51 protein-coding genes (1 of these 51 running past the window's edge) are annotated in these 57,671 nt (G+C 58.5%); 20 read left to right on the top strand and 31 right to left on the bottom strand.

Annotated features, from left to right (window positions below):
* Positions 1–294, top strand: partial view of a chemotaxis response regulator protein-glutamate methylesterase gene (locus tag EPN93_20805; GenBank protein TAL29781.1) — the final stretch only. 780 nt of this gene lie to the left of the window's left edge; only the last 294 of its 1,074 coding nucleotides appear in the window; the start codon falls outside the window, past its left edge; it ends in the stop codon at positions 292–294.
* Between the two features lie 282 nt (positions 295–576).
* On the opposite strand, the gene EPN93_20800 is transcribed toward EPN93_20805, so the two are convergent.
* The 3 genes from EPN93_20800 to lon all read right to left on the bottom strand — a co-directional run bounded on the left by EPN93_20800 (position 577) and on the right by lon (position 4,476).
* A complete protein-coding gene (locus EPN93_20800; protein TAL29780.1) occupies positions 577–1,119 on the bottom strand; it encodes a hypothetical protein in 543 nt (180 codons plus the stop codon).
* A gap of 303 nt (positions 1,120–1,422) precedes the next feature.
* Positions 1,423–1,605, bottom strand: coding sequence for a hypothetical protein (locus EPN93_20795; protein ID TAL29779.1), 183 nt, complete (start codon positions 1,603–1,605; stop codon positions 1,423–1,425).
* 492 nt (positions 1,606–2,097) lie between these two features.
* The gene (gene lon / locus EPN93_20790) at positions 2,098–4,476 is read right to left on the bottom strand and encodes an endopeptidase La (GenBank protein ID TAL29778.1); all 2,379 of its coding nucleotides are present in this window, start codon (positions 4,474–4,476) and stop codon (positions 2,098–2,100) included.
* Positions 4,477–4,806: 330 nt separating this feature from the next.
* On the opposite strand from lon, the gene EPN93_20785 reads away from it, so the two are divergent.
* Positions 4,807–5,385, top strand: coding sequence for a hypothetical protein (locus tag EPN93_20785; protein TAL29777.1), 579 nt, complete (start codon positions 4,807–4,809; stop codon positions 5,383–5,385).
* Between the two features lie 9 nt (positions 5,386–5,394).
* On the opposite strand, the gene EPN93_20780 is transcribed toward EPN93_20785, so the two are convergent.
* The 9 genes from EPN93_20780 to EPN93_20740 form a co-directional block, all read right to left on the bottom strand.
* The gene (locus tag EPN93_20780) at positions 5,395–6,456 is read right to left on the bottom strand and encodes a hypothetical protein (GenBank protein ID TAL29776.1); all 1,062 of its coding nucleotides are present in this window, start codon (positions 6,454–6,456) and stop codon (positions 5,395–5,397) included.
* A gap of 4 nt (positions 6,457–6,460) precedes the next feature.
* On the bottom strand, positions 6,461–7,042 hold the full coding sequence (locus EPN93_20775) for a hypothetical protein (GenBank protein ID TAL29775.1): 582 nt from the start codon (positions 7,040–7,042) through the stop codon (positions 6,461–6,463).
* A gap of 144 nt (positions 7,043–7,186) precedes the next feature.
* A complete protein-coding gene (locus EPN93_20770) occupies positions 7,187–7,825 on the bottom strand; it encodes a hypothetical protein (protein TAL29774.1) in 639 nt (212 codons plus the stop codon).
* A gap of 82 nt (positions 7,826–7,907) precedes the next feature.
* Complete coding sequence (mfd, locus tag EPN93_20765; GenBank protein TAL29773.1) at positions 7,908–11,327, bottom strand: transcription-repair coupling factor; 3,420 nt, start codon at positions 11,325–11,327, stop codon at positions 7,908–7,910.
* A gap of 1 nt (position 11,328) precedes the next feature.
* Complete coding sequence (locus EPN93_20760; GenBank protein ID TAL29772.1) at positions 11,329–12,105, bottom strand: hypothetical protein; 777 nt, start codon at positions 12,103–12,105, stop codon at positions 11,329–11,331.
* Between the two features lie 453 nt (positions 12,106–12,558).
* Complete coding sequence (gene aceA / locus EPN93_20755) at positions 12,559–13,899, bottom strand: isocitrate lyase (protein TAL29771.1); 1,341 nt, start codon at positions 13,897–13,899, stop codon at positions 12,559–12,561.
* Positions 13,900–14,138: 239 nt separating this feature from the next.
* Positions 14,139–15,737, bottom strand: coding sequence for a malate synthase A (aceB, locus tag EPN93_20750; GenBank protein ID TAL29770.1), 1,599 nt, complete (start codon positions 15,735–15,737; stop codon positions 14,139–14,141).
* 31 nt (positions 15,738–15,768) lie between these two features.
* A complete protein-coding gene (locus EPN93_20745; GenBank protein TAL29769.1) occupies positions 15,769–17,070 on the bottom strand; it encodes an NAD-dependent malic enzyme in 1,302 nt (433 codons plus the stop codon).
* Positions 17,071–17,586: 516 nt separating this feature from the next.
* A complete protein-coding gene (locus tag EPN93_20740) occupies positions 17,587–19,308 on the bottom strand; it encodes a bifunctional isocitrate dehydrogenase kinase/phosphatase (protein TAL29798.1) in 1,722 nt (573 codons plus the stop codon).
* A gap of 357 nt (positions 19,309–19,665) precedes the next feature.
* On the opposite strand from EPN93_20740, the gene EPN93_20735 reads away from it, so the two are divergent.
* From EPN93_20735 to EPN93_20695, 9 genes are all read left to right on the top strand, one after another.
* Complete coding sequence (locus tag EPN93_20735) at positions 19,666–19,887, top strand: type II toxin-antitoxin system Phd/YefM family antitoxin (protein TAL29768.1); 222 nt, start codon at positions 19,666–19,668, stop codon at positions 19,885–19,887.
* Positions 19,888–20,301, top strand: coding sequence for a PIN domain-containing protein (locus EPN93_20730; GenBank protein ID TAL29767.1), 414 nt, complete (start codon positions 19,888–19,890; stop codon positions 20,299–20,301).
* 33 nt (positions 20,302–20,334) lie between these two features.
* Entirely contained in the window at positions 20,335–21,069 is a 735-nt protein-coding gene (locus EPN93_20725) for a hypothetical protein (GenBank protein ID TAL29766.1), read from the top strand.
* A complete protein-coding gene (locus tag EPN93_20720) occupies positions 21,035–21,892 on the top strand; it encodes a serine/threonine protein kinase (protein ID TAL29765.1) in 858 nt (285 codons plus the stop codon). The genes EPN93_20725 and EPN93_20720 overlap by 35 nt, the downstream gene beginning before the upstream one ends.
* 106 nt (positions 21,893–21,998) lie before the next feature.
* Complete coding sequence (locus EPN93_20715; protein ID TAL29764.1) at positions 21,999–23,105, top strand: hypothetical protein; 1,107 nt, start codon at positions 21,999–22,001, stop codon at positions 23,103–23,105.
* Between the two features lie 189 nt (positions 23,106–23,294).
* Entirely contained in the window at positions 23,295–24,110 is an 816-nt protein-coding gene (locus tag EPN93_20710) for a hypothetical protein (protein TAL29763.1), read from the top strand.
* The gene (locus EPN93_20705; protein TAL29762.1) at positions 24,103–25,548 is read left to right on the top strand and encodes a hypothetical protein; all 1,446 of its coding nucleotides are present in this window, start codon (positions 24,103–24,105) and stop codon (positions 25,546–25,548) included. Before EPN93_20710 ends, EPN93_20705 begins: the two co-directional genes overlap by 8 nt.
* A gap of 151 nt (positions 25,549–25,699) precedes the next feature.
* Positions 25,700–26,137: a hypothetical protein gene (locus tag EPN93_20700; GenBank protein TAL29761.1), complete on the top strand. Its 438-nt coding sequence runs from the start codon at positions 25,700–25,702 to the stop codon at positions 26,135–26,137.
* A gap of 150 nt (positions 26,138–26,287) precedes the next feature.
* On the top strand, positions 26,288–27,085 hold the full coding sequence (locus EPN93_20695; GenBank protein TAL29760.1) for a hypothetical protein: 798 nt from the start codon (positions 26,288–26,290) through the stop codon (positions 27,083–27,085).
* A gap of 206 nt (positions 27,086–27,291) precedes the next feature.
* On the opposite strand, the gene EPN93_20690 is transcribed toward EPN93_20695, so the two are convergent.
* From EPN93_20690 to EPN93_20680, 3 genes are read right to left on the bottom strand one after another with little or no spacing between them, the layout of a single operon-like run.
* Positions 27,292–28,905, bottom strand: a complete 1,614-nt coding sequence (locus tag EPN93_20690; GenBank protein TAL29759.1) for a glycerol-3-phosphate dehydrogenase/oxidase — start codon at positions 28,903–28,905, stop codon at positions 27,292–27,294.
* An 11-nt stretch (positions 28,906–28,916) separates the two neighbouring features.
* The gene (locus EPN93_20685; protein ID TAL29758.1) at positions 28,917–29,756 is read right to left on the bottom strand and encodes a phosphotransferase; all 840 of its coding nucleotides are present in this window, start codon (positions 29,754–29,756) and stop codon (positions 28,917–28,919) included.
* Between the two features lie 26 nt (positions 29,757–29,782).
* A complete protein-coding gene (locus tag EPN93_20680; GenBank protein TAL29757.1) occupies positions 29,783–30,205 on the bottom strand; it encodes a CoA-binding protein in 423 nt (140 codons plus the stop codon).
* Positions 30,206–30,566: 361 nt separating this feature from the next.
* Here EPN93_20680 and EPN93_20675 point away from each other — a divergent pair, with 361 nt between their 5' ends.
* On the top strand, positions 30,567–31,046 hold the full coding sequence (locus tag EPN93_20675; GenBank protein ID TAL29756.1) for a hypothetical protein: 480 nt from the start codon (positions 30,567–30,569) through the stop codon (positions 31,044–31,046).
* A gap of 118 nt (positions 31,047–31,164) precedes the next feature.
* Here the strand turns inward: EPN93_20675 and EPN93_20670 are convergent, their stop codons facing one another.
* The 6 genes from EPN93_20670 to EPN93_20645 all read right to left on the bottom strand — a co-directional run bounded on the left by EPN93_20670 (position 31,165) and on the right by EPN93_20645 (position 39,486).
* Positions 31,165–32,346, bottom strand: coding sequence for a DUF819 family protein (locus tag EPN93_20670; protein ID TAL29755.1), 1,182 nt, complete (start codon positions 32,344–32,346; stop codon positions 31,165–31,167).
* A gap of 14 nt (positions 32,347–32,360) precedes the next feature.
* A complete protein-coding gene (locus EPN93_20665; GenBank protein ID TAL29754.1) occupies positions 32,361–34,055 on the bottom strand; it encodes a thiamine pyrophosphate-binding protein in 1,695 nt (564 codons plus the stop codon).
* 15 nt (positions 34,056–34,070) lie between these two features.
* Positions 34,071–35,303: an aminotransferase class III-fold pyridoxal phosphate-dependent enzyme gene (locus EPN93_20660; GenBank protein TAL29753.1), complete on the bottom strand. Its 1,233-nt coding sequence runs from the start codon at positions 35,301–35,303 to the stop codon at positions 34,071–34,073.
* Between the two features lie 71 nt (positions 35,304–35,374).
* On the bottom strand, positions 35,375–36,988 hold the full coding sequence (locus tag EPN93_20655; GenBank protein ID TAL29752.1) for an FAD-binding protein: 1,614 nt from the start codon (positions 36,986–36,988) through the stop codon (positions 35,375–35,377).
* Complete coding sequence (locus EPN93_20650) at positions 36,985–38,655, bottom strand: FAD-binding protein (GenBank protein TAL29751.1); 1,671 nt, start codon at positions 38,653–38,655, stop codon at positions 36,985–36,987. The genes EPN93_20655 and EPN93_20650 overlap by 4 nt, the downstream gene beginning before the upstream one ends.
* Before the next feature lie 75 nt (positions 38,656–38,730).
* On the bottom strand, positions 38,731–39,486 hold the full coding sequence (locus EPN93_20645; protein ID TAL29750.1) for a GntR family transcriptional regulator: 756 nt from the start codon (positions 39,484–39,486) through the stop codon (positions 38,731–38,733).
* A 249-nt stretch (positions 39,487–39,735) separates the two neighbouring features.
* Between EPN93_20645 and EPN93_20640 the strand changes: the two genes are divergently transcribed.
* On the top strand, positions 39,736–40,296 hold the full coding sequence (locus EPN93_20640; GenBank protein TAL29749.1) for a sigma-70 family RNA polymerase sigma factor: 561 nt from the start codon (positions 39,736–39,738) through the stop codon (positions 40,294–40,296).
* A 1-nt stretch (position 40,297) separates the two neighbouring features.
* Entirely contained in the window at positions 40,298–40,696 is a 399-nt protein-coding gene (locus EPN93_20635) for a hypothetical protein (GenBank protein ID TAL29748.1), read from the top strand.
* Between the two features lie 297 nt (positions 40,697–40,993).
* Here EPN93_20635 and EPN93_20630 read toward each other — a convergent pair whose 3' ends face one another.
* The 5 genes from EPN93_20630 to EPN93_20610 all read right to left on the bottom strand — a co-directional run bounded on the left by EPN93_20630 (position 40,994) and on the right by EPN93_20610 (position 46,731).
* Positions 40,994–42,493 (bottom strand): MFS transporter, encoded by a 1,500-nt coding sequence (locus EPN93_20630; protein TAL29747.1) that lies wholly within the window; start codon positions 42,491–42,493, stop codon positions 40,994–40,996.
* A 3-nt stretch (positions 42,494–42,496) separates the two neighbouring features.
* Positions 42,497–44,362, bottom strand: coding sequence for a thiamine pyrophosphate-binding protein (locus tag EPN93_20625; GenBank protein ID TAL29746.1), 1,866 nt, complete (start codon positions 44,360–44,362; stop codon positions 42,497–42,499).
* 144 nt (positions 44,363–44,506) lie between these two features.
* Entirely contained in the window at positions 44,507–45,139 is a 633-nt protein-coding gene (locus EPN93_20620; GenBank protein TAL29745.1) for a ribose-5-phosphate isomerase, read from the bottom strand.
* A gap of 192 nt (positions 45,140–45,331) precedes the next feature.
* The gene (locus EPN93_20615) at positions 45,332–46,168 is read right to left on the bottom strand and encodes a 3-keto-5-aminohexanoate cleavage protein (protein TAL29744.1); all 837 of its coding nucleotides are present in this window, start codon (positions 46,166–46,168) and stop codon (positions 45,332–45,334) included.
* Between the two features lie 38 nt (positions 46,169–46,206).
* A complete protein-coding gene (locus EPN93_20610) occupies positions 46,207–46,731 on the bottom strand; it encodes a cupin domain-containing protein (protein TAL29743.1) in 525 nt (174 codons plus the stop codon).
* Between the two features lie 19 nt (positions 46,732–46,750).
* Here EPN93_20610 and EPN93_20605 point away from each other — a divergent pair, with 19 nt between their 5' ends.
* On the top strand, positions 46,751–47,518 hold the full coding sequence (locus EPN93_20605) for an IclR family transcriptional regulator (protein ID TAL29742.1): 768 nt from the start codon (positions 46,751–46,753) through the stop codon (positions 47,516–47,518).
* A gap of 25 nt (positions 47,519–47,543) precedes the next feature.
* Here the strand turns inward: EPN93_20605 and EPN93_20600 are convergent, their stop codons facing one another.
* Positions 47,544–49,049 carry a hypothetical protein gene (locus EPN93_20600; protein TAL29741.1) on the bottom strand — a complete coding sequence of 502 codons (1,506 nt, stop codon included), beginning with the start codon at positions 49,047–49,049 and terminating at the stop codon, positions 47,544–47,546.
* A gap of 266 nt (positions 49,050–49,315) precedes the next feature.
* Between EPN93_20600 and EPN93_20595 the strand changes: the two genes are divergently transcribed.
* The 4 genes from EPN93_20595 (at position 49,316) to EPN93_20580 (ending at position 52,818) form a co-directional block, all read left to right on the top strand.
* A complete protein-coding gene (locus EPN93_20595; GenBank protein TAL29740.1) occupies positions 49,316–49,810 on the top strand; it encodes a hypothetical protein in 495 nt (164 codons plus the stop codon).
* A 169-nt stretch (positions 49,811–49,979) separates the two neighbouring features.
* Positions 49,980–50,648: an HAD family phosphatase gene (locus EPN93_20590; protein TAL29739.1), complete on the top strand. Its 669-nt coding sequence runs from the start codon at positions 49,980–49,982 to the stop codon at positions 50,646–50,648.
* Positions 50,649–50,926: 278 nt separating this feature from the next.
* A complete protein-coding gene (locus EPN93_20585) occupies positions 50,927–51,178 on the top strand; it encodes a hypothetical protein (GenBank protein TAL29738.1) in 252 nt (83 codons plus the stop codon).
* Between the two features lie 236 nt (positions 51,179–51,414).
* On the top strand, positions 51,415–52,818 hold the full coding sequence (locus tag EPN93_20580; GenBank protein ID TAL29737.1) for a PAS domain S-box protein: 1,404 nt from the start codon (positions 51,415–51,417) through the stop codon (positions 52,816–52,818).
* Positions 52,819–52,838: 20 nt separating this feature from the next.
* Here EPN93_20580 and EPN93_20575 read toward each other — a convergent pair whose 3' ends face one another.
* Both EPN93_20575 and EPN93_20570 read right to left on the bottom strand, forming a co-directional pair.
* The gene (locus EPN93_20575; GenBank protein ID TAL29736.1) at positions 52,839–53,405 is read right to left on the bottom strand and encodes a DUF1285 domain-containing protein; all 567 of its coding nucleotides are present in this window, start codon (positions 53,403–53,405) and stop codon (positions 52,839–52,841) included.
* Between the two features lie 14 nt (positions 53,406–53,419).
* Positions 53,420–54,547 carry a deoxyguanosinetriphosphate triphosphohydrolase gene (locus tag EPN93_20570; GenBank protein ID TAL29797.1) on the bottom strand — a complete coding sequence of 376 codons (1,128 nt, stop codon included), beginning with the start codon at positions 54,545–54,547 and terminating at the stop codon, positions 53,420–53,422.
* 244 nt (positions 54,548–54,791) lie between these two features.
* Here EPN93_20570 and EPN93_20565 point away from each other — a divergent pair, with 244 nt between their 5' ends.
* Positions 54,792–56,588 (top strand): PAS domain S-box protein, encoded by a 1,797-nt coding sequence (locus tag EPN93_20565; protein TAL29735.1) that lies wholly within the window; start codon positions 54,792–54,794, stop codon positions 56,586–56,588.
* 31 nt (positions 56,589–56,619) lie between these two features.
* On the opposite strand, the gene EPN93_20560 is transcribed toward EPN93_20565, so the two are convergent.
* Together EPN93_20560 and EPN93_20555 are read right to left on the bottom strand one after the other, a co-directional pair.
* Positions 56,620–57,135: a hypothetical protein gene (locus EPN93_20560; GenBank protein TAL29734.1), complete on the bottom strand. Its 516-nt coding sequence runs from the start codon at positions 57,133–57,135 to the stop codon at positions 56,620–56,622.
* 66 nt (positions 57,136–57,201) lie between these two features.
* Positions 57,202–57,671: MFS transporter (locus EPN93_20555; GenBank protein ID TAL29733.1), on the bottom strand; the 470-nt coding region annotated here is incomplete at its 5' end.

Here is a 57,671-nt window from a genome sequence, read left to right as displayed (position 1 = left end):
GTGGAGATCAACGACGGTCCCCCGGTGAACCGCCATAGGCCCTCCGTGGACGTGCTCTTCCGTTCGGTCTCGCAGACGGCGGGTGAGCACGCGGTGGGCGTGATCCTGACCGGCATGGGGAATGACGGCGCCGCGGGTCTCTTCGAGATGAAGGAGGCGGGCGCGGTGACGCTCGCCCAGGACGAAGCGTCCTCGATTGTCTTCGGCATGCCCAAGGAGGCCATCAAGCTGGGCGCTGCGGACGAGGTGAGAAATATCCAGGGGATTATTGAGTATTTAAAAGGGGTGGAGTGAGGGGCGCCCGGATGAAGGCGCGCCCGATTGAAGGCGCGCAAGCGCTTGCGCGCCTTCAATCGGGCTTGCGATTATGCAAAGGCGAAAAATTATTCGGGAAATGCATGATGGCGTGTGGGAATATGTAAACGCGTGTATTTTTCCCCGAAGGCGCGAATATATATTCGCGCCTTCACGAGGGACGGTGTGCGGTGAGAATCCGGAATAACTTATTGGTAATTCAAAGCGTGTTTACGTGAAACCCGAAGGCGCGAAAACGTTTTCGCGCCTTCGGGGGCATGTTTATATCCCTAGTGCATCAATACTTGTAATGGTAAGCGAAGACCCGCCTACGCTCGGAGTGCCAGTCGCGGTAATCGGATATACATTGTTTGTTGCAGCTGCGGTAAAATTGATGGTAAACGCAGCAATATGATCATAGGTGTAAGTTGTGGTCACGCCGGTAGAAATATTTTTTCGTTCGACTTTTACAACTGAATTTGAATCTGCCTGAATGTCCTTCGAATCAGGGAAAGTTGTTGGTATCGATCCCGGATAGTAAATCTTAAGATTGAAGATTTCGGTCAGTGTTTCGCGCTGAACTGCAAGGCCAACGTACTGCGTTCCATTAATCGTACCCTGGAAAAGTATTGCATAGCAACCCGGATCAGAAACGCAATTGTATGGTGTACCGCCGAATGTTATTGAATGTGATTTATTTTGAAGGGTAAACTGCGTCAAATCCCCCGGTTGTATGGTGAATCCCTTGTCGCTGCTGCTGTTGTATCCGCCTCCACAAGACAGGATGAGCCCGGCAAGCGTGCAGGCGATCAGTGCTTTCTTCATTGGTAAAACGCTCCCATGCGAATATCGGGGTGAATTCAATGTCAGCGGTGAAACGCTGTCAAATCTATTTTTCGGACCCACCGGGTAAGGAGGCGTATCCGGATGCGGGTTACAAAAAAACGGAACGACTAGGGCGTTCCGTTTTTTTGAGCATCTTTGCCGGGCTCCCGGTCCAGGGAGCACTGGGGCGACATTCACGTGGGCACTCCCAACCTGGGAAGCACCCACTTGTTCATCACGAACCATATCGCGAGGACCGCGAAAAAAAACAGGTAAGACTTCATCGATTCCCCCCGTAGCGCATCAGCAATTGCTTCCGCTGTTTATAAAAAACCCCGAACCGTATGGGCTGGTCTTAAAATCCACTGTCACTGGAGAACCGGTCTCCACGTACCGCTTGATGTCCCTGTCGAGAAGTATGTCTATCCCGTTGTCGTGTACCTTGAAATCGCTGCTGTTTTCGGACTCATCCAGAGCCAGCCCCAAACGGGGCCCTCCTCACCCGGCCCCCGCGAACACGATGCGCAGTGCGGGCTTTTTCAATCCGGATTCACCCATGACCTTTGAAAGCTCGTTCTTTGCCGTTTCAGTAACCTTGATCGCCATAAACCCATCCTTATCACTGCGGCACAATATCAACGCCACAGATTATAAATCTTATATTTATAATATACTAAAATACTTAACATCGTCAATATTTAATTCGATTTCAGGCGGACGATATTCATTTTTTTCAAGGGTAGGGGGGGCCGATACTCTTCCCGGCGCACACTCATGCCGCCGGTGTATCGGCGCCTCGCGAAATCCCCTCATTTCACACAAACTGCCTCAAGAGGCCCCCTAAATCCCCCGGAGGGGGACTTCAGCAATCGGCGGAATATGCATTTTCTGCAATTGGCAGATGTCGTTGCCCCCCGCCGGGGGGTATGGGGGGCGTTTTTAGTCGGCGCGGAGCCGGAGGGGATTAGCCGGAGGGGATTAAAACGCGATCTCGAGCACGTCCTCGAAGTAATTCGCGAATTTCGCGTCCAGTCCCTTCCGTATGTGCTCCGGAAGCTCGTCGAAGTCCTTCTTGTTCTCGACGGGGAAGATGATGGTCTTCACGTTCGCCCTTCGCGCCGCAAGCGTTTTCTCCTTCACCCCGCCTATCGGCAGGACCTTTCCCGTGATGGTGAGCTCGCCGGTCATCGCGATCCGCTTTTTCACGGGCTTGTTTTTCGCGAGCGAATACAGCGCCGTCGCCATCGTCATGCCCGCCGAGGGCCCGTCCTTGGGTGTCGCGCCCGCGGGTACGTGGAGGTGGATGAAGTGGTCTTCAAAGAAGCCCTCGTGTATCCCGAATTCCCTGACCCGGGAGCTGATAAACGAATACGCGATCTCCGTGGACTCCTTCATGACGCTGCCGAGCTGGCCCGTCTGCTTGAATCCCATCGTCTTCGACTTGATCGCCGTGGCCTCGATGTAGAGCGTCGCTCCTCCCATGCTGGTCCAGGCCAGTCCCATCACGACGCCGGGGATGTTCTTTAAATACTGCGTCTCGTCCGTGAATACCGGTTTCCCCAGGTATTCCTCCATCGTGGCCGCGGTCACGACGATCTGCTTCGGGGGTTTCGCCTCGGCGAAGGCGCGCGTCGCCTTCCGCATTATCTTCTTGATCGTGTTCTCCAGGCTCCGGACGCCCGCCTCGCGCGCGTAGCCGTCAATGATCTTCCTGAGCGCCGCCTGGTCGATCTTAACCATGTCCTTTTTAAGCCCGTGCTCCCCCAACTGCTTGGGGATGAGAAAGCGCTTCGCGATCTGGAGCTTTTCCTCGAGGATATAGCCTGAGAGCTTCATCATTTCCATCCTGTCGAGCAGGGGTGGCGGAATGGTGTCAAGCTGGTTGGCCGTGGCGATGAAAAGAATGTTGGAAAGGTCGAACCGCACGTCAAGGTAATGGTCCAGGAACTGGGAGTTCTGCTCGGGGTCCAGCACCTCGAGCAGCGCCGACGCCGGATCTCCCTGGAAGCTGGCCCCGATCTTGTCCACCTCGTCCAGCATGATGACCGGGTTCGCGGTGCCCACGAGCTTAAGGCTCTGCACGAGCTTGCCCGGCATCGCGCCGATATAGGTGCGCCGGTGGCCCTTGATCTCGGCCTCGTCGCGCATGCCGCCCAGGGAAAAGCGATAAAATTTGCGTCCCAGGGCCTCGGCCACCGATTTGCCGATGGACGTTTTTCCCACGCCGGGAGGCCCCACGAAAAGTATTATTGAACCGGATATGTTCCCCTTCATCTTGCCCTTGGCGATGAACTCGAGTATGCGGTCCTTGATGTCGTCAAGCCCGTAATGGTCGTGGTCGAGTATCTTGCGCGCCTTCGCGATATCGTAGTTGTCCGTGGAATACTGTCCCCAGGGCAGCACGGTGAGCCAGTCGAGGTAGTTCCGGCTTACGCCGTACTCGGCCGAGTGGGGCTCCAGCACCTTGAGCTTTTCGATCTCCTCGTCGAAGCGCTTCTGCGCCTCCTCCGAAAATTTGAGCCCCGCCGCCTTTTCCTCGAACTTTTCGACCTCGCTCGTCTTCTCGTCCTTCTCGAGCCCCAGCTCCTTCTTGATCTCCTTGAGCTGCTCGCGCAGGAAGAACTCCTTCTGGTTCTTCGCGATCTTTTCTTCGATCTGCTTGCTGATCTTCTTCTGCAGCCTGCTTATCTCGAGCTCCTTCTTTAGAAGCAGGAGCACCTTCTCCACGCGCCGTTTCACCTCGAAGGTTTCGAGAATCTCCTGGACCTCGTGCGATTCTGCGGAGGTCATCGAGGCGACGAAATCCGCGAGCTTGCCGGGGTCCTCAATGGAAAACCGGCTGAGGAACAGCTTGAGCTCTTCCTGGAAGAGCGAGTTCGACTTGATGAGCTCCTTCACGGATGAGATGATCGCCATCGAATAGGCCTTGGCCTCGGGATCGGCGACCAGGTCGTCCTCGTAATGGTGAATGACCTTCCACCGGAGCACCGGATCTTCATTTACCACCTGGGTGAGGGTGAACCGCTTGAGCGCGTTGATCATGACCTGTACGGTCTTATCGTCCATGGGGGTCACCTTGATGATGCGGATCGTGGTACCCACGGTGTAGAGATCGCTCATGGCCAGGGGTCCCTCGACCGCGTTCTTGAGCAGCACTACGCCCCCCACCTTGGTATCGGACTCCATGATTTCCTTCGCGGTTTCGACCATCTTGTCGCCCGTAAGCACCATGGGTATCATCATTCCGGGAAACAGCGGCCGCTGGGAAATCGGGATGACGGGTATCGCGTCCGGCAGGATTTCCGTCGGGATTATGAGATGGGTGTTCTCGTTCATTTGTCCGTTCTCTTCGCTCATCTTCTCACCATATCGCATAGGTTCCGCGCGGGGCGCGGTTGTCAGGGGAGGACCGGCGGGGGACAAGGGTTCGTACGCCCGTTCCTTTCGCCTGCCTGAATCAAAGATAAATCATGAGCCCGATATTTCAAAGGTTTTTCCGCCGGGCTTTACAAAAATAAGGAAGAGAAGCCGGGGGGCCGATTCGCTCCCCGCCGTATCCCGGATCGGGCCCCCGAAATCTTTGCTTGACTTTCGCCGTGGCGCACCTTATAATTTCGCCACATGCGGCTGGCGCCCGTCGGGGCTTGAGCGCGCGGATCCCTAAACATCGACCAAAGGAGAAACCCCTTGAAAAAGCTATTCCTGGCCCTCGCGGCAGTCATACTCGGGGCGAGCATGGCCCATGCGCAAATGCAGATCGATCTCATGGGGGCATATACAGGCGCGGGTGACGCGAAATCCCAATTAGGGTTCGGGGGAGGACTGGGGATGACGGTCGTCCCCAACGTCAACGTCATGTTTCATATTATCGATGGGCAATACACGAAAAACGCGGACGAGTACAACGAGGTCGCCTACGAACACCTGATGATACAGGGCGCGGTCGAATACGGATACCGCTTCGCCGCACCGCTCGTCTGGGCTTCCTCGGTTGCGCTGGGCTGGTCGAAAACCGGCATTGAATATAACTACAGCGCGCCGCTCGCCGACAAGGAATCGCTCGATGACTCGGGATTTTCATGGGCGGTGTACACCGGCCTGCAGTGGATCGCCACCCAGCATATCACGCCCTTTCTCCAACTGGGTTATCACATGTCGATGTATACGGGCGGCTTGAAAGACGGCAGCATCGCCGGGGTTCAGATACTCGTCGGGGTAAGGTTCACCGTGTTCGGCAGCAATAAGGGCATAATGGACGAATATTAGGGACCGGGCTCATTTCTCAAACGGGTTCTTTATTTCTCTTTCGAGCCCCTTCACAATCCTGGCGCCCAGGTTTTCGACCGGATCAACGAAAAGGGCGTCCGTCTTCATGTTGGACTGCATCCAGACGAGCTCGCGGTCTTTCATGTCCACCGCCCTGAGCCAGCAGCTCTTCCTGTTTTCGCTGAATCCCACGATGAGCACCACGTCGATGCTGTTCCTGAACGCCTTCGCCATGCGGTCGAGCGTTTCGTTCTTGGTCGCGGTATAGTTGAGATCCATGTCGGCGTAGAGCTTCTTGAAGTAGGCGGCGCGCTCCTCGTCTTTCCGGCTCAACCAGGGACCCAGGGGAAAATTCGTCTTTCGCCAGTCGGTGACGATGTCGTACGAGCTGTTTTTCGTGCGCACGTATTTGAACACCGCAAAGGACGCCGGGTTGAACGCGCTCACCAGGTCGTCGGCCTGGGCGCAGCTCAGGGGGTAGCCGCCCTCCATGAGCGCGGCGTAAAGCCTGTTGAGCTCCTCGCCCTCCAGGTTGGTGATGAGCGCGATCCGGGATCCCTTCGCGATGGGCCTGCTCTTGTAGAGGTTTTCGCTATCGAGAAAATTGATGACGATAAGCGATATCCGATCGACGAGCCGGAATATCTCGGTCTCCATGCGTCCGATATTCGTGAAGGTGAATACCTCGTTGCTCTCCCGCGCGTACAGGGAAAGCTCGATGCTTATCTGGTTGTTGGGCAGGGGCTTGAAGCTCCCGAATATGAAGATATGAGCGTCCATCCTGTCCGTGATCTCCGGCAGCTCGAAGAGCTCATATTTCTTCCTGAGCTCCAGGTTGTACTTCTTGAGCCTCTCATCGAGCTCTCCCGGCTTGCGCACCTCGACGTCGAATATGGACTTTATGGCAGTGGCGAATGAATTGGGAAATATGGTTTCGAGGTAGTTGAAGTTCTCGTTGTCGGAGGTGTTGCTCAAGTATCCAAACGCGATGGTCGTTCGGGCCTGCGCGCCCGCGGCGAGCGCCGCCATGCAGGCCAGGATCGCGCAGCAGTATGCGACGCGCTTAAGCATGGCGCTACTGGACGAGCTCCGTTATGAACCGGTCGAGCACGCTCTCGAGGGAATCGCGGTACTGGGTCGAGTAGTTGACGACGCCCACCAGTTCGTAGCTGCCCAGGTCTATCACGCGGGCCCAGCTCACGTGTTCCCAGTCCTTGAGCTCCAATAGCACCAAGTAGCGGGTGGCCCACTTGTCTTTCAACTGGCCCAGCGTTTCGGCCTTGCTGAGCTCGTAGTTGTACACGTGGAGCTTGTACAGGTTGTCGTACGTCTTCTGCATCGAGAAAAGGAGGTTTATGTCGTTTAGGGATGTGGAATAGGCGACCTTCTTGAAATCCTTGATATCGAACACATCCTTCGATGTGTAGATATCCGAGGCGTTGAAGGCTTTCACCTTGATGTCCTTGCTCATGAATTTCGCGTAAATCACGTTCTGGATGTTCGTGGGACAATCCACGATGACGATGACGCTGGACGCGGGGGCTATCTTCTGCTTCACGACGGAGACCGATTTTTTCGACGCGCACGCGAGGCCGGCGGCCATGATGATCGCGGCGCAGATCGCGGCGGGCCCGACAAAACGTGACGTTGTATGCATGGCGTTACCCTGTCCAAAGGTTAGCGCACCGGCAGGAGCTTTCCCCGCGGATACGCATTGTGCCTGAATAAGGTAGCACCGGGCGATGTCGATGTCAATTAGAAAAACGGAAGGGCCCCCGCGAGGGGGCCCGTGGAGGAGTCGCTATTTCTTGTCCTTTGCCTTGGAAATCTCTTTCTTCAGCAGTTCGGAGTTCTTCTGGACCTTGCCCTCGTCGCGGAGATTTTCGACCACCTCGCGCGCCTTCATCTGGAATTTCTGCTGCATGAGCTGCTGCTTCACCAGGAGCTCTTTCTTCTCGATGGGGAGCATCTTGATCTGGGGATCGAGCCTGGGATTATTGTTGAGCGCGACGATACCGTCGTCGACCTCTTTCTGCGTGGGCTCGATTTCCTTCTTGTACTTTTCGCTTATGTAGTAGGTGCTCACCAGGCTGTCGGTGGTCGTTTCGATGAGCGCCTGCAGGTCCTTCTCCTTCCTGAAGCCCTCGGCGGACGCTTTTTTGGCGACCAGCCGCTGGCGAATGACCTGCTCGAGGAACTCCTGCTTGTCCAGGAACGGGTTGCGGGCCACCTGCTCGGGATCGGCGGCGAGCTCGTCGATCTTGTTGTCGGGGAGGTGATAGACCGAACGGTGCTGCGCGTAATAAAGGCCGTTGAACTCTTCGATGGAGAGGGTCTCCCCGTCGATCTTGGCGAGCCAGGAGCCGGAATCCTTGCAGGACGAAGCCGATGCAAGGCCCACGACGATGAACGCGGCTGCGAATACACGTGATATCTTCATGATATAAATCCTTGAAATAATATTGGAGAGATTGGATCCCTCACGGCATATCCGCCGCCAGAGTACCAAATATGGGTGCCGCTCAAATCATTTGTTGCAAGCATTTTTTAAGTTCGTCGAGCTTTTTTTCCTCCGTTAATGCGCCCGGCCGGAAGTGCAGGACCTCCTTGTCCACCGGGTCAAGGGAAAAGCGCTTGTCCTTCTTTATGAGCGCGAGGAGGCGCTTCACATCGATGCGCGAATCGCCCGAGATGCGGATGCGTACGCCGCGGGAGTCCTCGAGGATCTCGCCGACCATGAGCGTGGACGCGATGGTGCGGATCTTTTCGAGCTCCACGAGGATGCGCACCTCGCCGGGCGGATGGCCGAATCGGTCCGTCATCTCCTTCTCGAGCTCGTCCACTTCCTCGATAAGCTCGCAGGATTCGAATCGCTTGTAGAACTCGATCTTCTGGCGCTCGTCGGCGATATAGGTTTCGGGGATGAAGAAATTCGTTTTCATGAATACCGGGGTACGGAACATGCGCAGGGGCCTTTCCCCCTTGAGGCGGCGCACTGCGTCCTCGAGCATCTGGCAGTAGAGGTCAAAGCCCACGTCCATGATGTTTCCGGACTGCTCCCGTCCCAGGATGTTCCCGGAGCCGCGTATCTCCATATCTTTCATGGCGATCTTGAAGCCGCTCCCCAGGTCGGAATACTCGGCGATAACCGAGAGGCGCTTCTGCGCGGTCTCGGAAAGCGCGATGTGGCGCGGGTAGGTGAGATACGCGTATGCCTGCGTTATCGAGCGCCCCACGCGCCCCTTGAGCTGGTAGAGCTGCGAGAGCCCGAACGTGTCCGCCCGGTTTATGATGATGGTGTTCACGTTGGGCATGTCCAGGCCCGATTCGATGATCGACGTGCTGATGAGTATGTCGTACTTCCTCGCGAGAAAGTCGATGATGACGTCTTCGAGCTCGTGCTCAGGCATCTGGCCGTGGGCGATTACGGAGCTCGCCTCGGGGACGAGCTCCCGGAGCGCGGCCGCCTGGGCGTCTATCGTCTGCACACGGTTGTGCACGTAGAAGACCTGCCCGCCGCGCTCGATCTCTTTGAGAATTGCCATGCGCACTATGTCGGGATTTTCCTCAATCACGTAGGTTTCGATCGACTGGCGGTTCTCCGGTGGCGTGCTGATGATCGAAAGGTCGCGGATCCCCGCGAGCGACATATGCAGGGTCCGGGGAATGGGCGTCGCGGAGAGCGTGACCACGTCCACCTGGGTGCGCAGTTTCTTGAGTTTCTCCTTGTGCATTACCCCGAATCGCTGTTCCTCGTCTATGACGATGAGCCCCAGGTTTTTTATAAGCACATCCTTCGCCAGGAGCGCGTGCGTCCCGATGATGATGTCGAGCGAACCGGCCGTGAGGCGCCTCTTGGCCTCCGCGATCTCGCCGCGCGAGCGGAAGCGGGACACCGTTTCGATCGTGATGGGATAGTCGGCGAAGCGCCGCGAGAACGTGGAATAGTGCTGCATGGCGAGCACGGTGGTGGGAACGAGCACCGCGACCTGCTTACCCGCCATCACGGCCTTGAAGGCGGCGCGGATCGCGACCTCGGTCTTGCCGAATCCCACGTCGCCGCAGACGAGCCGGTCCATGGGCTCCGCCTTCTCCATGTCGTCCTTGATGTCCTCGATCGCCGTGATCTGGTCGGGCGTCTCGTCGTACTCGAACTGGGACTCGAACTCCTCCTGCCACACCGTGTCGGGGGGGAACTGGTAGCCTTTGAGCGCGCGGCGCCGGGAGTAAATATGCATGAGCTCGTTCGCGATCTCCTCGACCGATTTCTGCACGCGCTCCTTGATGCGGTTCCAGGCGGACTTCTTCCCCAGCGCGTCGATGCGAACCTCGCGCCCGTCCATGCCCACGAACTTCTGGACCATGGTGATCTGGTCGAGCGAGACGTAGAGCTTGTCCCCGCCCGCGTATTCAATGATGAGGAAATCGCGCTCGACCCCGCTCGCGGTCATTCGCTCGATGCCCCGGAAAAATCCTATCCCGTGATTGATGTGCACCACGCGGTCGCCGATCTCCAGGTCGAGGAACGACTCGATGGGACGGGAGCCCTTCCGCTTGAAGTGCTTTTTCTTGCGGTAGGCCTTCCCGAATATCTCGTGGTCGGTGAGCACGAGCGCCTTCTGCTCGACGAGCTCGAAGCCTTCCTTGAGCGGGCTTATCAGGATCGAGAGGGACGACCCCGGCTCTATCGCCTCGAAGGAGCTTGAGGGCGAGAGCTCCGACAGCAGGTCGTAGAGACGCCGCGCCTGCCCCTCGAAGCCCGTGCACACGTAGACGCGCCAGTCCTCGGCGAGGCGGTCGGCGAGCTCCTCCCGCACCATCTTGATCTTGCCATGGTAGTTGGGAATGCTCCGGAGCTTCATCTGCACCGCGCCGGGCGTCGTGGTGAACACCTGCAGATCCAGCGCCCGGTCCCGGGCCTGTTCCATCGCCTCCGGGGCGATGAGTTTTTCGGGAGGGAGACAGTAGGCGTGCGCGTGCCTGCGGCGGTAAAGCTCGGAGAAGGTCTTCACGATCGCGTCGCGCGCGGCCGCGCAGTCGATGGGGTCGAACACGATTATGCGCGCGTCCTCCCGCGCGAGCGAGAGAAGCGTCGCCGGATCCACGATCAGGGGGAAGAGGTCCTCGATGCCGGGAATGGACCCGTGGTGCAGGATGTCGCCCTTTTCCCCGCCGGCGAGCTCCGGCACCTGGAGCTTACGCGAATGCGCCCGTTCCAGCTCATCGGCGACCGCCTTGTGCTCCCTCTTCGAGAGGATGAGCTCCTTGCGGGGGTACACGGTAACGCCGTCGAGCTTCGAAAGGGATATCTGGCTTTCGGGATCGAACTCGCGGATCGTTTCGAGCGTGTCGCCGAAAAAGTCGAGGCGCACCGGGTTGTCCGCGGTGGGCAGGTACACGTCGATGATACCGCCCTTCACCGAGAACTGCCCGTAGGTCTCCACGCGGTATTCGCGCGTGAAACCGTACGCCGCGAGGGTGTGTACGATGTCGTCGAAGGGATAATCCTCGCCTGCCTCGAGCGATATGCCTTTCTGTAATAGAAATGCGCGGGAGGGCAGAAGGCGCACGAGCGACTCCACCGGCGCGACGAAGATCCCGGGTTCCCCGCCGATAAGCCGGTACAGGGAGGTGATACGCTCGCGCTCGATGTTCTCGGGCGGCGAGACGAACTCGTAGGGAAGCGTCTCCCAGGCGGGGAGCGCGAACACCCTGGAGTGGTCCGTCCAGCAGCACAGGTCGGTCACGGCGTCGAGCATGGCCTGCCGGTTTTTCACGATCACGAGGGTCTGGCGCGGGTCGTCGTTGAACACGGACGCGGCGATGAAGGGAAACGAGCTGGGCGCGATTCCTTCCACGGCAAGCCTCCGGCCCAGGCCGTCGCGCAGGGTTGCGAATTCCGCGGAGCGTATGAACGAGTCGGTGAGGGGTTTCAGCAGCATTTCAGTAGCGTAATTCCAGCGCGGCAAGTATCCTGTCGTCAAGGATTGCACCGTTTAACGATACCGACGTCCCTATTTCCACCATTTTTTCGAGCTTCACGCGGTTCGCGCGGTACTTCCATCCATAATAGCCTGCGGCGGTGAAGCCCGTCCCCGCGGAAATGAACGAGATGGTGTAGATTATCGTCGAGATGATGCCGAGGTTGATGACGGAATAGAACAGCACGCCCACTCCGAATGAAAGCACGCTCGATCCCGTGAAGAACAAGGCGTTGTACCCGTTGGCATAGGTATTGGCGCGGTCGAGCTGGAGACAGCGGATAAGGTAGTCGGGCGGAAGCGCGCAGAGCCGGCTCGACAGGTCGGGGTCCACGGTGAATTCCCGCTTCACGGGGTAGCGCAGATAATGATAGTGGCGGGTCGTGACCGGTTCGCCCCCGACGAGGCGGTCGATGGTGAGTTCCCAGTTCCCCGCGGCGAGCGGCGCGGGAAGGCTGTACGCGTAGTAGATGCCGAAATACCTGCGCGGATCGATCTCGGTGACCAGGGGAGCGGCGTCCTTTTTCGCCGATTCGCGCAGCGTCAGCCGGTAACGCGCCCCGGCGTCGGCGTCAAGTTCGGGATAAAGGTCCTGCCAGATTATCGTACGCGTATCGGCGCATACGCGGCCTTCGGGATACACGAGGGGCGCGACCATGCCCTGCGCGCGCGAAGGCGCCTCTCCCATGACCAGGCATGTGATGAGCAGGAGTGTCAGTATGTAATGTAAGGATTTCAATGATTATGGACGTCTCCGGGTCGATTCCGGAGAATGGTAGTTGCTGCCGGAAAATCGGCAATTCTTTTTTACGCGGGGGGCCGATGCGCGATGTACCGGTGAATTCGATCCCCCTGGAGTGGGTTGCCGGAAAGAAGCGGCGTGAACCGCGAATAAACGCGAATGAGCGCGAATAATCCACGGCGAGAAAAAACGGCATTGGCCGCGGATTGACATGGATGAACGCGGATGATTCATCGTAAGGTGAAATTTTTCCCATGAATTGAGGGCGAAATTAATGCATAGGGATGCGATTGACCCTGAGTCGAAATCCGTGAAAATCTGTGTAAATCCGCGGCAAAATAAAAGGTATTAGCCACGGATGGACACGGATCGTTCATTCTGGAGGGCAAGCGCGGCCCCGGGAGGCCGCGCTTTGAACCGGGACCCAGAGTATCGGACCCCGAAAATCTTTTAGAACTGCGCCGACTCCGTCGAGTCCTTGAGGGCTTCGGTCGAGCTCTTTCCGCCGGTGACCGTTTCCATCACGCGGTCGAAGTAGCCCACGCCGACGAACTTCTGGTGCGTGATCGCCATATAGCCCTCTTCCTTGCCGTGCTTGAATTCCTCCTGCTGGAAGCGGGAGTACGCCTTCATGCCCTCCTTGCGGTAGCTCATGGCGAGATCGAACATGCCCATGTTGAGGGTGTGGAAGCCCGCGAGCGTGACGAACTGGAACTTGTAGCCCATGGCCGCGAGCTCCTTCTGGAAGCGCCCGAGCTGCGCGTCGTCCATGTTCGCCTGCCAGTTGAACGAGGGCGAGCAGTTGTAGGCAAGGTATTTCCCGGGATACTTCTTGAGCACGGCCTCGGCGAACTGCTTCGCCTGTTTCAGGTCGGGCTCGGAGGTCTCGCACCAGACGATGTCGGCATACGGGGCGTAGGCGATTCCCCGGGCGGCGGCGGACTCCACACCGGGCTTGACCCAGTAGTAGCCTTCCTCGGAGCGCTCGCTTCCGAGCAGGAAGGGGCGGTCGCGCTCGTCGATATCGCTCGTGATGAGCTTCGCGGCATCGGCGTCGGTGCGAGCGACCAGTATTGTGGGCACCCCGCAGATATCGGCGGCGAGGCGCGCCGCGATGAGCTTCACGATGAACTCGCTCGTGGGCACAAGGACCTTCCCGCCCAGGTGGCCGCACTTCTTGGCGGACGCGAGCTGGTCCTCGAAGTGGACGCCCGCGGCGCCCGCCTCGATCATCGACTTCATGAGCTCGAAGGCGTTCAGGGGTCCGCCGAACCCGGCCTCGGCGTCCGCGACGATGGGCGCGAACCAGTAAGGCCCGTGCTCCCGGCAGTCGAGCACCTGGATCTGGTCGGCGCGCCTGAATGCGTTGTTGATGCGATGCACGACGTTGGGCACGCTGTTGGACGGGTACAGGCTCTGGTCGGGGTACATCTCCCCGGCCAGGTTCGCGTCCGCCGCGACCTGCCAGCCGCTCACGTAGATCGCCTTGAGGCCGGCCTCGACCTGCTGCACCGCCTGGTTGCCCGTGAGGGCCCCGAGCGCGGGAATGAATTCCTCGGATTTGAGGAGGCGCCACAACCGGCGCGCGCCCGCGTCCGCGAAGGAATAGTCGATCTTGAGCGTGCCGCGCAGATTGAGGACGTCGCTCGCGGTGTACGGGCGCAGGACCCCCTTCCAGCGGGGATCGGTGTCCCAGCCGTGCTGGAGATCGGCTATTTCGTCATTGTCGATGAGATGGCACGAGAGGCGCTGTTCCTGCTCGATCGCCGACTGCTCGATTGTTTTTTTCATGTGTCCGGAGTCCTCCTTTTTGTTTTCAAATGCGATGATTCAAGCCTGAGCTTTACGGCACCTCACCCCCGGCCCCTCTCCCCGGGGAGAGGGGTGTTCATTGGAATTCGTGTTTCCGAATATTCAAAGCCATCTTTATTTTTCGCTTCTCATACCTGATCAAGGCTCCCACTTTCTCTCCCCCTCTCCCATGGGAGAGGGGGACGGGGGGTGAGGTCTTTCAGCGCTTCTTGAAGCCGTCAATCAATATGCTCGTACGCCTTGAGCGTCAGGAATTCCGCGAGCTCGTCGGCGGTGATTATCTCGGAGAGCAGGCGCGCGGCCGTCTCGTAGTGGCCCGTCTCGAAGCGCTTCTTCCCGACCGACTCCCTGATCTTGTCGAGCTCCTGGGATTCCACCGTGCGGAAAAGGTCCAGGGTGACCTTGCGGCCGTCGTCCAGCACCCCGCGGGGATGGTGCGCCCAGTGCCATATCTGCGTCCGGGAAATCTCGGCGGTCGCGGCGTCCTCCATGAGGTGATTGATGGGAACGCTCCCGGTCCCCGAGAGCCACGCGGCCATGTACTGGATGGCGATGCTCACGTTGGTCCGCAGGCCCGCCTCCGTTATGGTGCCCCCCGGCAGCTCGAGCAGATCCTTCGCCGTTACGCGCACGTCCTCGCGCAGCTTATCCATCTGGTTCGCCCCCGGCATGAGCCTGTCGAACTCCTCCTTCGCGACGGCGACGAGCCCCGGGTGCGCGACCCAGGTGCCGTCGTGGCCGTCCGTCGCCTCGCGTATCTTGTCCTCGCGCACCTTCTGGAGAGCGGCCCCGTTCGCCTTCTCGTCGCCCTTGATGGGAATCTGCGCCGCCATGCCGCCTATCGCGTGCACCCCGCGGCGGTGGCAGGTTTTCACCGCAAGCTGGGAATAGCTGCGCATGCAGTGGCGGGTCATGGATATCTGCCCGCGGTCGGGGAAGATGTACTGCGGCACGTTCTTGAAGCGCTTGATGAAGCTGAAGATGTAATCCCAGCGCCCGCAGTTGAGCCCGGCCATGTGGTCCCGGAGCTCGTAGATGATCTCGTCCATCTCGAAGCTCGCGAGGATCGTCTCGATGAGCACGGTCGCCTTGATGGTGCCGCGCGGAACGCCCAGGAGCTCCTGCGCGCGCACGAACACGTCGTTCCAGAGGCGCGCCTCGAGGTGGCTTTCCATCTTGGGCAGGTAGAAATAGGGCCCGCTTCCCTTCGCCATGAGGTTCTTTGCGTTATGGAAGAAATAGAGCGCGAAGTCGAAGATGCTTCCGGAGACGGGCCTTCCGTCCACCTCCATGTGCTTTTCATGCAGGTGCCAGCCGCGCGGGCGGGCCATGAGGACCGCGGTACGTTCGTTCAGGCTGTACTCCTTTCCCTCCGGGGATACCAGGTGTATCGTGCGGTTTACCGCGTCGCGCAGGTTGATCTGCCCGTTTATGGTGTTCTCCCAGGTGGGGGTGTGCGCGTCCTCGAAATCCGCCATGAAGGTGCTGGCCCCGGAATTGAGGGCGTTGATCACCATCTTGCGGTCAACGGGGCCGGTGATCTCGACCCGCCGGTCCATGAGGTCGCGGGGAATGGGGGCCGCCTTCCAGTCCCCCTCGCGGATGTGCTTCGTGTCGTCCAGGAAGTCGGGAAATTTTCCGCGGTCGATGTCGGCCTGGACCTGCTTCCGTCTTTCAAGGAGGCCGCGCCTCCGCTCGTCGAATTCACGCGCGAGCGCCGCCACGAAGGCAAGCGCCTCCGCCGTGAGTATCTCCCCGAACGCCCCGTCCGCCGGGGCCTTGAGCGTTATGCCGGTTATCGGCGTATCAGAACCCATTGCCGCCTCCTTGCCGTCTGTTGTGTACGCGTCATGTTTTTTTCCCGCCCGCGGCCTGGCAGACCGCGAGCGCCACCGCGTCGTGCATCGCACGGTCCAGGGGCGAGGGCACCAGTTCACCCTCGGGGGCCGCGTCCGATATCGCGCGGGCCGCGGCGAAGAGCATGCCGTCCGTGAAGGCGCGCGCCCGCGCGTCGAGCGCCCCCCGGAAGAGCCCCGGGAAGCCGAGCACGTTGTTGATGCTCTTCCCGTCCGCCGCGAACGCGGCGCCGCGCTCCATGGCGTCCTCCGGCTCGATCTCCGGGTCGGGGTTCGACAGGGCGAATACGAGCTGGCCCGGGCGCACGAGCGCGGGATCTATGAGCCCCTTCTTCCCGGTGGTAGCGATCACCACGTCCGCCTGCGCCATGAGGCCCGCGAGGTCCGTGCGTGTTCCGCCCATCGATTCGAGCCGGCGCATCGCGTCCTCGTTAAGGTCCGTTCCCAGGACCGAGCGCGCCCCGAACGCCTTCAACAGCCGGGCAATGCCTATCCCCGCGGCGCCAAGGCCTATCTGACCTATCACGCTTTTCTGAATATCGAGCCCCACCCGCCGCGCGGCGCTTATGAGCGCCGCCAGTATCACCACCGCGGTGCCGTGCTGGTCGTCGTGGAGGACGGGGATGTCGAGGCGCGCACGCAGTGCGTCCTCCACCGCGAAGCACGCGGGCGCGGCGATGTCCTCGAGCTGGATCGCCCCGAACGAGGGCGCCACCGCCGCGATCGCCTCGACCAGCCTCCCGGGGTCCTTCTCGTCGATAAGCACCGGGATCCCGGACAGGTCCGCCATGCGCGCCATAAGCGCCGCCTTGCCCTCCATGACCGGGAGGCCCGCCAGGGGGCCGATATCGCCCAGTCCCAGGATCGCCGTCCCGTTGGTGATTATGCCCACCGTATGCGCGACGCCGGTATAGCGCCGCGCGAGCGCCGGTTCGTCCCGGATAGCGAGACAGACGCGCGCCACGCCGGGTGTATAGATGTCGCGGAGCTCCTGGAGCGTCGCGATGGGCAGGCGCGACGTCATGCGCACCTTGCCCCCCTCGTGCCGGTTGAACACGCGGTCCGATTTTCCAAGGACGCGCGCGTTGGGAAGGGCGTCTATCTTTTCGATGAGCCCCCGCGCGTCGTCCATGTCGAGCTCGAGCGTGATCTCCCAGACGGTCTTTTCCCCGTCCCGCCGCACCGCGTTGAGGTGCTCGATCACGAGCCCTTCGTCACCTATGACCGTGAGCACCCTGGCCAGGCTTCCGGGTTTGTGCAGGGACTCGACGAGAAGTATCTCGGGTATCTTCATGGTGGTGCGGTCTTTCTCCTTGTGTACGACGATTCCGACCGGCAGCGTGCGCTTGAGATTTCATGGCGCGCGGTCATTGTTTAAATGTACACCCGCACATTAATTTAGTCAAACACCGTCCTGGCGACGCGTGCTATTTAAGGAAAAATTTGAATGATCGGGGTCCGATTCGCGTGGTCTTCCTGAAGCGGATCGGTGGGCAGGGTGTGCGGGAGGCGATGCGTAGTGGCCTCGATTAAATCCCGGTGAATCCGTGGCCTAAAAGAACGGCATGAGCCACGGATCGGCACGGATGAACACGGATCAAGGATAGCGGAGTGAAAAGGCTTATCCGCGAAAATCCGTGTAAATCCGTGGCAAAATAAAGGACATGAACCGCGAATGGACGCGAATGAACGCGGATAAAGAACAAGGAGTGAAAAGGCTTATCCGTGAAAATCCGTGGCTAACAATGTCAGGCATGACCAGCGGATAAGCACGGATGGACACCGACCGTGGGGAAACGGATGCTCTTCGTTAATCCCGGTGGAGGCGGCGCGAATAAGGGTAGGGGAACACATCCAGGATTTCGCCGGCGCGGATGCGCTGCTGCGTACTCTTCCAGAATTCTGCGCTCAGAAGATCCTCGTGCGCCTGGAGGAACACCTCCTTGAGATCGGGCCGGAGTCCGAAGAAGCGGATGAACTCCTCGGGGAAGATGTCGTTCTCGCCCACGTGGAACCAGGGCTCCGCGCTCATTTCGTCCTCGTAGCGGTCGGACCGGGGGATCGCGCGGAAGCTGTATTCGGTGAGCAGGCCCAGCTCGTCGTAATCGTAGAACACCACGCGCCCGTGCCGCGTGACGCCGAAATTCTTGAGGAGCATGTCGCCGGGGAAGATGTTCGAGGCCGCGAGGTCCTTGACGGCCTGCCCGTAGTCTATGATCGCGGCGCGGGCGGCGGCGGGATTCGCGTCGCGCAGGTACAGGTTGAGGGGGGTCATCCTGCGCTCGGTGTAGAGGTGGCGTATCGCGATCCGGTCTCCCTCGACCGTGACGCTGCCCGTGCAGCTATCCAGGAGCTCTTGAAGAAGGTCCTCCCGGAAGCGCGCCCGGTCGAACAGCAGGTGCTCGAACTCCTGGGCGTCGACCATGCGCCCCGCGCGGTCGTGCTTGAAGACCAGGGCGTACTTGTCCATGACCTCCCGGCGCGTGGCGGTCTTCGGGTAGGCGAACCGGTCCCGGATGATCTTGAACACGACGTCGAACGAGGGGAGCGCAAACACCATCATCACCATGCCGCGCTCGCCGGGGGCGATCTCGAAGAGCTCGCTCGTCGATTCCAGGTAACGCAGCAACTCGCGGTAGAGCTCGGTCTTGCCGTGCTTGTTGTAGCCGATCGAAATGTAGAGCTCGGCGACGCGTTTCTGGGGCATGATGGATCGGAGAAACTCGATCACCTCGTGGGGATTCTCGACGGTGACGCTGAAGTAGGAGCGCGTGAAGCTGAACACGATGCTCGCGTCGTCCGCCTGCGTGAGCGCGGCGTCGATCGTGACGCCCTCCCGCGGATGCCGGAGCGCGAACACCAGGGGGATGACCTGTTCCCCCGACCAGGCGCGCCCCACGATGTAGGCGCCCTTGTTGCGGTAGAAGACGGACTTGAGCGTCTCGACGGACTCGATTCCCCCCAGGCCCGCGGCGCCCAGTTGCGCGTCGATCGAGCGCGCGGCGAACATGACGTCGTCGTCGATATTCTGGTAAGGCGCGCCCAGGTCGTAGAGACCGAGCACCGCGCGCACGAGACCGGCCGTGGAATCCACCCCGGCGAGGACGTGGTAGAAGGGGACGCTCGAGCGGGCGGGGGGAAGGTTGAAGTCCGAGTCGATGAACTCGCGTGCGCGGTCGACGCCCACGGTTGCGAAAATGCGGCGCGTGATCGAGTTGAAAAAGGTCTCGGCGAGCTCGAAGTCGCCCGCGCCCGCGATAAGGCGGGAATAGGCGGCCTTCATCTGCGCCCACACGGCGGCGGTCATCGCTGTCCCGCCGAGCGCTTCCCGCGTATCGGCGACCACGCCGTCCACGATCTTCCTGTAGAGGTCCAGCCGTTCGACGGAATCGCGCTGCACGCCGTGCCAGTCGCGCCGCGCGAATCGTTCGGCCGCCCTCGCGGTGATCGCGCGGAACTCGTTCTGGAAGGCGAGGAATCCCTCGTGGATCCGCTCCGCGCCCAGGCCCGCGAGCTGTCCTATGGCGATCATGGCCGGCATTCCCGGCAGGATTCGCCGCGCTTTACGGGACCTTCGTATCGGCTCCCGCGCTTTATTCTCATGGTGTTTGCCGGATTATGCTTCATGTGTTAGAAAAGGATAACCTTCCGCGCGGCAAGGTCAAGTCCGAATCGACGGCGCAAGGAGGGGCCGCGTCCCTGGTAGCGTTCTCGTATTCCGTTCCCGCGGCCTTCCGGCTCATATCCTGAAATAATGGAGAAGGATTTCAGCGTGGAGTCAGCGGTTGCTGAAAGCAGGACATTCGTTGAAAACGGCAGTCCATTTTATACTTGCATTTCCTGACATGATAATGTACATTACCCTGATCAAGCATTGAGGAGATGATCCATGCAGTCGGCGACGTTTACTGAGTTTCGAAACAACGCAAAGCGGTATTTTGACAAGGTGGAAAAAGGCGAGATCATCGAAATCTATCGTCACGGCATGCCCGTGGCCATTCTCATGCCGGTGAAGAAACGGGACAAGGCGAGGTTGTCCTCGGCCAAGCCTTTGAAGATTCCCGGTGTCAGTCTGTCGCGGGCGATTCTCGCCGAACGCGATGAAAAGTGAATGAAATTATTCATCGACTCTTCCGCCCTGGTGAAACGCTATATCGAAGAGTCCGGCAGCGGGCGAGTGGCGGAATTGATTGAAAAGGCGAAGGAGGTTGCGGTTTGCATTGTGTGCATTCCCGAGGTGCTTTCGGCCTGCAACCGATTGGTCAGGGAAAAGAAGATAAATTCCGAGCAGTATGAATGGATAAAAAATGAATTTCTCCTCGATATGGGGGAGTTCGTTGTGATAGATATTACGAACGAAGTAATTATAAGGTCGATTCAATGTCTGGAGAAAGGGGCTCTGCGTAGTCTTGATGCTTTGCATATTGCCTCGGCGGTCGAATATAAATGCGGATTGTTCGTTACTGGCGATCAGCGGCAACATGCGATAGCCGCAAACATGGGGTTAAAATTGGAATCGGTGTGATCCCGGTCACTGAATAAAAAAAAGGTGTGGCAATTGACTGTAAGCGTTGATATACGATTTAAGAAAAGAACGGAAGGACCTGAATCGATTCTTGTGAATGATTTCCTTTCAGTTTATAAACAGAATAATTCAAATATCGATAAGTCATTCACCGTTTTTACGGAACCGTTTACCGGTTCGGGTTTTCCCGACCTGGTAATTGTTTTATGGGACGATGTAAAAATTCATAAGTGGCATCCAGAAAGAAGCAATCTTCGAAATATTGATTTAAAAATATTGCACCACATGATGACGAATCATTGCAGCTACACTCTTGAAAGCCTTCGAGATCAACTTGGATATTCAACTAAACAACTCGAATGCTCCCTTGACAAGCTGTCCTCTTCGTCCCTTGTTAGACATTTTAAAAATGACACTTTTTGTGTTTGCTCGAGAAGTGATGCTTTTTATGTAAAAACAATAATAGCAATTGAAGCTAAAATAAAGAATTGGAAAGCGGCGTTCAACCAGGCGGAGACGAATTTCTGGTTTGCTTCGGAAAGTTATGTATTGTTGCCGGGTGAATCGTTAAGGAATAGCATTATTGATAAGGCGGCTGAATCCCCTGCAGGGTTGCTTTCCTATTACAATAATAATTACGATGTAGTTTCAAAATCCGAAAGGAGGAAGATGCCGGTTTCGTATTGTTCCTGGATTTTTAATGAGTATATAGGCAAGAATACATATATGGGTGATGGCGCCAGGAATGGATCGTTCGAAATTTTCTGAAATATTTCCTTCGCTCTCCGGTATTGAGGAACTTTCTTCCGGTGGCTACAAAACCGTTTACAAGGCTGTTCATCCATCCCATGGCGATGTTGTGCTTAAAATAATAAAACCAAGCCAGGACAACCTCGAACTATGTGAGCGGATTAAAAGGGAAATACGCTCTTCTGAGATCGTCAAATCCGAACATATTCCCCGCATATTCGACTCATGCGTTACCGGTGACGACTTTTGGATCATTGAGGAGCGTATTGATGGGAAAACACTTCGCGAAGTGTTAAAGACCGGCAAGCGTTTCTCCCTCGCAGAAATCTATTCATTCCTTGCAACTATTCTCTCGATTATTATAAAAGCGGAACAGGTTAAAATCGTTCATCGTGACATTAAACCTGAGAATATTATCATCGGTACTGATGGGAAATTATGGCTCATTGACTTTGGTATCGCCCGCCATCTCGATCTTAACTCACTGACAAATTCAAATGCCCCTTTCGCCCCCTGTACGGTCGGGTATGCGTCCGCCGAACAGTTCCGGAACCGGAAAAGGGATATTGATTCGCGCACCGATCTTTTTGCTATTGGTGTAGTTGCCTATGAAATGGCGAGCGGTGAAAATTTTTACATAAAAGATGCGCGGGATGCTTTTCAAGTCATTCGTAAAATCGAGCGGGATCCATTGCCGGCGATAAAAATAACCGGTGATCCTCAGTACTTGCTTGCAAATTTCATTAAAACTATCGGAGATAATAGAATTTCACGGCGTCCATCTTCTGCACAAGAAGCGTTGGATATTTTACGCTCAATTCGTACGACACTGACTTTTTGAGGTTTCTATGGAACTATATCTTCAAATGGGTTTTGGCATGATGGAACATGCTAAAACATTAATCTCTTCCTGGGGTAGCGGAACATGTATACTGAGCCCCCGGGACATGACGGTCGATCAGATGGATAAGTTCTGCCGCGAAATTAAAAGTATCGGCGGAAAAATTGCCCTCGATCCTCAATTTTATCAGCCATATTCGGATCATGAAAAGCTTATCAATCATTCCTTCTGGCCAAATGATTTTGAGACAGGAAGTTTTTTTTCTGGAAGTGCGATAAATGACATGGTTGATATCCTTTGGAATGAATACAATTCGAAATACCAAGCGGATACATTCTTTATACCTGGTCGTTATAGTGGTGCAATTGATGATGACTGGAAAAAATACAATGATCAAATGATCGATGTCGTTACCAAGAAAAGTATTGGTATTCCTCGCTATGCGTCTTTGGCCTTGTCCTCCGAGGTGGTGATCTCCGAGGATCAAGTCCATGATATCCTGGATCATGTTGAAGATTGGCCTGTCGATGGGTTCTACCTCGTTGCCCGGCATTCAAAAGATGATTACCTGGTTCCGGATGCTTCATGGCTCGCTGGGCTTATTGACCTCTGTGCCGGTCTAAAGCTGTTGGGGAAAAAAGTTATTGTTGGGTATTCCAGCCAGCAAATGGTGTATTTGGCTCTTGCAAAAGTGGATGCCATTGCCTCGGGCACGTGGGTCAATGTGCGTACCTTCTCGCTTGATAAGTTCGAAGCCGCTGAGGATGACCAGCAAAGCAGACGAACTACCTGGTACTATTGTCCTCAATCGTTGTCTGAATATCAAATTACGTTTCTCGATATTGCGAAAAGAGCAGGTGTTCTCAATGATATTAAAACCGATGATTCTTTTCGTTCGGAATATGTGAATGTTCTTTTTTCGGGAGCTCAACCTACCACCGTCGGTATTTCCGAACGAGAAGCATTCCGTCACTATCTTCATTGTTTAAAAATGCAAACAGGTTATGCAAGTCAGGCATCTTATGAAGATACATACAAGTATTTGAATATGCTTTTTAATACGGCCGGGCAGCTCGCAAATTATTTTAAAACTAAAGGCGTTCGCGCTAAATATCGTGATTTCTCGGAAGTGATGGATGATACGATTGCGGCGATTGATTTGTTTAATACTACGCGTGGGATGATCTATAAGCATAGATGGAATTCTATTTAAGATTTGTTTTTTTAGTCCATTAGCGACATCATGCGTCGTTCCAACTGCGCGGGTGCTTTGCAGTGCGTGCTTGATCCGATTGAAGCGAAAGGCAGGGAGGTTGCCGCCGCTATATCGGAATTACGGAAATAGCGACTTCGAAACCGCGAATGGACGCGAATGAACGCGGATAGTTTATCATTTGAAATCATGAGGGACCACGCGGTGATCATTAACGATACCCGATTGCACTACGGAACCGGCCGACGCCTTCGCGCCGCGAGCCTCCTCGCGGTATGCGCGCTGCTCCTTGCCGTTGCCGAGCATCCCGCCGCGCAGGACGACCCGCGCGCGCTCCTGGTCGAGATCGCGCACGAGGCCGCGAAGATCACGAGCATCGACGCGGAGATCGAGCAGTACATATCGAGCCCCGGAACGGGGAGCGAGTACTTCAAGGGACGCTACCGCTCCGACAGCCTGGGGCGTATGCGCATCGACTACACCGTGCCGGGCGTCCAGGTCGTGATCCACGACGGGGTGAACTTCTACTGGTACTACCCGGACGACAAGCTCCTCTACAAGATCGAGCGCCGGGGGGCGGAGCGCCCGGCCGGGGGATTCGACCCGTTGCGCGACGTCGCGAAGGACCTGGACTCGAAGCTCTCCGTGGAATACCTGGGGACGCATCTCTACGGGTTTTTCACGCCCGCCCATTATTTCCAGCTCCGCAATTCCGAAAACGGCGTCGTGATGGACGTGCTCGTAGACAAGGGGAAGAAGGCCGTGCTCCAGAAGACCGTGCGCGACGCGCGCGGCGTCGAGCTCATGAGGGAATCGTATGAGGGATATGCGCGCGTAGGGGAAACCTGGTTTCCCTCGCGCGTAACGGTCGTCGCCCGCTCGGCGGGCGGGATCACGAAAAACGTCACCGTCTACTCCGCGCTCGCGCTCAACCGCGGCCTGGCCCCCGGGCTCTTCGTGCTCGATCTCCCCCGCGACGTGGTCGCAAAAACCATCCATGAATAGGACGCTTCTCGCACTCCTGGCGGTCTTACTGGGCGCGTTCCCGGGCGCGCCCCTGGCGGCGCTCCCGGTGAAGACCGTGACGCTCACGGGAAACACGGTCGACCTGGGGGGCGAATTCGCCGCGCGGATCGCGCGCATCGGGGGGGACCTCTCCCCGAAGGAGATCGAGGCGATCGGGGTCATGGTGACCGACGAGTATCACCGGAAGGGCTATACGGCGTCCTTCGTCGAAAAGCTCGCGCTGACACGGGCGGGTACGCTCGAGGTGAGCGTCCACGAATCGCGCATAACGGAAATCGATATCTCCGGCAATGCGGCCCGCGCGCGGGAGCGCGCGGGCGCGATGCTCGCGCCCCTCAGGGGCGGGGTGTACAACCGCTTCGAGGTGGAAACCGCCCTCGAGGGGATGCGCGCGGCGCTGGACCTGCCGGGGGTGGAGTGCACGCCGCGCAACGCGGGGCCGGGGGGCGGCGACGTGCGCCTCGAGGTCGCGCTGGGCGCGCGGACGAGCGGGCGGTTCCGCGGCGCCCTCTACGCCGATCCAATCTACGGCGTCTCGCCCATGCTCGGCTACCTGCACGTCTTCGGGTGGGGCATCCTTGACCTGCGCGCGGGGGCGGCGTTCAGGGAAGGGGGGGCGTCCAGGGAAGAGGGAGAGGCGGTCTATTCCACGCCGGGCGCCGGGGAGGGACGGGCGTACTTCTTCACCGGGGCGCGCGGGGCGCGCTCGGTCGAGGTGTGGGCCGGGCGGGACGAGCTTGAATACCGCATAACGGACGCGCGCGGGTACGCGGGGGCGGGCGTTCCCCTGGGCGCAATCGGACGCGCGCGCGCGGCCCTGAAGATCTATGTCCGGGGCGATTCGGCGCGCGTCGAGGATTACCGCGCGCACGCGCTGGACGCCAGGGATATCCGGCTCACCGGGGAGCTGTCGGTATCGGACACGGAGGTCGTGCTCGAGCGGAGGGATGCGACGACGTTCACCATGAAACTGGAACCGGGGACGGGCACCCTGTCGGAGCGAGGCTATATCGGCGCCAGCGCTTCTTTCCGTGCGCCCCTCGCGCCCGCGTACTGGCTGCGCATCATACCCGGCTTCCAGTGCGACTACACGACCGCGCGCGAGCGTTATTATTGGACGTACGTATTCGACGCGTCGATGATGGGTTTCCCCGGGGATTATACCGCGTCGCGGTGGAAGAACGCGGGCAGTCTCGAAGCGGAGGCCGAGCTCTACCCGGACTTCCTGTACGCGGGGCCCTTCGTGAACGCCGCGTATTTCCTGGATGAATCCGGGCACTGGTGCAGCGCAACGGGCGCGGGGGCCAGGGTCTTGCTCGTGTCCGGGAAAAGCCGCGCCTCGTTCGCCTGGGCGTGGAACGTCGCGGGACCCGCGTCGAAGGGGGCGCTGTACGTGAGCGCGCAGGCGGCGTTTTAAAGGCGGTGCTTAAAGAAAGAGGCGTGTAAGAGTGGGAGAGGGGGGTGAAGGATTTTGCAGCGTAGAACAATACGCGTTTTGTCCTTGTTTTTTGTGGTGATTGTTATATATGTGAATAAATGGTTTAACTATCGTAATGTGGAGGAGTATAATGAAAAAATCTATTGTCTTCTCGGCCTTTATATTTTTATTCTTTATTCAATCTTGTATTCCGTTTTTAATTATAGATTACAACAAAGAAAAAGAAATTCAAAAAGTTATTGAAATTGCAAAACAATCTCATTTTGATAATTTTCCAGAAACAAATTATAATACAGTATTTAATAAAATCTCGAAAGGTAATTATCGTTGGGAATCTTCTGGAATAGAAAACAATTGCAGTTGCTTGGTAAATATTACTTATGCTGATCCGAAACTGTTTTATAATCAAACGCTATGTTTATTATTTAGTTTTAGATATGATACACAAAGGAAAGAAATTGAATTAGAAAAAGTAGTTGATATCAATAACAATCGATTATATTCAGAGCCAGAAGGAATTGCTTATGTTACAATGATTATAATGAAAATTTATAATGGCAATGGATGAATAGGAGCAATAAATCATAATTCATCAGATAGTGTTCCTTTGAGTATTCTTCCTTTCATCGTTGCTTTATAAAAAATGATTACATGCAATGAAATGTTGTATATGAAATGTTGGGATTAAAAATAAACCGATGGAATATCAAGATATTATATGAAATTTATATGTGGCAATGACGAATTTGGTGAATTTTATCATTTGGCCGTTGCGGGGATTCTAGCCAAGCTGGCTGGAATCGAATTTTCAGTTTATGTTGATAATTGTGAAATGGGAAAGCATTTTCTTAAGGGAATTGGGATAGAAATCGACACCAGTTCCCCTGGGAAAACAGAGAAAAGCCACTTAGGCGAAACCGCGCAGATAATATTTTCACACTACCATACAGGCGCTATGAAAAAAATAACCGATAAAATAAACGAAAAGGCGAAAGATGGTAAATGGGAATCTGTAGTTGAATCGAAGTTTACAGATTTACTTTCTACCGATAAAAAAATTCTGATATGGATACGAAAAAAGACGTATTGCAGTCATCGAAACACAAATGATGATGGAATCATCTCATTGTTGAAATGGTGCAATGAAAATAATTTATGCCCTATTACTATAGGTGAAAAAATAGATGGTGTAAAATCAATCGATAAATTTTATGAAAATGATTTTTATAAAGAAGATTGCGTCTTTAAGCAATTGTATTCACTGGATTACTTATATAAAAATTGTAATGTTATGGCTAGTCTTGGGGTAATGAGTGGAGCCATGGATGGGCAAGCTTTAATTTATAATAATAAAGTTATTTTTTGGGCGCGTGAAAGTGATGCTAAACCAAGGATGAACAAGGTGTCAAGTATTGTGCCTGGATTGATTTGGGTTCCGTTGGAATACACGAATAAATTCCCTCCTTTTCGTGAAGGCGATCTCGCTGAATTAGAAAGGTATGTAATGAGGAAGTGAAAGCCTGCCCTATGAGTATTGAAACTATTATGAAGGGAATTCCACCTTCCTTCCGGAAAAGTTGTTTTGAAAAGACGTCCACTATGCAAAGCGCAATTCCCTGACAGGTCTCTCCCGCGGGACCAGTCCCCGTGAAGGATGTCTTGAAACTTGCCCGGTTAACAATTAATAGTGTGTACTATTGATTTTCGGTCCTTGGGCGCCGCCTATTTCGGAACATCGATCAGGCGCTTCAGGGCTGCCGTCTCCTGCGCGGTTATTTTCTTGGACCATCCAAGCTCGCGCACGGCGAGCCGGCTTATCGCGGCGATCGTCTTTTCGCCGGGGTTTCCCAATGTGCCCAGGCCCGTCCTGCGTAAGAAAATATCGGACAGGGAACGGGCGGACTCGTGGCGCAGCGCGAAGAGGGCCTGGGCCGGGATCTCGCCGTCGTCGTTGAGCGGACGGGCCAGGTCCTTCGACGTGCGGGCGATGGCGAGTACCGCCTCGTACTCGGTGCCGTAATGGCGCACCAGGTATTCCACCGTGTTCGCCCCGAAATCGGCGTGCTTCTTCGCGGCGTCCGCCACGAAGCCCTCGATGTCCGGTAGTGAGCATCCGTAGAGGAAGCGCGCGTGCGAGACGGGGCGCCCGGCGGGCCTGCCGGCTTTTTTCGCCACGTGCCTGAATATCTGCGCAGCGAATTCGCGGCTCGTCGTGTACTTGCCCCCGGCCGCGGTGATGAGTCCCTCCACGCCGTCCTTCGCGTGATCGTAGAGGTCCGAGCGCCGGGACGCGGTATAGGTGTCCTCGGCCTGGGTCTCCACCAGGGGGCGCAGGCCTCCGTAGGCGTAGAGCACGTCCTTCCTCGCGAGTTTCACCGGCAGCGCCGCCGTACGGTTGATGACATCGAGGAATTCGTCGATGCTCTCCCGGGTGACCTTCCACTCGTCAACGGGCCCGTAATACGACTTCTCCGTGGGTCCGATAAGGCTGTGGCCGCGCCAGGGGGCGAAGCTGTAGTGCCCGTGCGCGCCCACGTAAAGCACCATTTTGTCGGTGATCTTTTTCGTGACCAGGTAAATGCCCTCCGAGCGTTTTTTCGGAAGGGGCGTCCGCGTGCGCTCCGTGCGGTTCAGGAGGGCCTGGGTCCAGGGACCCGTGGCGTTCACCGTGACCGATGCGGTGATCTTCATAGTGTTGCCGGTGATGCGATCGCGCACAACGGCTCCGCGCACGCGGTTTCCCTCGATGATGAGATTCTCGGACTCGACATAGTTGGCGACCAGGGCGCCGTGGGCCGCGGCGGACTTGATGAAGTACAGCGTCAGGCGCTCGGGGCTCAGGCAGAGGCAATCATAGTAGAGAAGGGCCCTGTCGGTATCGCCCCCCGGGATGGCGCCGCGGGCCTCGTCCGCGGAGAGCATTCGATGGCCCGGAATGCGCTTGCTCCTGTCCCAGGTCCACCGGCGGTCCAGGGAGAGGATGTCGTAGAAAAGGAGACCGGCCCGGACCAGCAGGCCCGGTTTCGGCAGCACGATGGGGAACGGGTACACCAGGTTGGGCGCGATGTTCGAGAGTATGCGCCGCTCGCGCAGGGACTCGCGCACCAGGCCGATCTCGAACTGCTGCAGGTACCGGAGCCCGCCGTGGATGAGCTTGCCCGTCGCCGCCGACGTCGCGCCGCCGAAATCGTCCTTTTCCACCAGCGCCGTCGCAAGCCCGCGGCTCGATGCCTCGTAGGCCAGTGCGGCGCCGGTGATCCCGCCGCCGATTATGAGCAGGTCGAAGTGCCTTCCGTCGTAGTCCTCGGTGAACCTTGCCAGTGAAAGGGTTTTCATGACCATGCCCCCTATCGTCCGATGATCTCTTTAATTTCGCGCACGAGGGCGTCCTTCTCGCTCGCGATGTCCCAGAACCCAAGCCGCATCATGATGATGGGAAGCCGCCAGCGGTCGACCTCTTGCATGGTCATTCCGGTGAGCCTCATGTAATGCTTCAGGTAGCCCCTGAGGATATAGGTGCGCACGATCCCGTAGAAGATCAGCTTCAGTCGGGACGTCCCGGGAAAGAGCTCCGCGTCGCGCATCAGGAAGTTCGAATAGGCGACGTCGGCGGCCGGGTTTCCCCTGGCAGCGGTCATCCAGTCGATGATGATTTTTTCGCCGCCGCGCACGATGACGTTCTCCGGGTGGAAGTCCATGTGGAGGAGGGATGATCCATCGGGGAGGGCGTTGATAATGCCCTTCACCTTCCGGCGCTCGTCCCTCGACAGGAACGCCAGGGGCTTCGTATCGAGCATATCAAGGGCGATCTCCCGGATGTCCCTGAGCTTCTTCGTCTTCCGCCCGTGGAGACCCGCGTGCAGCTCCGCCAGTGACTTCGAGACGCTGAAAAAGAGCAGCGGGTTTTTGTCCGGTGTCTTCGTAAGCGAGATGCCATCGATACGGTCGAGGACGATGCCGGTACGCCCCTCGACGGAGACCTTCTCGTGGCAGATCATAGGGCACCCGCCCAGCGCGTTGGCCTCTTGCGTGTTTTTAAACTCGGTGGCGATATCGGCCCCCGGAATCTCCTTGAAGAAGAGCTTCAGCACGAGCCCCTCCTTCCAGGCGAAGATCTCCGCGGAGCGGCCTATGGCTATGGGCGCGCCGAGCGCGGCTATGGTAAGCTTTTTTACGCTGTTTTTCATGATTCCTCCCTTCCGCGTTTTACAGGCTATTTCACGCCGGCGAAAAAACCGTGCAGCCGGTGGAGGCCCCCGCCATAGAGCATGAGGGGGCAGGCGACCGCGGTTTCTATTCCCAGGTCGCGGCACCGGTTCAAAATGGCCTGGTCCGCGACGTTTTTGCTGTTGAAGAGGATCTTCTTTACGCCCCTGCCGTGCAGTATATCCACCTGCCGGGCGGTCTCGTCTTTGTCGGTGATGAGGTACGCGCTCCTGGGCATGACGGGCAATGCATCGATGGTGGCATAGACGGGCACGGAAAATTTATCCTTCGGTTCGCCGGTCAAGGCATATACCTGGAAACCCTTTTTTGTCAGGGTGTTGTAAACCTGCGTGCAGAAGTACCGGTATTTCTCGGTGAAACCCACGAAAAGTATTTCCTTGTCGAAGAAGCCTCGGGTGAATTTGAGCATGGTGTCCTCCTGTTAAATGATGAGGCTATTTGGAATTGAGCATCTGAATACGTCGGGGGGTCGATACCGCCGGCCTGCAGAGATCCAGCGTATGCACGAGGTTCGAAATCCGTCCCGGATGAAGCAATAAAGGCCTGGCGATGATTTCTACTCATGTGAAGGGAACCGAGTGCATTTGATTCTCTCCGGTAAAGGTTATAATTGCACTGTTATATTAACAGTGTAATTTAATCAAGTTTTTTTCTGATTCGAGATGAATGAAATTATGGGATTTTTTCCGGAATCCGGAACGGTTTTTCGCCCCTCAACCGTATTAGTTTTGGGCGGCGCAGATACACGCGTCCCCCAGGGAGGATACGGAATGCTGCGCACTACCATAAACATGAGGATATCCATCTTCGATAAGATTAGCCGTGCCGCCGACCAGCTGGGGAAACCCCGGCGCGAAATCGTGATTCTGCTTCTTTCCCGCATTCGGCGCGATTTCAGGCGCTATCCAGGGGGATTTACCCTGGTGAAATACCAACCGAGGGAAATGCTGAATCTCTGGCACCCCTTTACGATTACTTATAAAGAGGAAGAGAACGAGTTGGTTACTGATTTCCGGAAGTTCGGGAAGCTTTCGGTCTCCTATTTCGTGGCGATCGCGACGGAGCGCTACCTGGATGAGTTGCTGGCGGATGGAGGGAAGAGCCATAACTATGTGCCTATCGACCATTACGCGCTGGGTAAAAGAGTACAAAACGGTGTTTGTGTCTGGGAAACCTATTGGGGAGACCCCGGAAACCCCGGAAAGATGAGCGGAAACACAAAAATCCACCGCCGCATCGGCGGCGTTTAGGCATTAATAACATCCACGCACTGCGCCACTGGAGCTACGCTATGCCCTTTTTGTCTCATGTTAATTAGCACACTGGCAACTTCCCGCTTCGACAGTTACACCTGGAATGAAGCCGTGCTCATGGCTTCATTCCCAAAAAAGAAAGGTTCTTCAGAAAATACGCAAACGCGATCCCCAGATAATTGCCCAGGGCCAGGCCTATTATCCCGGTGATGATGCCCGAGAGGATCACGTCCTTGTTCTTGAGCACGCTCGCGATCACGGGCACGAACGGGGCCGAGAAGATTCCCGCGACGTTGGTAATGATGACGGTGTCCGCGTCGATGCGGAATATGAACGCAAAGATGATATGCAGGACCAGGCAGCCGTATACGACGATTCCCGTGAAAATGATGACCGACGGCATAGCGCTCACTATCGCCTCGAGGTTGGACAGGGACCCGACGACGAGACAGAAGACGAACATGATGTACTGGCCGAACTGGAAGGTCATTTTCAGATTATGGATGTAGGGCACGAACGAGGCGATTATGCCCAGGGTGGTGATGCTGATAATGAGCGCCGCCATATTGAAATCCTTCGGGGCCAGCGTGTAGGCAAGCCCGGCGATGCAGAAGATGACGCCGGAAATGAGCGAAGCCACGGCCAGCGATTTGAGCGTCGCCGGTTTGAAGATGCCCGAGTAATCGTCGAAGTCCTTCACCTGGTCCTCGACGCACAGCGCGGAAGCGCCGTCCTGCGCCGGGGGGCAGAACGGGCGCAGCACCAGGTTCAGCAGGCGCTGGGCGAAGGTCAGCATGAGGATGAAATAGGGCGTGCACATGATCATGTCAGCGGTATTGGTAAGGACGAGAAGGTGCTCGGGCGCCTTCAGGGCGAGCCCGATCGCGTTGAGGTTCGCGCTCGTTCCCACGGGGATGCCCACGAGCATGCCCGCGACCTTCCAGGCGTCCTCGATCGTGTCACGGTAGATCATGTAGCCTATGAACGTCGCGATGAGTGCCGCCAGGATCATCAGGAAGCAGGACAGGAGGGCTTTTCCGGCAAGGAACCTCCAGCGCCGGACGTCCAGCGAGAAAAGCATGAGCGACAGCGCGACGGGAATGGTGACGGTCATGAAGTTCATCTGCACGGAATTGGCGGACGCCGGCAGCACACCGATATTGCCGATGAGCATCCCCAGGCCGTAACAGAGGATCCCCGCCCCGAGCTTGTCCAGGATGGGGATTTTTTTGCAAAGATAAATGATCAATGTGGGAGACACGAGAAAAACAGCGATCAACAGGATTGTTGCCGTCATGGTAATTCTCCTTTTCACACCATGAGCTTGAAGTGCGGTTCGCACTTGGTGATAACCTCCACGACGGAGGGCACGTCGCTGCCGAGCGCCGTTTTTAGCGCATCCCCCAGGTCGCCGGGCCTGTCCACCTTGTATGCCCCGCACCCCGCGGCGCGGGCGTACGATTCGAAATCCGGGGCCGGGTACTCGGTGCAGTAGCGGCGGTCCGGCGCCTGGAAATCCCGGATGTTTCCCAGCGCGGCGTTGTTGAGCACCACGTAGGTGACCGGCAGCGTGTACTGCATCGCCGTCTCCAGGCAGTGGAGCATCATCATCATGCCGGCGTCGCCGCATACGCAGACGACCTTCGCGTCCCTGCGCATGAGCTGGGCCGCGAGGGCCGCGGGGGGCCCCCATCCCACGCCGCCGGCCCCGCCGGGGGCGAACACCTGGCCCGCCTTTTTTGACATGAAGTGCCGGGCGAACCACTGCCGGTTGTTCCCCGCGTCCAGGCAGAGCATCGCGTCGCCGTCCATCGCGTCGTTCAATGCGCACACGATCCGCTCGGGCGCGACGGGGCTTTCATCTGATGAAAATTCCGCGCAGGAGAAAAAGCCCGTTTCGGCCTTGCGGGCTTTAAGCGCCTCGATGCGGGACCGGACATCGATCACGGGCTTGCGGGCGGATACGGCCTCGATGATTTTCCTGAGCCCCGTCCCGGCGTCCGAGACCGCGCCGATCTCGACGGGGTACGTCCATCCCACGTTGAGCGGCTCGATATCCATCTGGATTATTTTCTGTCGCGAGGGATTGATAAAATCCGGTGAAAGCATCCGCGTGTTTTCGGGGGAGAGCCCCGTTCCCACGGCGAAGAGAGTATCGGCCCCCATTATCTTTTCATTCGCGATTCTCTGCCCGATGCCGCCCATCGTGCCAAGGGCGAGGTCGTGCGTTTCGGCGATGGCGCTTTTACCCATGAAGCTCGTCGCCACGGGAATGCCCAGGAGTTCCGCGAGTTCGCGGAGCTCGTCGTACGCCCGGGAGCGGTGAATGCCGGCGCCGGCGATGATGACCGGCTCCTTTGCCCGGATGAGCAGGTCGGCGATGCTCCGGGCGGACTCCGTATCGACGCATGGCAGCGGTGTGTTCAGGTGGCCCGCAGCGGGATACAGCCGCGGATTCACCGTGTCCGTATCGACCTGCGCGGCGAACAGGTTCATGCGCGCGCAGACGCACACCGGACCCGGGCGCCCCGTCATGGAGTGTTTCACCGCGAGGCGGATTCCGTGCAGCACCTCGTCGGGGCTGTTGGCGAAGCTGGTGTACTTGGTCATCGAGCGCATGATGTTCGGCAGGTTGAACGATCCGTACTCGCCGGTCCCGTTCTGCCACGGCCCGTGCAGGGTCAGCCCGCTATAATCGCTGGTATCGGTGATGACGATCAGGGGAGAGCCGCCCAGGTACGCCTCCAGGATTCCGAACGCGGCGTTGGAGGCGGCCCACGCCCCCTGCGCGATCACGGCCGCCGGTTTCCCCGTGAGCCTTCCGTGCATATCGGCCATGCACGCCGCCGCGCCCTCGTGCCGCGCGAGCACGCTCGTGATCCTGTCCCGGTGCTGGTACAGCGCGTCGTACAGGAACAGCGCGCCGCCCCCGGGAACCCCGAACACATGGTCCACCCCGCATTCGATGAGCGTCTCCACCACGGCGTTGTTAAGCGATTGCATCATGATGCTCCTCCCGCCTCATTTTTTCTCTTTCACGATTTTGAAACACTCCGCCGCCACCTCGAGGGTCCTGTCGATGTCCGCCTGCGAGTGTCCCAGGCACACGAACCAGTTGTGATGCGGGTGCAGGAACACGCCGCGCCTGGCCGCCTCGCCGCAGAACAGCCGGTTCACGGAAAAATCCGCGTCGTTTTCGAACCGCATGAAGGGCATCACCGGGTGCCCGGTATAGTGAACGGCCATACCCGCGGCCTTCGCCTGGGCGAGCATTCCGTCCCTGAGCTTCACGCCGGTATCTAAGAGCTTTTTAATGACGCCGTCGCGGTTGATGATGTCGATAGTCGCGATCGAGGCCGCCATGGGGACCGCGGCGAAAAAATGCGTTCCGGTGAAGTACACGGCCTCGGCCGCCGCCTTGAAGGCGGCCTTGCCGGTGATGGCGGAGATGGGATAGCCGTTCGCCATGGCCTTCCCGAAGCAGACGATGTCCGGGTCGCACCCGTAGTAGCAGTGCGAGCCGTTTTCGTGGAGCCGGAACCCGCAGCGAATGTCGTCCATGATGATGACGATGCCTTCCTTTCTGCAGAGCGCCTCCAGGCCGCGGTAGAATTCCGGGTCCGGCAGCACCTGGTCCGCCATGGCGGGGTGATGATGCGGCGTGAGCATGACGCCGGCGATATCGCCCTTGTGTTCGCCGATAAGCCTTGAGAGCCCGTCGCGATCGTTGAAGTTGAACGAATGCACGTGCGCACGGTACTCCTCCGGAACGCCGGCGGCGCTGTGGGAGCACCAGAAGTGCGCCCCGTTGTAGGCCCCGTTGATCGTGATAATCGTTTTCCTCCCCGTATGCCGGCGCGCGACCGATGTCGCGTAGGTGGTGACGTCGGACCCGTTCTTGCCGAAGGCGGTCCAGTCCATGCCGCGGACCTGTTTCACGAGCACCGCGGCGAGCTCGTTCCACCGGTCCGTGGGCAGGGTGAAGGACTCGCCGCGCTTCATCTGCTCAATGGCAGCCTCGTCCACCTCGGGGTTGCACATGCCGAGCACGTTGGTGCCGAAGGAGCACATGTAGTCGATGTACTCGTTGCCGTCCACGTCCCATACGTGGGAGCCCTTCCCGCGGGTAAAAAAGCACGGGTACGAGCCGAAGGTCAGGAAGTGCGGGCTCCTGGGCCCGTAGATGCCGTTAGGCACCATCCTCTTCGCGTCCTCGAACATCTTGTACGATTTTTCGAAAGAATAGAGTTTCATGGGGCGTCCTCCTTGTCTATTTGTTGACCCTGCTTCCCGCCGTGCATCTTTTCCCTATAATTAATCACTCCCTATCTCAGGAGATAGGGGATCTCGACCCGCAACGCCTTGTGCGGACACTCGATCTCGCAGGGAAGGCAGAACCAGCAGGTGCGGTATTTCCCGTAGGCCTGTCCGCAGGAGATGCAGCGCCGCGCCTCCTTCCGCGCGGTCTCTTCGTCGAGGCACTGCTCGATTTCCGTGAAATCCCCGCGCCCGGTGAATTTTCTCCCGGGTATGCTCACGCGCTCCCGCGCGACATCGTTCTCCGTCACTATCTCGAATTTCGTTTCGACGGGACCCCGGTACGCGCGCCCGTAACGCAGGTGCTCCCCCGAGAGGAAGCGATGCGCCGATTCCGCAGCGCGTCGTCCCGACGCCATGGCCTCCACTACGGAACCGGGTCCGCCGGCCATGTCGCCGGCACAGAACAATCCCTTCTCCATGGTTCCCATGGTCAGCGGATCGAAGACGATTTTCCCATCGCGGGCGATGCCGATCTTCCCAAAAAAATCCAGGTCCGGCGACTGGCCCGCGGCGATTATGACCGATTCGGCCTCGACCGTTTCGACGCGGCACGAATCAAACCGGGGGCTGAATCGCCCGTCCCCGTCGTACACGCGTACGCAATGCACGAACTCCACGCCGCGTACCATCCCGCGTTCTGATAAAAATCGAACCGGTCCCAGAGAATTGACCACGCCGACGCCTTCCCCGCGCGCGCCCGCGATCGCCCATTTGAACGCGGGCATCTCGCGCTCCGATTCGAGTGAAACGATCGTCACGGAACCCGCCCCCAGCCGCAGCGCCGATTGCGCCGCGTCCACCGCCGCGTTCCCCCCGCCGATAACGACGACCCGCCCGTTCAACGCGGGTTGGTTGCCCGAACGAATCGCCTTCAAAAAGGGGAGGGCATGATGCACGCCCTGCAGGTCCTCGCCTTCGATCCCCAGCCGTGTGTGCCCCGCCGAGCCCGCGGCGAGTATGACCGCCCCGAATTCCCGGCGCAGGGAGCCCATTCCGTCGGTATCGATACGCGTACCGCATTTAAAGACCACGCCCATGCGTTCCAGCAGGCCTATCTCATCGCGCAGCACGTTCGCGGGAAGCCGGAATTCGGGAATGGCCCACCGGAGCATTCCCCCCGGTTCGGGTTCCGCGTCGAAGACGACCGTTTCGTGTCCGTGCGCACGCAGTTCGTACGCGGCCATGAGTCCCGCGGGCCCGGAGCCAATGATCGCGGCCCTTTTGCCGGACACAGGCTCCATGCGGGGCAGGGGCGCCGCGGTTCCCGGGAAGCGGTCCGCCAGGTAGCGCTTGAGAGCCCGTATTCCGATACTCTCGCTTCCTATCGCGGCATGATGGCACCCCGCCTCGCAGGGCTGCGAGCACACGCGTCCCAGTATGCCGGGGAAGGGCAGCGTCTCGCGGACGAGCTCGATCGCTTTTTCCTCTTCACCGCGCGCGATCAACCGGACGTAGCCCTGCGCGTTGACCCCCAGGGGGCACGCCTGCCTGCACGGCGACAGTTTCAACCGGAGGTTGTCAACCGGGCATTTCTCCACGCAAATGCCGCACGCCACGCATTTGTCGCGGTCGACGACTATATTGTCCGAAAGGGCAGTCAATAAATTGATCCCGCTCACCGTGCGCCCTCCTGAAGTCTGACGATGTCTTTCAATGTAATTTTAACGTCGCGCGGCTCCGTACCGCGCGAGAGGACGACATGCTTTACCCAATCCGAATCGTTCCGTTCGGGAAAATCGGTCCGGTAGTGCCACATGCCCCATCGGCTTTCCCTGCGCGCCTTGGACGCATGGGCGCTCAGGTCGGCGCACTGGATGATGTTTTCAATCTCGTAGACCTTGAAAAGATCATGGACGTCGCGCACCTGGACGATTTCCACGAGCTCCTGCCGGAAGCGCTCCATCCACCACAGCGCGCGGTTCAGCTTGTATTCGTTTTTCGGGGGGACGATATAATCGTTTATGATCCGGCGGACCTTGTACTCGAACTCCTCCACCGGCACCGGGTTCGCCCCCTGGTCGAACCGTGCGTCGCGGCTCCTTATCGCCTCGCGTACCTGGCCGTCGTCGTATTCGGATTTTTCCACACCCTGTGCATATTCGGTCGCGCTCTCGGCCGCGATCTCGCCGAACACGAAGGCGCCGGTGAGGTGCCCGCGCGCCACGAGCGAGGTGTCCCCCGCCGCGTAGAGTCCCGGCACCGAGCTTGCCGCGTGCTCGTCGACGCGCACCCCGGTGAGCCCATGCCCCCCGCAGAGAAAGCATTCCGTGGGCCAGAGCTCGATCTCGCCCGTGCGAAAGTTCACGCCGCGTCCCTCGTAGAAGCGCTCCTGCACGGGGCGCTCGGTGGTGAAAAGTATTTCTTCGATCTCGCGTATGCGCTGCTCGGGCAGGTGGCTCATGAGTATGCGCATGGGACCGCTGCCCTCGCGGTGGTGATCCACAAGCATGGACTTTATGGATGGGTGTTCCCTGCTCTTGTCGAACCCGAAGGCGTTGAGAAGCTTCGCGCCCCTGGTCAACGTGATGTAGAGCAGCGGCGCGTTGATGTCCTTGACAATGTAATAGATGAGGGTGTATTCGAACCCGCTCAGCTCCGCGCCGGCGCGGTAGGCCAGGCAATAGCCGTCGCCGGTGTTGCCCGGGTAATCGTACACGCCGTAAAGGTAGCCGTTGTTCGGAAGGCCGAAGCGCGCCGTCCCGCCCGCGGTAAGGATGACCGATTTCGCGGCGCAGGCGATGATCTCGCCGGTGCGCACGTTGATCCCCACGGCCCCCGCCGCACGCCCGTCCACCGTGAGAAGCTCGAGCGCCATCGTGCGGTTAAGGACGCGCACATTCATGTCGCGCAGGTGGCGCGCGAGTATCGTCTTGAGTTCCGGCTCCTTCATGGTGACGCAGAAGCGTCCCTTCGGGTGCACCTGCAGCACCTCGTACTGTCCCTTTGCGTCGACCGGGAAGCACACGTTCCAGTTTTCCAGTTTTTTAAGCATGTCCCAGCTGCGCTGCGCCATGCGGTAACTGGGCGGCTCGTCCAGGATATCCTCGCATGCCATACGGCTGGCCTCGACGTACAGCTCGGGGGTCGATATACCCGGCACCGCGACGATATTAAGCGCGTCCATTCCGCGCGCGATGCACCCGGAGTACGTGACGTCGCCCTTTTCAAAGATCACCACCTCCTGCGAGGGATCCATCTCCTTGGCGCGGATCGCCGCCATGGCGCCCGCGCTCCCCCCGCCGATGATGAGTACGTCGCAGCGAATTTCCGGAAAATCTTTATTCATGGTATCTCCGCATCGGAACCCCGAAACGCGTCCGCGCAATCCGGATCTGTTCCGGAAGACGCGACGGTTCCTCTCCTAAATCTCGGTGAATATTTTATACCCGGAGGTGACACAATAGCTCCGGCGGTATTCGTAGGGTACGCTCTTATAGGTGAATGAAAGCATTTCAATGGTGAGAAGGGGTTCGCCCTCCGCGATTTTCAACAGGCCCGCTGTCCGGGCATCGGCAGGCGCCGCGCCATACAGTTCGTGGTTCCTAATGGTGGGAAGCCCGTAGTTTTGCTCAATAGTTTCGTAAAGAGTGCTCTTCTCCAAGCGCCCGGCGGGCATACGGTCGAGGTCCTTGAACAGCTTTTTGGGCAGATATGATATCGAATAGACGACCGGCGCTCCCCCCGAGAGAAAGAGCCTGGTCAGCTCGAACAGGCGTGCTGAGCCCGGGATTCCCAGGTACCTGTTTGCCGGATCGAAGCCCGGCACCTCGCGTATGCCCAGCAGCTTCACCTCGAGGTCCGCCACCTCGTCGTTGAATTCCCGGACCATCCGGTAATACCGCAGGCTCCCCCGTTTCAGGGTGCTTCCCCCGACAAAGGTGCCCTTTCCCTGCACGCGGTGAAGATATCCTTCCCCCGCGAGGTTTCCCACGGCCTTTTTCACCGTCCCGATGCTGATTCTATATTCCTCCGCGATGAGCCGCTCCGAGGGGATCGCCTCGCCCGGCTTCCAAAGTCCGTCCTCGATCTTCCTGCGCAGCGCCTCCTGGAGCCGGTAGTAGGCGGGCAGCGGTGTATTGATTTCCTGTAAAAGTTCCTGTTCCGATAGCGACATCATGAATCCCCCCACAACCTCCGATAATGTAAGTCATATATATGAGTAGATGTCTATATAATAGGGCGTGTTTTGTCAACTCAAAATCATCGAAACACGTCGTGCAATTCGAAGGCGAATCGGCGTGGCGCTACGGAATGGGAAAGGTGGGGCGCCCGCACTCTCAGGCATGCCCGCCATATCGCGCTTGCCCCGGCGCGTAAATTATGCTATGCCATGCAATAAATTCGCATCGTGTCCGTCCCTATAACCATGAACAATATGAAAAGCCATCCCGGAATCGCGGAGTTTTTTAAAAGCGAATACGCGGCAATGGTCGCGTTCGTCCGCAGGCGTATCGACGACGCGGCCGATCGGGACGTCGAGGACGTGGTTCAGGACGTTATGATGCACATCTTCGACGCGGCGGACGTCACGCGGCCGATCGAGAACCTTTCGGCGTACGTGTACCGGTCGCTCCGCAACAGGGTCATCGACCTTCTCCGGGGGAGAAGGAACGACGTGTCGCTGGATGCGTCAGGCGGGGGGGAAGGAAGCGTTTCCCTGGCGGATGTGCTCTACGACGCGCGGTATGATACGGCCGCGGAATTCGAGCGGCACGAAGTCCTGGACAGGGTATTCGAGATCATCGACGACCTTGGCGAGGATGAAAAGGCGCTCATCATTCTCACGGAATTCGGGGGGAGGTCGTTCCGGGACCTGGCGGAGGAGTGGGGCGAGCCGGTGGGTACGCTCCTCTCGCGGAAGTCGCGGGCGCTCGCCAAGATCAGGAAGAGGCTTTTCGACGAGTATTGGGATGAAGAGGAGGATTAAGATGCGAAGAGGGCATGGATTCGGAATATTCAGGATCGCGGCTATGGCCATCGGCGGACTCGCACTAGCCGTACTCGTAGCGTTCGTGTTCGGGTATGTTGTCATGTGGCTGTGGAATTACCTTATGCCGGGGCTGTTCGGGCTGGGGACGATCGATTACTGGCAGGCGTTCGCCATGGTTGTGCTCGCAAAGCTGCTGTTCGGATCGCACGGCGTGCACGGTCGGGGAAAGCACGCGTGGGGTCGTCATCATGAATGGGTCGCGATGAGGCACGCACATCGGCGCGGGGGCGACAGGGAGGACTGGAAATACTATGGCGATTTCTGGAGGGAAGAGGGCCGCAACGCCTTCGATGAATACGTGAAGAGGATCAAGTCCGGCGATAAAAAGCCGGAATGATCCGCGGGAATTGATTCATTGCGCCAAGGGCCGCCCGGCATCACGCCGGGGGGCCATTTTTATTACGGCCGAAGCTTTTAAAGCTATATCGCTTATCGGTAGTGGAAAAAACGCTCCCCCCATACCCCCCCGGCGGGGGCAAAGACATCTGCTTATGGTAGAATATGCATATTCTACCGATTGCTGAAGTCCCCCTCCGGGCGCCGCACTGAGCTTGTCGAAGTGGGATTTAGGGGGAGGTGGCCGCGCTGGAAATAAATTTCCATCGCGGCCTTCCCGTCCGACGAGCAGCGGGTATTATCGGACCCCCGCCTTCGCCTCCATCGCCTCGATCTCGCGCAGGATCTCGTTGTATCGCTTCTCGTTAAGCGGATAATAATAGAGGAACACGAGCGCAACCACGAACATGACCATGGGGATGGGGCCCAGGAGCAGGCGAATTCCCCACTGCGCCGACTCGGGCTGTGCCACGGCCTGATTCCCGGCGGGGAGAAGGTAGCCCGTGAGTGAGAGCACGAGCCCCGTGATGAGGAGCGCGACGGCTTGGCCGATCTTGATGCAGAAGACCCACATGCCGTAGAACGCCCCCTCCTTTTTCTTGCCGGTGAGCAGGTAATCGTACTCGATCGCGTCCGGCACCATGGCGTAGGGGAGCGCATAGGTGAACCCGAAGCCGATGCCCATGAAGAACATGACGCCGAACGAGAAGACGGCGGGTTGGGTATGGCCGAACGTGTAGAGCACCATCTGCGTAACGCCGATGAAGGCCATGCCGATCCCGTACACCGCCTTTTTGCCGATGCGCTTCGAGAGGAGCACGCTCACCGGGATGAAGAGCATCGCCGTGACGAGCAGGACAAGGAGCGCGATCGTGGTGAGAGACTCGTCATGGTGAATGTACTTGAAAAAATAAATGGCGATACCGCTCACGAGCGTGATCGCGATGATGTGGAAGGTGTAGGTGAGGGCGATGAGCACGTAGGGCCTGTTCTTGAACACGCGCAGGTACGTTTCGAAGAAACCCTCGGTGGGGATTCCGTGCTCGAGCCGGGGTTCGCGGACGGTGACGACCGTGGCGAGCGCGGTGACCATCATGAGGAATCCGAAAAGCGTACCCAGGGCGACGAAGCCCGTGGTCTTGTCGGGAAAGAGGCCCACGATGGGGAGCGCCGCGCCCGCGCCCAGGAGCGTGCCGATCACCGCGAAGCCGAACCGGTATCCGTTCAGGGCGGTGCGCTCGTGGTAGTCCGTGGTGAGCTCGGGCGTGAGCGAGGTGTAGGGAATGTTGACCGAGGCGTAGGCCGTGTTCAGCAGGCAGAAGACGACCGCGCCCCAGGCGAACAGGAGGGTCTGGTGCTCGGCCGGGTTCCAATCAGCGCCGGCGAAGAGCGACGGGTTGGCGAACATGAAGCCCATCGTGACGAACAGGGGAACGGAGCCCCAGAGCATCCAGGGGCGGCGCCGGCCCATCCCGCTCACGGTGCGGTCCGATAAGAATCCGACGGTTGGGTCCATCACCGCGTCCCAGATCTTCCCGATCATGATGATGAGTCCCGCGAGTCCCGCCTCGATCCCGACAGTATCCGTGAGGAAGTTCAATAAGAGAAACGCGATCGCCGTGAAGAAAAGATTGCCGCCAAGGTCGCAGACCCCGAAGCCGACCTTCACCTTGAGAGAAAGTTTTTCACCCGCCATGTACCGCCTCCTGGGGGCGCGGATATATATCCGCGCTTTAAAAGTTTCCGCCGGTTCCCCGAAGGCGCGGATATATATCCGCGCCTTCGGGGAACCGGACATGTCTCACAATCCGATCCTGTGATGCTCGGCCTGGACCCGTTCGCACCAGCTGCCCACGTTCCAGTCCCCGAACACCCCCATGCCGCCGCGCTCGTCGTCCCCGTAGTAGACGGGAACGTGCACGAGCGAAAGCCCGTTATGCGAAAACGCCTGTTCAAGGGCGGATTTGAGCTCGCCGATACTGCTTCCGCCGGGGAGCGCCCTCACGCCCTTCACGGAGCCGGCCCAGGCCACATAGTCGACCTCGACCGAGTCCGCCGTCTTGTACGCGTTCCCGTACTGCGCCTTCTGGAGCCCCGCGATCGCGGCCATGCGCCTGTTGTCGAAGAGCACGATGCAGCCGCGCGTCCCGTGCGCGGTCGCGTCAATGAGTACCTGGGGATTCATCGTGAAGCTCCCGTCGCCGCAGAAGGCGACCGCGTAGCGGCCCGCGAGCCCCACGCCCAGGAGCGCCGATGCCGCGAAGCCCATGTAGGACGAGCCCGTATCGGTGAGGGTCATGCCCTCGCGATGGTCTTCCACGATCTGGAAGCCGTTCGCCTGCACGTCGCCGGCGTCGAATATCTTGAGCGCGCCCGCGGCGTCCGCGAAATCGCACACGGCCTTTATGGCCGCGGGCTGGGTGAGGACCGGGCGCCCCCATACCTCGTCGTGAAGCACGGGGCAGTCATAGCGCGCGTTGCGGAACGCGATCCACTCGGCGCGTTTGACCAGAATGGAGCGGGACCATTCGGACCGCCCGTCGGCGGGGGCGAATCCCCGCGATTTGAGCACGCCTATCCACCGGCGCAGGTTGAGCTTCGCGTCGCCGGGGACGGGCACGCCCCGGTTGTAGTGCGCGGCGTGCGCGGGCTCGATGTTGAAGTTTATGATCGCGCGCGCGTTTTTCCACGCGGTGCCGGACGAGTCCCACTGGCAGACGGCGCGCGCGCCCACGACGACGACGAGGTCCGCCTCGTTCATCGCGAAATTTCCGGAGATAGACCCCTTGGATCCCCCCACGGTCATATAGCGCGGGTTCGCGCTTGAAACGATTCCCGATGCCGACGGGCCCGCGACGATCGCGGCGTCCAGGAGTTCGGCGAGGTCCGCGATTTCCGGGCCGCATCCGCGCGCGCCCTGTCCGATCTTTATGGTCACGCGCCGTGCTTCCCGGGCCAGCGAGGCCGCTTCCAGGAACGCGTCCTCGTCGGCGCAGGCGAGACGGCGCGGGACGTATGCGCCGGACAGTTCGAGGAGGTTGAAGTTTTTCAAGATCGCGGGCTGCACGTTCATGGGCGCGAGCAGGAAGCAGGGCCGGTTGAATCCCTCTCCGTTCACGGCAACCGCGCCCGCCCTGAGGGCCGCGACGACCGACCACGGTTCGTAGAGCGCGCGGGCGCACCCCATGACGCCGGTCATTTTAAGGAAAAGCCCCTGCTCGTCGCGGGGGATCTGCTGCATGTTGAAGCCCTCGTTGTGGGTCGTCTCGTCGCCGTAGATATGGTAGACCCCGGCGCCGTTGGATGCCGCGCACAGCGATCCCGCGAACGCGTGCATCGCGCCCGGACCAATGGAGGTGATGACCGCGGAGACCTCGCCGGTGATCATGCGCAGCGCCGTGGCCGCGTGCGCGGCCGCGGTCTCGTGGCGGACGTTCCAGGTTTTCACGAGGCCCGCGTCCTCGTATACGCGCAGCGCCTCGGCGATATCAGTGGTGCCGTGGCCGAATACGGCGAAGTATTTCGTCACGCCCTGTCGAAAAAGACCCAGCACGATGGCCTCGGACACGCTCAGGTCCTGGAATTGTGAAAGCCCGCCCGATTCGACGGCGCGCTCGATGGTTTTGTGGCGGGCGATCGTTTGAGCGCGATGCATTCGTTCGTTCATGTTTGGGTATCCGTGTTATGAATAATGATCGGGGTAGCCCGATTCGCGTATTGCGGTTGGCCTGCCCGTCCGTCCGTAGCGGTTGGCCTGTGTAGAGACGCGATTAATCGCGTCTCTACACAGGCCAACCGCGCGCCCCCGGCGCTACCTCCGGTAATATTTTTCCAGCACTGCGCGCAGCCCCTCGTCCGCGATCGTACCCGGATCCAGGATTTCCTTCACCCCGGGAAATTCGAGCACCGGGCGAACGATGGTTTCCGGGAAAACGGTGAGTATATCGGCGAAGCCCCGGTGCGCGTCGCGGGAAACCTGGGCGAGCGTCGCGCGGCTCGCGCGCTGGGACTTCTGGCGGTGTTCGGGGTAGCCGCTCCCGGCCTCGTCGCTGAAAAGCTGGTCGAAGATGAGCCGGAAGTTGATGTCCCCGGCCCACCCGTAGCCGAACAGCATGGGAATGGAAGCGCAGTTGCCGCCGTTGATCCGGGAAAAAAGCCACGCCTCCGCGGGGGCGGAGATAAGCCCGCAGAAGACGTTCGGATACTGCATCACCGAATTGAGAAACCCCTGGCCGGTCCCGCAGCCGCCCACCACGAAATCGGCGCGCCCCGCGTTCAATAATAATGCGGCGAGGAAACCGGTGTGGATGTAGGTAAGCTCCGGGGCGGCGCCGGTTTTTTTCATCCCCGCGTTTATAAGCTCGTACCCGCGCCCCTGAAGCGCGGCCATAACGTCGGCGCTTCGGTCTCCGGCGCTTGTTTCGTTGATTACGGCGATTTTCATAACAGTACTCCTCGTGGTAAAGGACTCAAACTGGGTGCCCTCTAAGTATGCGCGCTTTTAAGAAGTGCTTCAGGGAAAGGGAGATGTGGGGATGGTTGAGATTGAGGAGATATAAGAATAATTATTAAATCCGTGATATCCGTCCCCATCTCCCTATCTCGTCAATCTCCCCATCCCCCTTTCCGTTTTTGTTTATAGCGCTCTTTCTATTCCAAGTAGGCTTCGCGCCTCGTCGGGTGTCGCGACCTCGCGACCCAACTCGCGCGCGAGCCGAACGATGCGCTCGACGAACTGCGCGTTGGAGTGCGCGGCCTCGTGCTGCCGGTATACAACGTTGTCCTCGAGGCCCACGCGCACGTGCCCCCCGCAGAGTATCGACATGGTGTTCATCGCGAGCTGGCACCTCCCGATTCCGCTTACGTTGAACACGGCGCCCTCGGGAAGCTGGTCGATCATCGCGACGAGATTTTTCGGGGTGCCCGGAAAGCCGCCCATGCCGTTCACGCCCATGACGAGGTTCACATACCATGGCTTTTTAAGAAGGTTTTTCGAGACGAGGTTTGCGACCTCGCCGAACATGGAGGGATTGTATACCTCGAGCTCCGGCTTTATGTTCCGATACAACATCGCGGCGGCGAATGCCTCGATCTCGGAGCGAAGGTTCTGGAATCCCACCTCGATGCCACGGTAAAAGAACACCACCGATCCCGTGTTGAGCGACGCGGATTCCGGATTCGCCTCGAGGCTCCTGATACGACGTTCGATGGGGATTCCGGGACCGCCGGTGGTATTTTGGATCACCAGGGGACAGCGCGCGCGGATGCCCTCGTTGATGCGTGCGAAGATGGCCGGGTCGCCCGCGCCGCGGCCCTCGGGGTCGCGCGCATGGATATGCACGATCGCCGCGCCCGCGTTGAAGCATTCGATTGCCGCCTGGATGATTTCCTCCGGCTGCTCGGGGAGGGCGGGGTTCGCCTCCTTTCCGTGTATGCCGCCGGTGAGCGCGGCCGTTATGATCAGTTTTTCCATTCTTCTGTCTCGCTAATTCTTTTTCCGGGCGAACAGGATCATTTCGCCGCGGCGGCCTCTATGCTCGTTTTAATGTAGTCGTCCGGCACGGCCGGTACGAACACGCAGGCGATCATGAGCGGCTCGGTTCCCGTGTTAAGGGTTTTATGAAGAATGCCCGGAGGCGCGTAGAGCGACGCCCCCGGCTTAAGATCGTATTCCTCGCCCGCGAGCCATGCCTTTCCCCGCCCCGAAATGAAGATCATGAGCTCGCCGGATTCCGCGTGCGTATGCGTATCGGTGCAGCCGCCGTCGGGCGCGAGAGTGGAGACGATAAGCGAAAAGCCGCTTACGTCCGGGTGCGTTTCCGGCGAAAGGGCGATCTTGAGCTCCCTTTCGAAGGGCCTTCCCACCTTCGATCCGGATATCGTGGAAAAATCGACGAATGGCATGGCACTGTCTCCCGTGGAATTGTTGTTGTAATATATGCAATAGCATTGTATATTTGTCAATACAATTATCGGGACTCTTTTTTGTTGACGCGCCGGGCCCGCGTGCGAGAATCGCGGGGAATCGGAACGCATCGGGCGGAGGGGGAAGGCAATGGCGCAGACGACGATTCAATCGCTCGACCGGGGTATACAGATACTCCGCATAATCGGCGGGGCGGAAAGCCCCCTCTCGCTTTCGGAAATATCGGCCCACTTCGCCCTTGACCGCTCCACCGTGTTCAGGCTCGTGGGAACGCTCGTCAAGCACGGACTGGTGCACCAGGACGACGGGAGCAAGCGCTACAGCCTGGGGGCGCGGATTATCGAGCTTTCCGGCGCATTCGGCGAGCAGGCGCACCTGGACCGCGTGCAGCCACTGCTGAGAAGGATATGCGCGGAGACGCACCAGAACGCGCACCTTGCGCTGCTGGACCGCGCCGAGGTCGTGTTCGTGGCGGTGGAACAGCCGCGCCGCGGAATGAGTATTCACGTGCCGGTGGGCACCAGGGAGCCCGCGTTTTGCACGGCGCTCGGGAAGGCCCTTCTCGCGTTCCTGGGAAAGAAGGAGCTTGCGCGCGCACTCGCCGCGACGAAATGGACGCGCTACACGAGGAAGACGATAGGCACCCTGGAAAAGCTGAAGAAGGAGCTTGCGACGGTGCGCACGCTCGGGCTTGCGAAGGACATCGAGGAATACAGGACGGGCATCGTCTGCTACGCGGCCCCGGTGAGGGACCGCCGGGGAGAGGTTCGTTATTCCATAGGCATCTCGGGCCAGTGCGATATAATGCGGCCGCACGCGAAGTTGTACAGCGGGATCATCCGGGATGCCGGCAGGGAAGCGTCCCTGATGCTGGGCGCCGCGGACCCGGAAAATTGAGCGGGTCCGCGGGGCGCGCCCGGCGCTAGATCCCGAATGCGCCGCGCAGCTTCAACGCCTCTTCGCTTTTTCCCTCGATCTTGAGCTTGCCCTGGATAAATGCCGTCTCGATGCGCTTCTTACCCAGCAGGATGGCCGCCCATGTGCCCGCCGGCGCGCGGAGTGTGAACACGGGCGCATCGGGAAGGGCGCCCTGGGTCACGGTGAGCCTGCCCGATGCGACACTCATCGCGAACCTGGTGCCGCCGGCGTTTCCCTCCGGCAGGAGTTCGATACCGAAGACGCACGACCAGTCCTTGACTCCCTCCGGCTTAAAGCGCGCGGCGAGATCCAGGGTGAGGCTTTTCCCCTGCGCCGCGAATTGCGCCGTGCCGCCGGCCAGTCCCAGGCGTTCGAGCAGTCCCTTGCGCGGCGAGCTTTCGCGGCGTTCCCTGGCGATGCGCCTGCGGTGATAGCGCGCGGGAAATCGCGCATCGAGTTCCTCGGGAAACACCTCGCGGCGTTCGTGCGATGATTTCTGCAGGGCGAGCGAGAAGCGGAGCACGTCGCGCGCCTGGGCCCCCGAAAGGCGAACCTCCTCCCGGCCGCGCAGTGCGGCGATAAAATTGCGCGTCGCGCCGATAAATCCATCGGCCCAATCGCTTTTTACGCCGTTAAAGTGCTTCCACCCCTTCGAGGTGAAGAGACTCACCGGCGGCCCGCCGTGCACGAGCCCCGTGCAGCGCCGGATGAAGACGATGCCGCGGGTTCCGTGCACTTCGATCCACTCGTCGTTCGCGTAGTACTTGGAAGGAATGGTGAGTTCGTGGGCGTGATTGAAGGTGCAGCGGCCGTAGGCCTTGCGCCCGGCATGTTTCCACATCATCACCGCGGGAGAATCGATCACGCCGTCCAGGGAATCGATCCACGCCGTGACCCGCTCGGCGGGGCCCAGGAGGGTGTACGCGGCGGTCCAGAGATGGTGCCCATGGTCGAAGGTCTGAAGCCCCCGCATGCCGCCCTTCTCCTGGTTTTCCTTGAGACGCCACTCCCATGATGAGGGCGGTACCGCCCATCCGCCGGAGCCGCTGGCCATCATGATGCTTAAATTTTCAGGCTCGCCGATATCCCCATTGTCGATCATCTTTTTCGCCAGAAGTATGGGCGGGTAAAAGGCGTAATTATCGGTTACGCGGAATATGATGCCTGCCTCCGCGGCGGCCGCGATCATGCGGTCTGCAGAGGCGAGGTCGACCGTCATCGGTTTCTGGAGCGCGATATGCTTCTTTGCGCGCGCGGCGTCGATAGTCATTTGTTCGTGCGCCGCGTGCGGGGTGAGTATCTCGACGGCGTCGATCGCGGGGTCGGCGAGCATCTCCCGGTAATCCGTAAAGAGCTTCACTGCCTTCCATCCCTTTTGCCTTCGGCGCGCGCTATCCGCGTTCGAATCGCAGACCGCGTAGATGCGCGCGTCCGGGTTGTTGCGGTAGCCCGGGTAATGGAGGTCCGCGATGCGTCCACAGCCGATGATGCCGATATTGATCTTGTTCATGGTCACCCCCGCGCTTATTTCGATCGTACGCCCGCGGCCGGTCTGAATCAATGTGCGCCGCGATACGGCCCGTTCTGAAGGCGTTGTTATATATGCAATAGCATTGTATATATGTCAATCGCTAAAAATATAGGCCCGGCCCGCGGGACGGGCCTGACGGAATTTGGGGGTGGGCACCTGCACACCGTCAAAAAAAGCGCTTATAATTTAAAGCAAAAACGTATCAGAGGCATGCACGAGCTAAATAACCAGATATGGAGCAGGTCATGCCTAGAACAACCATGAATATTCACCTGGCAGAGTGGATTAAAATATCCTGGGTCGCTGCCCGTCTTGCGAAAACGAAACGCGAGGTAATAATAATGCTTCTTGCCCGGCTGATGCCGGAACTGGAACAATTGCAGGGAGAATTTACCACGGTGAAATATCAGGAAGATGACCCCGAGGGGTGGTGGCATCGTTATACTATTCTGATCAGGTCCGATGAGTTGGAGTTCTGGTCGAATATCCGCAGGCTGTGTAAGTTGTCGCTTTCGAATCTGATTGCCATGGCGGTAGAAAAGCATTGGGGAAGATTGTTGGAAGAACAAACGCAAGAAATACATAAGTATGTACGTTTTATTCAGTACAAAGTCCTCAGGGGAGGCAATTTTGGTCTGATGGTATGTGGTTATATACTACAGCAGAGAGAAAACGCACCAAACCAACCCAAAAATTCGAAAAACATCAGAAAATATATATCAACCATGTCAAAACTGTGAGATACAGCACAGAAATAATCGGTGGACTCCTTTCTCGCCTTCCTCTAGTATCGGCATGTGCAGGAAACGCTAAGGAATTCCAGAAACAAGTCTCTATTCAAAGGCGCGGAGACCTCCTCGGATAGAACTCTTTCCAATCTCCGTCGCGAACAATCACGCGCAGGTGGATATGACGCTTAAGGCGGTAATTTTCGACATGGACGGGGTGCTGGTCGACAGCGAGCCGTACCACTATGAAGCCGAGACGCTCATTTTCGGGGAACTCGGCATATCGGTCCCGGATGCGGTGCGTAATTCTTTCGTGGGCATGTCGGGAAGAAAAATGTGGGAATCGATTCGGGATCGCTATTCTTTGTCCAGTACCGTCGAGGAGCTTCTCGGTTTCGACAGGGAGCTCAGGCTCCGGTATTTTTCGACCGTAAAATCCATGGTTCCGATACCAGGCGCCACGGAGCTATTGCGTGATTTAAGGGCGCGGGGCATCCGGACCGGACTCGCGTCATCGTCAATACGGGAACTCATCGCGCTGATAACGGGCGCAACCGGGCTCGATCTTTACTTTGACGTTGTAGTGAGCGGGGAAGAGGTCGCGCACGGAAAACCCGCTCCCGATATCTTCATCAGGGCGGCGGATATCCTTGGCGCCGCGCCGAAAGAATGTATCGTTATCGAGGACTCGGCAAACGGGGTGAAGGCGGCGAACGCTGCCGGGATGGTGTGTGTCGGATTCAACAATCCGGGGGCCAGGGGCCAGGACCTCTCGGCGGCCGATATTGTGGTTGACGGGTACGCGACACTGGACGCGGCGATACTCATGGATTTGGTGAAAATACCTTAATATACATCTCCGCCGGATTCGCCCAGCACAACGGTGCCGGTCCATATGCATTCGCGGCTTGGCTCACCCCTCGGTACCGAATCAATTTCTAATGCGGATAAGTATTCATTCGGAGAACTCTCCTCCTATTCACAAGCGCCCACGCATTCAACCGCACCGCAAGCGTATCCCCCAGGATTTCCGCGATTCAACGATTTGCGAATATGAGGCTCATATGAAAATTTTAGCAGATAGTGCACAATTTTAGGATATTGATATCAAGTGCGCTAATCTATTATATGTACAAAATTGAAGATTTGAAGAATTATTCTAATTCCAGCGCCTGGTGCAAAATGAAATCCAAATCGATTATTACTGCATTGTTGTTTATCGGACTATTCGCTGGTAAGGGCGGGGCGGACGTATTCTATCTGGAGGACGGTACGGTCTATCTCGGACAGATTAAAACTGCCGACAGCGAGGGCGTGGTCCTCGAAACTTTTGGAGAGACGGTTTCTTTGATGCCGTCGATGATCAAAAAAACAGAGTAAGATTTATTTTGCCGGACCCGTATACTATGACAAGCCGGCGTTCGACATTGGCCTTGTGAAGGGCATCCCCGTTTCCCGGATGAACCCGGATTCCCATTTTACCGAATCTTTTAATTACATCTGGGATTTTCTCCTGAAAAAGAAGCTCGCCCGGCAGATGGAATCGTTTTTTGAAAAAATATTCTTGTAACGAAACGCCTTTATCAGGAATCTGACTATTCAGACTGGTCCAGACTATGAAACAAGACAAAAATCCCGGTACGCGCGAAACCCGCGAGATATCCTTACTCCGCGCCCGTATCGCCGAACTCGAGGAAAAGGAGCGCACCCTTCGACTCGAAGTCGACGCCATCCGAAACGCCGAGCGGCAATATCACGCGCTTGTCAGTTTCGCGACCGATCTCATTTATATCACCGACATCTACGGCCATTTTACCTTCGTCAATCCTGCGTCCGCAAAGGTCACCGGTTACGCGAAGGACGAATTGCTCGGGCGCCATTTCTCGTCAATTATCATGCCCGCCTACAGGGATTCGGCGCGTGAGTTTTATATTAAGCAATTCAAGGACAAGACAAGTCTTACCTATTATGAAGTGCCTATCCTGACTAAAACGGGAGTGACGGTGTGGCTTGGAATTAATACGCAATTGACCGTCGAAAACGGCACCCTGATCGGATACCAGGCTATCGCGCGGGACATCACCGAAAGGAAGAAGACTGAGGACGCACTGCGCCTTTCCGAGGAAAAGTTCCGCCTCATATACGAGGAATCGCCTATCGGCATCGAGCTCTACGATCGCGACGGGGATCTGCTGGAGATTAATCGCGCCTGCAGGGAAATATTCGGAGTGGCGGAGAAAGAGAGCGTCGCGGGCTTTCGGTTATGGGATGATCCGAACCTCCCGGGAACGGCGAAAGAGCGGCTTTTACTGGGGGAAACGGTGCGGTTCGAGGCTCCGTTTTCCTTTGAAACGGTGAAAGAGCACCGGCTGTATCAAACCGTTAAGAGCGGAACTATTCACCTCGATGTGCTCATTACCCCGCTGGGCGGCAAAGAAGACAACGCCCTGAGCGGGTATCTCGTGCAGGTGCAGGATATTACCGAGCGGAAGGAGTACGAGGAGAAACTAAAACATTTGAGCATGCACGACGCCCTCACCGGACTCTACAACCGGGCTTATTTCGAGCAGGAAATGATCCGGCTCGACAAGGGGCGGAATCTATTGATGGGAATGATCCTATGCGACGTGGATGGGCTCAAGCTTGTTAATGATACGATGGGGCATGATAAGGGCGATGAGCTGATACGGGTAGCGGCCGCCACGATCGCTGCAGGGTTCAGGGCCGGGGACATGGTCGCGCGAATCGGCGGGGATGAATTTGCGGTCATATTGCCCGGATGCAGCGAGGAAAACGTAATCATGCTTCGTGAAAGACTGAAAAATTCGATCGGGGAGTACAATTCCGTGAATCCATCGATTCCGCTTTCCTTTTCCGTGGGAACCGCATGCAGATCGTCCGTGTCGGTGACGATGGAGGAACTTTTCAGAGAGGCCGACGAGAGCATGTACAGCGACAAACGATCCCATCGCGATGTATTCCTGGGCTCGCTGGAAAAATTCTTCGACCGATTGCACTAGAGAAAGCACGGCCCCTCAAACTAATCTCCTTCCCCCTGGTCTCCCCCCGTCTTCTCCGTGAGCACGATCTTTTCCCCGCAAATCGAAATGTAGAAGGTGTCCTCCGATTCCTCCAGGCGCTCCAGGAGCTGGAAGGAAGGGGAGCGCCTGAACTTGGCGAGAAGCTTTCCTTCGCGTACGTAGCAATAGAGCCCGCTTTTTTCCCGATAAAAGAGGGTATGGGGGGCCAGCCGCTCCTCCGTCCCCAGCGAGAGCTGGAGCACCACCTGCTCGAATACGCCGAATCCCTTGACGATGATGCCGCTCACGAACACGGGGGCGTCCTCGACCGTTATGGGATAGATGAAGCCGGCGTAACGGAGCACGAAGGTCCCGTCCCTGGTGACGTCCACGGAGCGGTTGAAGAAATCGATGATACGCTCGTTCACGAACGACTCCCCGTTGTGAAACCAGTTTCCGTCCGCGTCCAGGCGGATATCCTCGATCCCGCCGCCCGCCTCCATGATCTCGCGGATGTACTCGGGCAGCTCGGCGTAGTCTTTTCCGTTTTCGTCGTGGGTGTTCATTGTGCCGTCCCTGGATTCCATGCGGGAGAAGTTTATCAGACCCTGATCATCGGGTCGGTGAGCTTCTGGTGCTCCTCGAGCGCATAACGGTCCGTCATGCCCGCGATGTAGTCGGAGATGGTCTGCTTGAGGCCGTCGGTCGCGATGCGCGCGCGGTAAGCCCCCGAGAGCGCGGTGGGGTTCTCGTGGTAGATGCCAAAGAGGTCCCGGATGACCCGCTGCGCCTTGATGCCCATGCGCACCACGCGGTAATGCTGGTACAGGTTTTTCATTAAAAAATCCATGAGCTCGCGGCTCGCGGAAGAGACCGCGGGGCTGAAGCCGACCGCCCTGCGCGGCGCGCGACGCACGTCCTCGTAACGCCGGAACTCGAGCGCGGCGATGCTTGCCAGGGTGGCGTCGATGAGGTCCGATACGAGCAGGTTGATAATTGCGCGAATCATGGCGCTCACCAGGAGCTTTCGGCTGGAGAGCGCCTCCGGGGAAATTCCCGCCGCGCCCGCGGCCATACCCCAGATGGCGAGCCCCTGTACCTCTCCCAAATCCAGCAGGCCCGAGGATATCCCGTCGTCAAGATCGTGGTTGTTGTAGGCTATCTCGTCGGCGAAGTCGATGATCTGCGCCTCGAGCGAGGGGAGCTCGTCCGGCGCGTAGCCGGACGCCTCGGGATGGTCGTGGTACGAGGAATGCTTGATGACCCCCTCCCGCGTCTCCCAGGTGAGGTTGAGGCCGGGGAATTCCGCATAACGCTCCTCGAGTACCTCGACCACCCGCAGGCTCTGGCGGTTGTGCTCGAACCCGCCGCAGTCGGCCAGGAGCTCGTCGAGCGCGCGCTCGCCCGTGTGGCCGAACGGCGTGTGGCCCAGGTCGTGCGCGAGGGCGACGGATTCCGCGAGGTCCTCGTTCAGGCGCAGGGCCCTCGCGATGGACCGGGCGATCTGCGCCACCTCTATGGTATGGGTGAGGCGCGTCCGGTAATGGTCGCCCTCGTGATTCACGAAGACCTGCGTCTTGTACTCGAGCCTCCGGAACGCGCGCGAATGGATGATGCGCTCGCGATCGCGCTGGAACTCGGTACGGTAGGGGTGTGGGGTGTCGGCATGGCGCCGTCCGCGTGAATCGCGCGATTTCGCGGCGTACGGGGCGAGGTTCGCGTCCTCCATGTCTTGAAGCAGGTTCCTGTTGCTGGCGTCCATCTTCTCGGCGTTCCTTCCGGTATCGATTCACACTAGGCACGTTCTGCCGCGCCGTGTCCAGCAATAATTTCACGCGCCGGCACCGGACCCGCGGCCGGGGGCGAATCGGACCCCGCGATTTTTGCCCCGGGCCGGGAAAAATTTGTTCCTTGCATTTTCCCGCCCCATTCGGAACCTGATATGATTAATAGACTTGTTGCGAAACTCCCTTATGGAAGAAACCAGGAAAACAATACTACTCATCGAAGACCGGCCGGGGCCGGGCGGATCGCTTTCCATGGACCTTGAGAGGGAGGGCTATAGCGTGATAATCGCGCCCGGCGTCCCGGAGGCCCTCCACATGATACGGTCAGGCGGTTCCGGGGTCGACATCGTCCTCTTTGATATCGGATCCCGGCCGGAAACGGACGGCGTTACGGCCGCGCGGGATATTCCAGTCGGGCCGGCCGTCCCCGTGCTGCTTCTCTGCCCCCCGGGTGACAAGAGGGTTGCCGCGCGAACCGGGGGGATATCGTCGGTAGCCTGCGTGGAAAAAAACGCGGGGGCCGCGGCGATCTCGGCGGCGATCGTGTCGGCGCTGCGGGGGAGGGACAAGGGCGGTACGCCCCCGGACAGGGACCGCTCCCTCAGGGAGAGTGAAGAGCATTTCCGGGGTATATTCGAAAACGGACCCCTGGGAATGGCAGTCGTGTCCCCGGAACTGCGCTTCATGGACGTTAATCCCGCATTCTGCGACATGCTCGGTTTTATGCCGGATGAGATGTCCGCACGCAGCCTCAGGGGCATCACCCACCGCGACCATGCCGCCGTGGACGCGGGTAATATCAGGCGGCTCGCCAGCGGCGAAATTTCCGTCTACCGGGCCGAGACGCGTTTCGTCCGGAAGGACGGCGATACCGTGTGGGGAAACGTCACCCTGTCCGCCATTCGCGACGCCCAGGGGGGATTGCGGCACTACCTTGCGATGGTTGAAGACATCACCCGGAAAAAGGGCGCCGAGGAATCCCTGCGGAAATCGGTGGAGATGTTCAACAAGTCGTTCCGGTCGAGCCCCGCGAGTCTCTGCATAGTGCGCATCGGCGACGCCCGGATCGTGGAGATTAACCGCGCGTTCGAAGCGACGACGGGATACGCGCGCATCGAGCTTATCGGCCGTTCCCTGCTGAAGCTGGGGCTGCCCGACGAATCGGAGAACAGGGGACAGGTATGGCACCGGTTCCTCACGGAGGGCTCGGTCCAGAACCTTGAGCTGCGTTTCCGCGACAAGCGCGGATCGCTCCGCGTGGGGCTCTTCTCGAGCGTTCTCATCGAGATCGGCGCAGAGCCGTGCTTCCTGGTCACGATCCTGGATATCACCGAAAACAAGATGGTTCACCAGCGGCTTACGCAATCACTGGGCGAAAAGGAAGTCCTCATGCGGGAGCTCCAGCATCGTGTAAAGAACAACCTCAACACGATCACGAGCCTGCTCGGCCTCGAGATGGAGCGCCTCACCGACGAACGATCCCGGCAGGTGTTCATCAATTCTCAAATGCGGATTCGCTCCATGGCGGCGATCTACGAGCGGCTGTACGGGAGCGCGGACCCTGAGCACATCGAGCTCGACCTTTATATCGGCGACCTTGGTCACGCCATCTTCCAGGCCCTGGACACGGGCGGGGGAAACCTGGAGCTCGTCATGACGCTCGCCGGGGTGCGCGTGGGCGCGCACCAGGCGGTGCCCCTGGGGCTCATCGTGAACGAGCTGATAACGAACGCGATCAAGTACGCGTACCCCTCCTCCGGCGTGCGCGGTGCGATCAGGATATCGCTGGGAGTGGCCGGGGGAACGGCGGAGCTGGGCGTTTCCGACGACGGCGCCGGTCTGCCGGAGGGCTTCGATCCGGACAATGCCGATACCATGGGAATCAGGCTCGTGAAGATGCTGGCGCGGCAGATTGGCGGTACAATGCTTTTGTCCACGGAGAAGGGGAAGGGCGTTTCGGTCACGGTCAAGTTCCCGCTCTGAAAATGAGCGCCGTGCCTGTTCCTCCGGCGCCTCAGCCCCCTTCCGTCTGCGGAAAGGCCGTATTGGCGTACAGGTATTCCACCTTTTCCTTGTGTTTCAGCTCTTCGCCTGCCATGCGCAGCAGCGTATCGCGTGCTTCGCCCGCCGGTTGTAAGGCAGCCAGCTCGGTATAAAACGTGCAGGAATTCAATTCCCTGTGCGCCGCAACGAGGTAAACCTCGCTGGTAGACAGGTCCTTTTGAATGTCGGGCGCATCGAGATGCTGCGCGATGCCGTAATCGATGCGCTCGTCCATCGCGAGCCCCCTCATGGCGGACGCGCCGTCCCGGTAGGAAACCAGGAATTCCCGGTGCTTTTTTTCCTCGCCGGCAAGAAATCCCAGCGCCTCTTTCGCCGTCAAGTCGACGACCCTTGCGTGCAAGTTCGTGTAAAACGCGTATGCCTCCTCCTCGCGCTGAATCGCGCGGTCGATGAGGCTTCTCAGTGTCACGTTCTCCATGCGGTATCCCCGTGTGTTGTGGTGTAGCCCGCCCAATGACATCGTCATCACGAGCGAAGGTGAAAATGCGCGTCCCGGCCGCGAAGCCGGGACGCGTTGATCCCCATTGAAACCTTAGGCCTTCTTGGGTGACGGCCTCTTGTAAAACATGTCTACCAGGAGTCCTATGGACAGGAGCCCCGCCGCGACGAAAAGCGCTTCGTTGCGCTTCAGTTGCGCAAATACGAGGGGTCCGATAATGCCGGCGGCGCTCCACGCGGTCAGCATGAATCCATACACCTTGCCGATGTATGTCGGGCCGAACGAATCGGCGGCGAACGCCGGCATGGTCGCGAATCCTCCGCCGTAGCAGGCCAGGAGAAAACAGGCGATCGCCACGAACACATAATAGCTGCTGATAACACCGGCGGCGATCAGTGCGTAGAGCACCGCCTGGGTGGCGAACATGGTCGCGAATACCGCCTTGCGGCCGATGTTGTCCGAAAGCTTCGCCCAGAAAAGCCTTCCCAATCCGTTGAAAATGGCCGAGATGGCGACCACGCTGCCGCCGGCGAGCGCCAGCGTCTTCACGAGATCGTTGCCGG

The sequence above is a fragment of the Spirochaetota bacterium genome, assembly GCA_004297825.1.
In the GTDB taxonomy this organism is placed as follows: Bacteria; Spirochaetota; UBA4802; order UBA4802; family UBA5368; genus FW300-bin19.
Note: the sequence above shows the minus strand (reverse complement) of the source record. Positions and strands in the feature narration are given on the sequence as shown.

What these genes read in the sequence shown, in the direction of transcription:
- EPN93_20800 (TAL29780.1), bottom strand. Translation starts at nt 1,119, where the DNA reads ATGAAGAAAGCACTGATCGCCTGCACGCTTGCCGGGCTCATCCTGTCT.
- lon (TAL29778.1), bottom strand. Translation starts at nt 4,476, where the DNA reads ATGAGCGAAGAGAACGGACAAATGAACGAGAACACCCATCTCATAATC.
- EPN93_20780 (TAL29776.1), bottom strand. Translation starts at nt 6,456, where the DNA reads ATGCTTAAGCGCGTCGCATACTGCTGCGCGATCCTGGCCTGCATGGCG.
- EPN93_20775 (TAL29775.1), bottom strand. Translation starts at nt 7,042, where the DNA reads ATGCATACAACGTCACGTTTTGTCGGGCCCGCCGCGATCTGCGCCGCG.
- EPN93_20770 (TAL29774.1), bottom strand. Translation starts at nt 7,825, where the DNA reads ATGAAGATATCACGTGTATTCGCAGCCGCGTTCATCGTCGTGGGCCTT.
- mfd (TAL29773.1), bottom strand. Translation starts at nt 11,327, where the DNA reads ATGCTGCTGAAACCCCTCACCGACTCGTTCATACGCTCCGCGGAATTC.
- aceA (TAL29771.1), bottom strand. Translation starts at nt 13,899, where the DNA reads ATGAAAAAAACAATCGAGCAGTCGGCGATCGAGCAGGAACAGCGCCTC.
- aceB (TAL29770.1), bottom strand. Translation starts at nt 15,737, where the DNA reads ATGGGTTCTGATACGCCGATAACCGGCATAACGCTCAAGGCCCCGGCG.
- EPN93_20745 (TAL29769.1), bottom strand. Translation starts at nt 17,070, where the DNA reads ATGAAGATACCCGAGATACTTCTCGTCGAGTCCCTGCACAAACCCGGA.
- EPN93_20740 (TAL29798.1), bottom strand. Translation starts at nt 19,308, where the DNA reads ATGATCGCCATAGGACAGCTCGCGGGCCTGGGCGCGGAGCGGATCCAC.
- EPN93_20735 (TAL29768.1), top strand. Translation starts at nt 19,666, where the DNA reads ATGCAGTCGGCGACGTTTACTGAGTTTCGAAACAACGCAAAGCGGTAT.
- EPN93_20730 (TAL29767.1), top strand. Translation starts at nt 19,888, where the DNA reads ATGAAATTATTCATCGACTCTTCCGCCCTGGTGAAACGCTATATCGAA.
- EPN93_20720 (TAL29765.1), top strand. Translation starts at nt 21,035, where the DNA reads ATGGCGCCAGGAATGGATCGTTCGAAATTTTCTGAAATATTTCCTTCG.
- EPN93_20715 (TAL29764.1), top strand. Translation starts at nt 21,999, where the DNA reads ATGACGGTCGATCAGATGGATAAGTTCTGCCGCGAAATTAAAAGTATC.
- EPN93_20710 (TAL29763.1), top strand. Translation starts at nt 23,295, where the DNA reads ATGAGGGACCACGCGGTGATCATTAACGATACCCGATTGCACTACGGA.
- EPN93_20705 (TAL29762.1), top strand. Translation starts at nt 24,103, where the DNA reads ATGAATAGGACGCTTCTCGCACTCCTGGCGGTCTTACTGGGCGCGTTC.
- EPN93_20700 (TAL29761.1), top strand. Translation starts at nt 25,700, where the DNA reads ATGAAAAAATCTATTGTCTTCTCGGCCTTTATATTTTTATTCTTTATT.
- EPN93_20695 (TAL29760.1), top strand. Translation starts at nt 26,288, where the DNA reads ATGAAATTTATATGTGGCAATGACGAATTTGGTGAATTTTATCATTTG.
- EPN93_20690 (TAL29759.1), bottom strand. Translation starts at nt 28,905, where the DNA reads ATGAAAACCCTTTCACTGGCAAGGTTCACCGAGGACTACGACGGAAGG.
- EPN93_20685 (TAL29758.1), bottom strand. Translation starts at nt 29,756, where the DNA reads ATGAAAAACAGCGTAAAAAAGCTTACCATAGCCGCGCTCGGCGCGCCC.
- EPN93_20680 (TAL29757.1), bottom strand. Translation starts at nt 30,205, where the DNA reads ATGCTCAAATTCACCCGAGGCTTCTTCGACAAGGAAATACTTTTCGTG.
- EPN93_20675 (TAL29756.1), top strand. Translation starts at nt 30,567, where the DNA reads ATGCTGCGCACTACCATAAACATGAGGATATCCATCTTCGATAAGATT.
- EPN93_20670 (TAL29755.1), bottom strand. Translation starts at nt 32,346, where the DNA reads ATGACGGCAACAATCCTGTTGATCGCTGTTTTTCTCGTGTCTCCCACA.
- EPN93_20665 (TAL29754.1), bottom strand. Translation starts at nt 34,055, where the DNA reads ATGATGCAATCGCTTAACAACGCCGTGGTGGAGACGCTCATCGAATGC.
- EPN93_20660 (TAL29753.1), bottom strand. Translation starts at nt 35,303, where the DNA reads ATGAAACTCTATTCTTTCGAAAAATCGTACAAGATGTTCGAGGACGCG.
- EPN93_20650 (TAL29751.1), bottom strand. Translation starts at nt 38,655, where the DNA reads ATGAATAAAGATTTTCCGGAAATTCGCTGCGACGTACTCATCATCGGC.
- EPN93_20645 (TAL29750.1), bottom strand. Translation starts at nt 39,486, where the DNA reads ATGATGTCGCTATCGGAACAGGAACTTTTACAGGAAATCAATACACCG.
- EPN93_20640 (TAL29749.1), top strand. Translation starts at nt 39,736, where the DNA reads ATGAACAATATGAAAAGCCATCCCGGAATCGCGGAGTTTTTTAAAAGC.
- EPN93_20635 (TAL29748.1), top strand. Translation starts at nt 40,298, where the DNA reads ATGCGAAGAGGGCATGGATTCGGAATATTCAGGATCGCGGCTATGGCC.
- EPN93_20630 (TAL29747.1), bottom strand. Translation starts at nt 42,493, where the DNA reads ATGTCCGGTTCCCCGAAGGCGCGGATATATATCCGCGCCTTCGGGGAA.
- EPN93_20625 (TAL29746.1), bottom strand. Translation starts at nt 44,362, where the DNA reads ATGAACGAACGAATGCATCGCGCTCAAACGATCGCCCGCCACAAAACC.
- EPN93_20620 (TAL29745.1), bottom strand. Translation starts at nt 45,139, where the DNA reads ATGAAAATCGCCGTAATCAACGAAACAAGCGCCGGAGACCGAAGCGCC.
- EPN93_20615 (TAL29744.1), bottom strand. Translation starts at nt 46,168, where the DNA reads ATGGAAAAACTGATCATAACGGCCGCGCTCACCGGCGGCATACACGGA.
- EPN93_20610 (TAL29743.1), bottom strand. Translation starts at nt 46,731, where the DNA reads ATGCGTTCCGATTCCCCGCGATTCTCGCACGCGGGCCCGGCGCGTCAA.
- EPN93_20605 (TAL29742.1), top strand. Translation starts at nt 46,751, where the DNA reads ATGGCGCAGACGACGATTCAATCGCTCGACCGGGGTATACAGATACTC.
- EPN93_20600 (TAL29741.1), bottom strand. Translation starts at nt 49,049, where the DNA reads ATGAACAAGATCAATATCGGCATCATCGGCTGTGGACGCATCGCGGAC.
- EPN93_20595 (TAL29740.1), top strand. Translation starts at nt 49,316, where the DNA reads ATGCCTAGAACAACCATGAATATTCACCTGGCAGAGTGGATTAAAATA.
- EPN93_20590 (TAL29739.1), top strand. Translation starts at nt 49,980, where the DNA reads ATGACGCTTAAGGCGGTAATTTTCGACATGGACGGGGTGCTGGTCGAC.
- EPN93_20585 (TAL29738.1), top strand. Translation starts at nt 50,927, where the DNA reads ATGTACAAAATTGAAGATTTGAAGAATTATTCTAATTCCAGCGCCTGG.
- EPN93_20580 (TAL29737.1), top strand. Translation starts at nt 51,415, where the DNA reads ATGAAACAAGACAAAAATCCCGGTACGCGCGAAACCCGCGAGATATCC.
- EPN93_20575 (TAL29736.1), bottom strand. Translation starts at nt 53,405, where the DNA reads ATGGAATCCAGGGACGGCACAATGAACACCCACGACGAAAACGGAAAA.
- EPN93_20570 (TAL29797.1), bottom strand. Translation starts at nt 54,547, where the DNA reads ATGGAGGACGCGAACCTCGCCCCGTACGCCGCGAAATCGCGCGATTCA.
- EPN93_20565 (TAL29735.1), top strand. Translation starts at nt 54,792, where the DNA reads ATGGAAGAAACCAGGAAAACAATACTACTCATCGAAGACCGGCCGGGG.
- EPN93_20560 (TAL29734.1), bottom strand. Translation starts at nt 57,135, where the DNA reads ATGACGATGTCATTGGGCGGGCTACACCACAACACACGGGGATACCGC.